Here is a 57,671-nt window from a genome sequence, read left to right on the forward strand (position 1 = left end):
TTTTAAACACCGAGCTTCGAACTGGCTCATTCCCGTTATCAAAACTATTTTTTAAAAATCAATAATCAAAATAAACTCCACTTTAATAGGGGAATACTGACTAACGTCAAATTTTGTTATTTTTATCTTGTGTCCCTTTGTTCATAGTGCCTTCAGCTTTATTTGTCTCTGCAAATTTTCAAAAAAGTGCTAAAATTTTATCGTTAGCAACAGGATTTAATAAGCTCTGGAGAAATAGATAATTTGCGTTTAAATCTATTTCGGAAGTGGTTATGTGGCGAATTATATCTAACGCTTTTTCCCTAAACATCTTATTTCTTCCCAATCCTCATTTAATGGAATTATGTTTATTTTAGAAGGCTTAACCCAAAAAATTACATCAATGCACCCAAAAAATAAAAGCACCTTTTACAAATCGATTTTATTGGAAACGAAACATTTTGTATTCATAATAATCATCGAGATGGTGGAAACTCCTTTAGCATTACTAAAGAAAATTTAAGTACAAATGAATTCATTGTACAGTTTGGACACTATTTTAGTAAATTACATTTAATCTGTGACTATGAATAACAACATAACAAATACAACTCATGGCGGGTTAGTTATCATTTCATGAATTTTCGGCTCACTGCCAGGTGTATCCTTCATTGCTTTGTGTTCGTTGAATAATAACAGTTTATGCAGTCGGCGGAACGATCGCACTACATGTTTATATGCAAAAATAAATTAACATTTTCAGCCTCCCGGCTTATGCCCATTTGTTCGTTTTTTAGGCCTGCCTGAATACCAAGGTTTATTAAATCAAATTCTGCCCGATGATGTAAGAACCATTCTCCAAAAATTTCCATATAATTTCGGGAAGGATTATGATTGGCATTAAAGTTACCGACTGCTATTTCACCACCTTCTGCAATCCAATTTTTGAATTTTTTTAGTACATATACAAAGATTTTATCGTCAAAGTAATCGAATGCTCCCGCCGACCAGATAAAATCATATTTTTCGTCTGTCTCGAATCTAAAAATATTCTTATTAATAAATTCAATATTTCCGATGAATGGCATTGTAATTTTTTTAGCATATTCAATAGCAAATTTGTCCGCATCAACACATGTAACGGTCAATTTTTTGTCGGAGGGCAAAACCTGAAAAAGTTCCAGTAGATCTATCGCCGGACCGCTTGCCACATTGAGAAGTTTTATTTCATTTTGATTTTCAAACTTCTCCAGTATTAATTTTTTAAAATACTCCTTCCTGTTTCGCACTGCCCTGGGGGCTGCTTGCTTGTGAAAATAGCGATCCCAGGATTTATAAAAAGGATGTTCAGGAGTCTGACCTTTGTAGATTGACTCGATCATCAGAAAATCACCGGCGTAGCCAAATCTTTTTAATAACGCCCTTCCCTGAAGCGTATTTTCAAGAAAATCATTGCCATAATAATAGCTGATTTCTTTAATGTCTTCATTACTTAATATTCCTTCTCTTTTATAGCGGACGATCTTTTCTATCAATTCGTCAATCATGGGATAATAAGATTCATCGAAATCTTGAATGACTCTGAGAGCATCCAGGGAATTCAGGATTTCTTCGATTACGTGTGTTGTTGTTTCTTTCATGGTTATGTATATTTTACAGGCACAAAAGTAGGAGTATTCTTATCTGCCAATGATTATAATTCCGGCAAATACAGGTAATTTCCCGACTTGAGTTTTAAAGTTTTCATCAAAAGAAGAGCATTGAATGGCGGTATTCTTTTATCGATGTCGGATTTGTAACAGGAGGTTGTTTATTAATCTGCTATCTTTGATTAATTGACGTCCGGGCTGAATGAGTTTTCTGTAATGGCCAAGTATCTGAGATTGTTTGTTTACCTTATTGTATAATATGCGTTAATTAACGTTTGGAATACGGATAATTTCTATCAGAAAATTATTGGCCAATTAAGCTACAAATAGCCAAAGCAACCTTTATTTTAGACAAAAAATAATGTATTTTCCACCGGTGGCTTATAAACGGTCTTTATAGAAAGAACAACTAAACCAAGAAAAATTAAAACCAATTAACAACTAAAAACTATGCAAAAAAAGAAAATAATCGTATTTCTGGCAAAGGCATTTGAAACCATGGAATTTAGCGTTTTTATTGATGTTCTTGGCTGGGCCAGGGTTGACTATGGACATGATTTATTGGTTCACACCTGTGGTTTTACCGATAAAGTGATAAGCACTTTTAATATTCCTGTAATTGTAGATAAGACCATTGGAGAAATAGACGTTGATGAATATGATGCCATCGCCATACCCGGTGGATTTGGCGAATTTGGCTTTTACGAAGAAGCCTATGACGAGCGGTTTTTACAACTACTTCGGGAATTTAACGCAAAGGGTAAAATCATTGCATCCATTTGTTCGGGGGCATTCCCTGTCGCTAAAAGTGGCGTTCTTAAGAATCGAAGAGGAACTACCTACCACTTAAAAGACGGAATTTATCAACAAAAATTGAAAGAATTTGGAGTGAATGTTGTCAATGAGCCCGTTGTAGTTGACAATAATATTATTACTTCCTATTGTCCGGAGACAGCTCCAAGAGTTGCCTTCGAATTGTTAAAAATGCTAACATCAGAAGAAGAAATGACCGTGATAAAAAAAGCGATGGGATTTTAAGAAAGATACAAATTCCACTTTTTACTGATTAACGATGCAAATAATTTTTCAGCCCAAATCAGGATTTTAAAACAAGTTTCGACAAGGCTTTTCGGTCGATTTTGAACGATTTATTTCGAGGAAATTCTGCGACAAAAAACACGGCTTTTGGAAGCAGCTTCCGATCAATATGTAGCGCTAATTTTTCCAAAATTTCTTCAGAAATTACTTTTTCAGAAGTTTCTACAACCAACACCATTTTTTGTCCCAGCAGCTCATCGGGAAATGCTAAAACAGTAGATGTTCTTTGAAGAATGTCTTCAAATTGTTTTTCCAAAGTTTCGGGTTGAATTTTTATTCCGCCGGAGTTAATCACATTGTCAAAGCGTCCCAACCATTTGAATTGATTGGGAGAAACCATTTCTACCCGATCGTTAGTAACAATTTTTTCAAGAAGGTAAGTCGTCTCAATCACCAAACAATCCCGCTCATCGGTTGAAAGCTGCACATCGGGTAAAGCAGTAAAGGTATTTTCTACGCCGCTCCCATTCAATTTCTTTAAAGCAATATGCGAAGAAGTTTCGGCCATTCCATAAGTTTCAAAAACTTTCGTTTCCAATTGTTGGAGCTGTTCATGCAGTTCTGAGCCCGTTTCTGCACCGCCTAAAATCAATGTTTTTATATTCGGCCACAAATTTTTCTCAAGCAAGTGCATGGCCTGCATGGGAACCATCGCACAAAAGTCAATGTGTTCAATCCCGGAAAAATCTGGTGTTCCTGTCGGTTGAATCAATTTTAAATTTAATCCGGCCAGCAAAGCACGAACCACCATCATTTTCCCGGCAATGTACTGAACCGGCAAACAAAGTACGGCCCAATCGCCCTGTTTTAAACAAAAGAAATCAATTGTATTTTTTGCAGAAGTTAGCATTGCTGTTTTGGGAAGATCAATCGTTTTCTTTGCTCCGGTTGTTCCCGATGTTTGTTGTTGAATTGTTGCTGAATCGCTCAAAAAATCCCAAATAAAACGATAAACATCCAACTTCCAGTCGGGTGCTGAACCAGTGGCTGTTTCACTTTCACAAAATCGGAGCAACTCTGCTTTTGTAAAATATTGGTCGTCTAATGTTAATCCTTTTATTTCTACGGCCATCACAACGATTTTAAATCCCAATTTTCATTTGGATTATACCAAATATAACCTTCCGAAACGTACAAAGGACTCTCGAAATTATTCGTAAACAAAGCTCCGGTTCCCAAGCCCTGAAAATTATTTGCTCCTAAAGTTGCCGTCCACTGAGCGATGGCATTTAATCCGATATTTGATTCCAGCGCAGAAGTTACCCACCAGCCAATTCCTCGTTCTTCAGCCAACGAAATCCATTCTTCTGAAGCCTTTATTCCACCGGTAAGAGTGGGTTTCAAAATAATATACTGAGGCTGAATTTCGTCCAGCAATTGCTCTTTTTCGTTAAGCGCGCCAATTCCAATCAACTCTTCATCAAGCGCAATGGGAAGCGGTGTCTCCTTACAAAGCTTTTTCATTTCATAAATTTGCCCCGCTTTTATGGGCTGCTCAATGGAATGAAGGTAAAATGTTGCCAATTCTTCCAAAATGAGAAGTGCTTTATCAGCTGGAAATGCACCGTTGGCATCCACCCGGATTTCCAGTTGTTCAACGGGAAAACGATTCCGAATGGAACGTAAAATATCCAACTCCGATTCAAAATCAATGGCTCCGATTTTTAATTTCAAACAGGTAAATCCGGCAGCCAGCTTTTCCTCTACCTGCTTTACCATAAAATCTTTGGTTCCCATCCAAATCAACCCGTTAATAGGAATTCCTTTTTCGCCCTGTGTAAATTCCGTGGGATAAAGCAAAACCGAAGACCCCGTTTCCAGACCTTTCAATGCTGTTTCATAACCAAAACGCACCGCCGGAAAATCTGCTAATTCAAAATCAGAAATTTTTTCTCCGCTATTTATCTTGTTGACGAGTTCAGCTAAAATTTCTTCGATATTCGGGAGGGCATCGGGACTTAGTTTGGGAAGCGGAGCTATTTCCCCAATCCCTTTTTTTGATGGATTTTCTTTTTCAAAAAGCGTAAGAAAATAAACTTCTTTTTCCGTTAACACACCGCGCGAAGTTCCTGCTGGTTGTTTAAAAAATAACGTTCGTTTTGAAACCGATGCGTTTATCATTTTATCAGAAAAACTCCCAATGAATAGGTTACAGAAAAGAAAAAAGTAGTGAGCGCCAAAACTTTCAGTTGATTGTTTAATTTGTCCGGCACATGATTTTTAAACACTTCATACAAATGAAAACCAAGCGGAACCACCGATAGTAAAAACATCAGCTGGTAAACCGACTGCCATGTTTTTATTACATAAATCAGCGAAAAGACCGGTGATAAAACAATCAGCGAGGCATGATAAATTTTTGCATTTTGCGAACCGATACGAACCACCAGCGTTCGTTTTCCACTGGCGGCGTCATTTTCAATATCGCGCATATTATTCAAATTTAAAACCCCTGCGCTTAAAAATCCTATGGAAGCCGCCGGTAACAATAGAAGCATCTCAAACTTATTTGTATGCAGAAAATAAGTTCCACAAACGCCCAATAGTCCAAAAAATACAAACACAAAAATATCCCCAAAACCGGAGTATCCGTAAGGATTTTTCCCAACGGTATATTTTATTGCGGCGATGATACTGGCAATTCCCAAGACAAAAAACAAAATCATCATTCCGGCGTTGGGTGTTTTTATACCCGAAAAAATCAACAAACCGCCAGAGATAAACGAAAAAAGTACGAACACTGCTATCATACGTTTCATCTCTTTTTTTGAAATCTTGCCGGATTGAACTGTTCGCATGGGTCCCAGACGATTGGTATTGTCTGTTCCATGTTGCGAATCGCCAAAATCGTTGGCCAGGTTCGAAAGAACTTGTAAAAATATAGTAGTCGAAATGGCTAATCCAAAAACCAGGGGATTAAACTGACCATTTGCATATGCCAGAAAACTTCCCAAAATGGCACTAGACAATGCCAGTGGTAAAGTCCGCAATCGAAAAGCCTCTATCCAAAACTTCAACTTCTCCATACCTGAAAATTAAGGAAATTTCGGGTATTTTGAAAAATCAGGCTTCCTTTTCTCCAAAAACGCATTCTTTCCTTCGTGTGCTTCTTCCGTCATATAGTAAAGCATTGTGGCATTTCCGGCAAATTCCTGAATTCCGGCCTGTCCGTCAAGTTCAGCATTCAATCCGGCTTTAATCATGCGAAGTGCCAGCGGACTGCGTTCCATCATTTTTTGCGCCCATTCAATTACTGTATCTTCCAACTTATCAAAAGGCACAACTTTGTTTACCAGACCCATATCAAGCGCTTCCCGGGCAGAATATTGTTCGCAAAGGAACCAAATTTCACGCGCTTTTTTCTGACCAACCACACGCGCCAAATATGACGAACCAAAACCAGCATCGAAACTTCCTACTTTCGGGCCGGTCTGACCAAAAATTGCATTTTCAGAAGCAATGCTCAAATCACAAACCACGTGTAAAACATGCCCCCCGCCAATGGCGTAACCGTTTACCATGGCAATTACCGGTTTCGGAATCGAGCGAATTTGTTTTTGCAAATCAAGAATATTCAAACGTGGAACACCATCGCTGCCAATGTAACCGGCGAAACTTTTTACGTTTTGGTCGCCACCACTACAAAAAGCTTTGTCGCCTTCACCGGTAAAAACAACTACCGAGATATTTGCATCTTCGCGACAACGCACCATCGCATCGCACATTTGCTGCGTTGTGTCAGGCGTAAAAGCGTTTCTGTATCGCGGACGGTTGATGGTAATTTTGGCAATCCCTTCAAAAAATTCAAATTTTATTTCGCTGTACTCTTTAAGCGTTATCCATTTTCTTTCCATAATTCGCATTTAAAAATTTGAAAAAATCTTTTGTTATCTGTGGCTCTCCGTTGTTCGGAGTTCTTATTTCCAATATCTCAGCTTCGTCGCTGTTTTTACAACTTTTTTGAATGGAAGATTTAAGTTCATTTTCGGACTCGCACAAGTTGTAATTCAAACCAAAAGCTTCACTTAGCTTTTTAAAATCAACCGGATGATGGGCATTAACGAGCGGCAAAAATGCTTCGTTTTGCGATGGTCCTTTTAGCAAATGAAAAATTCCACCTCCTTCATTATTCACCAAAATAATTTTCAGGTTTTTCGGGAGACCGCGATTCCACAGGGCATTGGAATCGTAGGTAAATGCCAAATCGCCAACAATCACAAAAACCGGTTTTTCTGTTTTTGATGCCAGTCCGGCTGCCGACGACAAACAACCATCAATTCCGGAAACTCCGCGATTGGAATAATACGTTCGCTGCTTTTGGCTGAAATACAAAAGATAACGAACAATGCTGCTGTTCCCTGCAAAAACAATGGCATCATAAGGTAAAGTTTCCGAAAGCTGACTGAAAACTTTCAAATCTGAATAAGCAATTTCTCTATTGTATTTTTCAGTTAAAAAGGTTGCATTCTGTTTTTCCTTCTTCCAGAATTTTTTGAACGCGCTGTCGGTTCCTGTTGATTGGGCATTCAAACTTCTCAAAACAGAAAGAGGCTCAGCCTGAATATGTCCACTTATATTTTGAAACGTGTCAATCAGTTGTTCTCCAGATGAAATAAACCAAAATTTTGTATTTTTCAGTTCACGAAGAAAAAGTTTAATTTTCTTTGAAACCACCTGCCCGCCAAAATAAATCGCCAATTCAGGAATGGCTTCTTTGGGATATTGAATTTTACTATTTAAAATAACTTCCGGATTCGTCAATCCAATTTCATTGCCCAAATTGGCAAGTGGTTCCGCAACGACAACAACACGTGAATCGGCAGCTAATTTATCAACTGTTTCTTTTAAATTCTTGTCCGGCAAAAGTTGCCCGCAAACCAACATAATTGCCCCTGCTTTTTGCCAATCTTTCCGCAGCAAACTATTTTCAGGCAACATACTTTCCAGTTTTTCTTTCTGTAGTACGGAAATATTTTCTGTGGGTTCCGGCAAACTTTCATACAAAGGTTCGCGCAAGGGAATATTTATATGCACCGGGCCAAAATTTCCTGAAGTCGTTTTAGAAAAAGCTTCGTTTATGGTTCGGTATGCCATCCAAAGATCATCGTCATTGGAAGATTCCACGGGAAGCGAGTAGCTTGCTTTTATGTAATTCCGATAAATTTTTTCCTGTTGCATCGCCTGGTTGTCCTGCTGGCCAATCCACTCTGCAGGGCGGTCGGCAGTGAGCACCAAAAGCGGAACCTGCTGATAAAAAGCTTCCGCAATTGCCGGCGCATAATTTAAAATGGCTGTTCCTGAAGTTGAAATCAAAACGGTAGGTTTTCGTGTAACCAATGACTGACCGAGCGCAAAATACGCAGCACTTCGCTCATCAACCAAACTTAGGCATTTCTCGCCAAAACGTTTGTAAAAAGCCCGAATTAAAGGTGCATTCCGCGAACCCGGCGAGATAACCACATCTTCAACACCGTGAGCAAAAAGAATTTCTGCCAGGTCAGTGATATGTTGAAGTTTTTGCGCCATTAACTATTTACTCTCATAAATAACCGAAAGTAGTGTTCCCGCTTTTATTTCGGTCTCATACCACTCGTCGACGGGGTGAGAATCGATTGTCAAACCGCCACCTGAATACAACACTATCTGAGAACCGACAATTTTCATACACCGCAGATTTACAAACAATGAAACGGGATTCTCCATTCCCACCGGGCCAAGAAATCCACTGTAATATTCCCGGTTATGTTTTTCAATCGACTGTATGATTTCCAGTGCTTTATCTTTAGGAAATCCGCAAATTGCAGGCGTTGGATGCAGGTTATAAATCAAGTAGCCAAGGTTACCGTTCATCGCCCCTGCCACAGAGGTAAAATCAGTTCTTAAATGTAACAGGTTTCCGGCCTTCTTTACATAAGGCCCATTGTGTTCTATATTCTCCCAGTGATTCTCGTTTAAAACACTGTCTATATAATCGGAAACATACTGCTGCTCCTGCTTCTCCTTACTTCCCCAATTCTCAAGCAACTGATATTTCTTTTTATCCTCTTTTGTTCCCGCCACCGACGACGTATGAAAAATGTTATTCTCAAAAAAGGCAAAAGGCTCGGGAGTTGCTCCCATCCATATTTGATCCCGGGCTTTAAATACGTATATGAATGCATTTGAAAACCTGTTGCATAGCTTGGAAAATATTTCCTGAATTTTTTTGCTCAAATCATAATTCACAATCTTTGCCCGGCTTAAAACTACTTTCTGAACTTCGTTATTTTTTATTAAACGTGTTATTTTTTCAATTTGTCCGAGATATTCTTCCATTGACACTTCGTAAGGAAGCATATTTTCTACCTCTTCAGTTCCACCATGTTTAATTTGAGATATTTCATCAAATTGCTTTTTGGGTGTCTCCCCATCTAAAAAATAATCAGGTGATATTATAAACATCCGGTTTTCTTCCGAGTGTAAAAACGGAGCAATTAAGAATCCCCTTAATTCATTGATATTCGAAAGTGCTTCAATCTCTTCTGTTTCAAGATTTTTTTGCACCATCAGTTTCGGTCTTGTCTGATTTGGCAGCCGGTAAGCTGCAAATGTCAGGTTATTTTGCAGACACAGCGAGATTGTTTCCCCGATAGTTTTAACTGATGTTTTTGTCCTGCTCATTAAACTTCTTCTTTCTTTTTACCAGCTATTATATTAGTAACCCTCACGGTAGAGATAAGTTTATGGTTTTCGTCGGTAATTTTCACATCCCAAATATGGGTTGTTTTTCCTTTATGAATAATTTGCGCATTAGCCTGTAATATTCCTTCCTTAACGGATGATATATGATTCCCCGAAACCTGAAGTCCGAAAACATTAAATTTTTCACGGTCAACCATCAGATAAGACCCTGCTCCGGCAAGAGATTCGGCAAGGGCCAGAGAAGCTCCCCCATGCAAAAAGCCGTTGGGCTGAGTCGTATTATTATTTACCGGCATGCTGGCCTCAATACTATCCGGAGAGAAACGGGTAAATTTGATACCAAGCAGTCCAATCATCGATTGTGCACAAAATTCGTTTAATGCTTTAATCTCATCCATATTACAGTCAGCTATTCCCTAACCTCATTTTGGTTCATGACACCATGTTAATAAACTCTGTAGCCTAAAAAAATGACTTTAACCGAACAAAAATAAAAAAACAATTGATAGCGATAAATTTAAGCGTTCATTTTCGTTTAAAAGACAATGGTAAACGATGTATTTTTGGTGTGTGATTCTAATTTTAGAGCGCCGCCATGGAGTTGCATTACCTGCCGTGAAAGACTTAGCCCAATTCCTGAGCCAGACTCTTTTGTAGTAAAAAAAGGAATAAAAATTTTATCCGCTAAATCATCCGGAATTCCCGGTCCGTTGTCGGTGACTGTAATTTGAGCGCGCCCGTTTTCATTGATTCCCACTTTGATTTTTATTTTCCCGTCGGCGGTATCCTTCAAAGCTTCAAGCGCATTTTTTATCAGATTTATCAATACCTGGGATATCTGCTTTTTATCCGCTGATATTTCCAGATCTTCAGGATCAACTTCTCTGGTAATTTTAATATTTTCTCCAACGGGCTCTACGTTAATAAGAGTGATTGTATTATCAATAAATTCGCCAACACGAATTGTCTTTTTCTCGGGGCGTGGAATCCTTGTCAGTTTTCGGTAAGTTTCCACAAATCCGATCAGCCCGTTTCCTCGCTCGTTAATTATTTCCAGGCCTTTCATTGTATTCTGAATAACTTTTTCGCTGGGAGGAGTATTATCAAGCTTTTTAAAATAGCCCAGTATTGTTTCCGAAAGGGAAGTAATTGGTGCCACAGTATTCATTATTTCATGTGTTAAAACACGAATCAGCTTTATCCATGATTCCAACTCTTTTATCTCCAGTTCATTTTTGATATCCTGAATAGCAACCAATTGAAAATTTTCGTGTGTCGTTTTAAAAAGTGTCGATTTTAAAGAAAGTTGAATCGCTCCGTTTTTACTGTTAAAATTTACCAGCTTCCGGTCGCCGGGCTGCAACTCTTTTAAGGCTGAAAATAATTTTTGATCGATTCTTAAAATCTGATTAATATGAGTCAAATGTTCGTGCCCCAGTAACTCTTTTGCCGCAGAATTGGCCAGAAAAATAGTTCCCTTTTCGTTATAGGTAATAATCCCGATAGAAACATGTTCTAGTATAGTTTTAAAATATTGTTCCTGTTCACGTAATTCAAACTTTATATTTTTTATCAATTCATTTACCTTGTTCAAGCTGGCATTTAAATCATCCAATGCTTTATTACCTGTGTTTACCGGAAAATTCAGTGTTGAATCATCGTTTCTTATGGCATCGAAGAAATACGCTATTTTGCGGTTGGTACGGTTCAAAAAATTAATTAGTTCGGCAACTTCAATAACAAAAACAAAAAAAATAAAAGTTACCAAAACATAAACATGTTCTGCAAAAATCAACCACCCAAGCATTACAGCTGTTGCCGCCAGCAAAAGAACCCGGAAAATAATCCTCCTATTTAAATTCTGGCTGACCATTTACAGGTTATATTTTTTCATTTTATTATACAGTGTCTGCCTGGTAATTCCAAGCTGATCCGCTGCGGCCGACAAATTCGAACTGCTTTTCTGCAATACTTTTGAAATCATTTTCTGTTCCATTTCCTCAATGGTTCCATCAAAAATATCACCGGTACTGTGCATCACCGGCTTAAAAAAGAAATCATCGGGTGTTAGTTCATTTTTATCAGATAATATAACAGCTTTTTCTATGGTATGCTGTAATTCGCGAACATTACCGGGCCACTGGTAACTGGCCAGTTTTGAAAGTCCGGCATCCGAAATTTTATAGCAGCCTTTACGGTATTTGTTGCAATATATTTTAAGAAAGTATTCCGCAATGGCAACCACATCTTCTTTTCGTTCGCGTAAGGGTGGAATTTCTATATGAATTGTATTTATCCGGTAGAGCAAATCTTCTCTGAATGTGCCATCGGCTACCATTTCTTCAAGGTTCTGATTGGTTGCACAAACCAATCGGATATCTACCGGAACAGGTTTGTTACTTCCTATTGGAGTTACTGTACGATTTTGTAAAGCAGCCAGTAATTTTGGCTGAAGGTGTACCGGCAAATTCCCTATTTCGTCTAAAAACAAGGTACCGCCAGTTGCATTTTCTATTTTTCCGGTCCGATCTTCGCGGGCATCTGTAAATGATCCCTTTTTATGACCAAAAAGTTCGCTTTCAAAAAGGGTTTCACTAATGGCGCCCATATCTACATTCACGATAATTTCTTCCGCACGTTTTGAATGGCGATGTAATTCACGGGCAATCAACTCTTTTCCGGTTCCGTTATCTCCGGTAATTAAAACATTGGCATCGGTTCGTGCTACCCGGCGGACAAGATTTAAAATCTTCAGCATTTGCGGCGACCGGGCAATTATAAAATGCTTCTCCTTACTCATTTCGCTTTTTAATGCACTTTCCCGCCTTTTCAGTTGTTTGATCTCTTTTTTCGATTGCTGAAGTTTATATACATTCCGAAGTGTTGTTCTTAATTTTTCATTGTCCCAGGGTTTAAGTACAAAATCGGAAGCCCCTTTTTTGAGCGCTTTCACGGCCAATTCCACATCGCCGTATGCAGTAAATAAAACCACTTCCATATCGGGTCTTAACTCCTGAATTCGTGACAACCAGTATAAACCTTCGTTACCTGTATTTACACCGGCTGAAAAATTCATGTCAAGCAGAACCAAATCGTAGGCACCATTTTCAATTAAGGACGGAAGTTGATTTGGACTGGCGATGGCTTTAACTTCTTCAAAGTCATCCTGCAACAATATTTCAAGTGCACTTAAAATACTTTTGTTGTCGTCAACTATCAGTAATTTTCCTTTTACCATTTTTACCTGATTTAAAAGCAAAGTCGCTGTAATTCACAATCCAATTTTTCAACCAGGCTTATTTTGCCTCTTGCAGCTTTGCAGGAAATATACATTTGAATATTTTTTATTTCAAAGTTAAACCGAGCCAATTTTATTTCAAACCATGTGTATAATTATTTGACACTTTTTGTAAATTTTTTTTACACCACGTGATAAAACCAGCTACAAAACACACCACAACCAACTATCAAAGAGAAAGTTATAATTCGTGGCATTTTTTTGGCATTCATCCAGAGCATTGAAACATTTTTATGATATGACGAAAACTTTGTATTTAATATTGATTCTATCGCTCTTTCAGGGTAAATTTATACATGCACAGGAAAAATGGACATTGGAACGATGTATTGAATATGCAGTTGCCAACAACCTTGACGTAAGAGACAGGGAACTCCAATCTGAAATGAACGAAGAATATTTTAAACAATCAAAAAGAAACCTTCTACCCTATGTGTCATTAAGTGGAGGCGGCTCTAATTCATTTGGGAAATCACTCGATTACGATACGTATGAATATACAAATACAAGTCGGATATACAGTTCGTTTAACCTTTCTACTGGAGTAGATATTTTTAGAGGATTCATCCGGCAAAACACAATTTCTCTTCGGAAAATGAATCACCTGGCAGGCATTGAAGATGAAAAAATGCAGAAATACAACATTGCTTTTTCTGTAATGGAAGCCTACTACAATACAGTTTATTTCAAAGGACTAATGGAAATAGTAGCAGAACAAATAGAGTTGTCGAGACTAAACGTTGAACAGGCAAAAAGACATATAGCACTTGGGTTAAAGGCAAAATCGGATTTGCTGGAAATGGAATCGGCCCTCGCAAAAGAAGAAGTAGTTTATATTCAAACCGAAAATTCGTATAAAGGGGCTTTACTCGATCTAAAACAAACCATGAACATTACACCGGATGAAGATTTTGACATCGAATATACATCAACAGGGGATGAGCTTTCAGGAGTTGACTCAACTACACCATCCGCTATTTTTAACAAAGCGCTTGATTTTTACCCGACTGTAAAAGCCGGCGAGTTGAGAAAAGAGGCAGCTCAGAAAGAGCTTGCAATTGCCAAAGGATATCTGTGGCCAAGCCTGTCTCTATCAGGTGGCTATTCTTCTTATTTCTCAAAAATAAAGGGAAATACCAATACTGAAACCTTTTCCAATCAAATAAAGAATAATGCCAGCCAATCAATCAGTTTATCATTGAGCGTCCCTATTTTCGAAAAGTTGGCATATCGTTCAGATATTAAACGGGCACAACTGAATTATTTGCAGGCAGAGACTCAGGCAGAAAAAACATCGCAACAACTATTCAATGAAATTACACAAAATTACCAGGATCTGGAATCATACAATGCAGAGTATACACAACTTGAGAAACAGGTAGATTTTGCGCAGATTGCATACGAAGTTTCAGAGAAAAAAATGGAACAGGGCCTGATTAGCGTTATCGAGTTGTATTCTTCAAAAAATACACTGGCACAGGCAAAAAGCGATTTATTACGAACAAAACTTCAGTATACAATTAAAAAGAAGACAATTGACTTTTATTTAGGAGAACCGCTACCCGGAATTTCATTAATAAATTTGAATTAGAGTATTTATCTTGACAATAAAAAGGACTTAATTATGGCAATGGACAGAAAAATTGAGAAGAAAAAGGGCATCAGGCCAAAACACATTATTTATGCAGTGGCCACCATTTTATTTGTTTTTCTTCTTGTAAAAATTATAAAAGACTCAAATGTAACTTCACTTAAAGTTGATGAGGACAAAATCACCATTGAAGAAGTTCAACAAGGAAATTTCGACGATTACATTCGTACAAATGGTACTGTTGAACCAATTGCAACTATTTATCTCGATGCTGAGGAGGGGGGAAGAGTTGAGAAAATATTGATAGAAGAGGGAGCGCAGGTTAAAGAAGGGGATGTTATTTTAGTACTTGAAAACAGGACGGTTTATATGGATATTATGAACAGTGAATCGAACCTGGCGCAAAAACAAAATTATTTACGGCAAACCCGTATAAATTTTGAGAATGCATTGATTGATTCAAGAAGATTATTGTTGAACTCAGAGTTTGATCTCATTAAAAAGAAAAGGAATTACGAACAACAAAAAGCATTGTTTGAAGATGAACTGGTTTCAAAAGAAGATTACCTTCAGGCAAAAGAAGACTATGAATACAACGTTCAGCTTCAAGAAATTAACAAGCAGAAAATGCAGAATGATTCGATGATAAGAATTACTGAGATGAACCAACTAGAGAAAGAACTGGAAAAAATGACAGAAACTCTTGAACTCGTGCGTGAACGTTTGGAAAACCTGAATGTAAAAGCACCGGTTGACGGACAACTGGGGATGCTTGAAGCAGAAATAGGACAGAGTATTGGTAAGGGGGAAGGAATCGGTCAGATTAATGTACTGACCGATTATAAAATTGAAGCTCTTATTGATGAGCACTATATTGACCGGGTAAGGCAGGGATTGAATGCAACATTTGAGCGTCAAAACAGTCTGTTTAATTTACGGGTGAAAAAGGTGTATCCTGAAGTAAGAAATTCACAGTTCCAGATTGATCTTGTCTTTACTGATGAACGTCCTGAAAATATTCGTGCCGGACAGACATATTATATTAATCTGCAACTGGGGCAGCCCGAGCAATCGCTTCTGGTAAGTTTGGGAGGATTCTTTAACAGCACCGGTGGACAATGGATTTACGTAGTCGATCCTTCGGGTGATTTTGCCACAAAACGAAACATCAGGATTGGAAGAAAAAATCCAAAATATTATGAGGTGCTGGAAGGACTGGAACCTGGCGAGAGGGTAATAACATCGGGATATGATTTATTTGGGGATAACGATAAACTGATTTTGAGATAAAGGCTGCTCCCTAAGCCTCGGCAAAGGCGAGGGAACAAAAAAGCAAAAAATGAACATAAAATATATAAATAATCAACTTTTTAAATCTTCCCCATTTGGGGGAATTAAAGGGGGCTTAATATGCTAAAAACTGAAAAACTCACAAAAATCTTCCGGACAGAGGAAGTTGAAACTTTTGCTCTGAACGAAGTATCGATCAATGTAAAAGCAGGCGAATTTGTGGCCATTATGGGACCATCGGGTTGCGGAAAATCAACTTTGTTGAATATTATCGGCTTACTTGATAATCCAAGCACCGGGAAATATTTTTTTGATGGAACCGAAGTGGGAACATACAAGGAGCGCCAGCGCACACAAATGCGTAAAGGAAACATTGGCTTTGTATTCCAAAGTTTTAACCTTATCGACGAACTTACAGTATATGAAAATGTAGAATTGCCACTCATTTACCTGAAAAAGAAAGTAAGCGAACGCAAAGAAATGGTAAATGCTGTTTTGGAACGAATGAAAATAGGACACCGTGCCAAACACTTTCCCCAGCAACTTTCCGGTGGTCAGCAGCAACGTGTAGCAATCGGACGTGCAGTGGTTGCCAATCCAAAACTAATCCTTGCGGATGAGCCGACCGGTAACCTCGATTCAAAAAACGGCCTCGAAGTCATGAACCTGTTAACAGAATTAAACAAAGAAGGAACAACCATTATTATGGTTACGCACTCGATGCATGATGCTGGTTTTGCTCACCGCGTAATTAACCTGTTCGACGGTGAAGTTCTGACCGAAAATGTAAACGAGAAAATGGCGGAAATACTTTAGTCATTTGTCCTGAAAAATCTTTGCCGGATTTTACTGCCTCAAAGCTGAAAACAATAAACATTAAAAAAATAGAAAATGATTTTTTTATTTTTAAAATCTGCTTTTCGGAATATCCTGAAAAACAGGCTAAATGCGTTTATTAATATTCTTGCTCTACAATTGGCATTGCTGCCTGCCTTTTTTATTTTCCTGTTTATAAATTATGAAACCGGTTTCGATGATTTCCAGCCGAATAAAGAAAGAATATTCCGGGTTATGGGAGCTTTCAATTCGGCTGACAGGTAGAAAGCGATCTACCTGATTTACTTTGTGCAATGAGGTAAACCAGTATGAGTAAAAACGGGGGGAATGACAATTTCTGCATGTTTACAGAACGTTGAAGATGTACATCTGGCGGGCGTATATTTTCACCGGCAGGAATACTGCACCGGGAATTGCACTGCTGACGATTAGTTGCCGGAGTTGGAAAGCGGCTATCCGGAATCTGCAGAAGCGTTGAGCTATGAGTAAAGATCCTCCAACTGACTAAAAAGAGGAGGAAACTACAGGACCAGCAAAACAGAGTATTGATAAATAGATGTAACAAATATACACCGGCTCACTTGTGTAAACAGGCTGAGGGAATAAGAACAGAAAACACATGAAAAACTTTTTAAAACTGGCATTTCGCAGACTACTTCGAAAAGGAGAACATACAACAACACGAATCATCTCACTTATAGCCGGACTGGCATTTGGTATTTTGTTGTTGTCAGAGGTATTGTATTATTACAGCTTCGACAGTTTTTATCCTGATGCCGGGCGCATTTATATTGTTCAGGAAAACTTTAAACGAGATAAATCCTCAGATAAGTTGGATAGCTGGGGACGTGTAAGCGGTGCAGTTGCTCCCGGTATGAAAGCAGAGGTTCCGGGTATTGAAGCAGCAACTCGGTTAAACAGCATTGGTTCATCCGTTTTTTATACTGAAGATAAAAAAAGCTACTCAGCGCAATTTTCTCTGGCCGACGAACATTTGTTTGATGTGCTGCCCCGCCCGATGGTTAACGGAAACCCAAAGGATATACTCAGCAGTCCGATGACCTGTATGATCTCAAGTAAGATTGCAAAGGAAATGGGGGGAGATGTAACAGGCAAAATCATTGAATTAAAAGAATATCCGGGAAGAAAACTGACCATTGCCGGAGTATTTGAAGAACTTCCTGAAAACACCAACTACGAATATGACGTACTGATATCAATGATTTCCACAGGGCAATTTTTCTCCTGGGATGGTTCTACCAACTGGTTAGGAAACGACCGTTATTATGCCGCAGTAAAACTCGCTCCCGGAGTAGATCCTGAGAGTATGGCGCCGGCCATTCGAAAAATGCAGATAAAATACCAGGATATTGAAAGCCTGGAACAACAGCAAGGGGGAATGGTGTTGAAATACACACTAAAACCAATCAAAAAATTATATTCGAGTGGCGTGAAAGATATGATTCTGATACTTGCTACAATTGCTTTTGCCGTATTATTTGTCTCTCTCATGAATTACACGTTACTTACGCTTAGCGCCTTAATAAAACGAGCAAAAAGTTCGGCCATACATAAAACATGCGGTGCCGAAGCAAAAAACCTTCAGCAGCTGATTTTCTCGGAAACCTTTGTTTTATTTCTGATTTCGTTTGTAGGTGCATTCCTTCTCATCTTGATTTTAAAACCGCTGGCGGAAGCGCAGGTAGGACACAAACTTATTTCGGTGTTAAATCCTGTTGTTATCTGGCCTTTACTTTTTCTGATTATAACACTGCTAATTTTAACCAGCTACCTTCCAGGGCGTTTTTTTTTCCGTGTTCCGGTGGCAACAGCCTTTCGCAATTTTCAACAAAAAAAGAACAGATGGAAACTGGTATTACTTTCCTTCCAGTTTGTGGGTGCATCATTTATCTTGACAATGTTGGTAATCGTAAGCATGCAATATAGCAGTATTATTAATGCCAACCACGGATACCGGACAAAGGGAGTCTATTATGGTTCAACCAGTGGAATGGAAGCCGAAAAAATTTCTACGCTGTTAAATGAATTGCGTGCAGTACCGGGAGTAGAAACAGTAGGGATGGGCTGTGGAGTACCAATTGAAGGAGCTTCAGGCAATAACATCAATTCACCTGATAAAGAAAAAGAGCTGTTTAATGTAGCTGATTTTTATTGGGTAGACGAAAATTACTTTTCGATATTAAACATTCCGGTTCCTGAAGGAGAAGGTTTTACACAACAAAATTCGGTGACCAATGACGTGCTGATTAGTGAAAAAGGCGCAGAAAAGCTAAAAGTATTTAATGGATGGAAAAATGTGGTTGGCGAACAGGTCGACATTAGTGAACACGGACAAACAACGATCAGGGGCGTTTTCCCCGATTTTATTATCAACACAATTACTGCTCCCGACCTTCGGCCATCGGTATTTTTCTATTTCCCCCAGAAAAAATTTGAACAGGAAAGAGCTGAACGTTCTTCTTTTTCATTTTACATCCTCCTGGAAGTAAACAAAACTGCTGAAGTGGGAATGTCAAAAAGGATAACAGATATTTTCAATCAGTTTCTGCCTCATCAGGATGCGGTTATACATAGCCTTGAACAGGAGCAAAAATACAGCTACCAGGCTGAGAAAGGTTTCCGTAACGCCATGATGGCCGGGAACATTGTTATCCTGTTGATCACAATTATCGGTTTGCTTGGATACACTTCAAACGAAGCCGCGCGTCGCCGAAAGGAATTGGCGATTCGCAGAATTAGTGGCGCAAATCTTACCGATATTCTCCGGGCTTTTATTGTTGATCTGGAATACATAGCTATACCAGCGGTATTACTCGGATTAACAGGAGCATGGATTACCGCCCACAAATGGATGCAGAATTTTGCCTCAAAGATTGATCTTCATTGGGGAATATTTGTTGCCTGCAGCCTTTTTGTATTGTTAATGGTAGCAGTAATAGCCGCTGCAAATTATACCCGTACAGCCAACCGGAATCCGGTTGAAGCTTTACGCTATGAATAAGTCCGGGGAATCGGAGCCGACTGCTCATAAATAAAAGCTGAGATATAAATAAAAAGCAACAAAAAGAATGTTAAAACACTATCTAAAATACGCTATCCGAAATTTTAAATCAAACCGGCTGGTTTTTGCCGGAAGTATTTCCACCGTGTTTTTAGGAGCATTATGTATCTCGCTCCTTTTCACATACATCCGCAACGAACTTTCAATGGATAATTTCCATAAACGGGAAAAAGATATTTACCTGATCACTTTAAAAGACTCACCGGAAAGTAAACCCGAAGCCTGGGAAGCTGATTTATTTTTTAAATTTAATTACAAAGATTATCCCGAGATTGAAAGCTTTACCGATATAAAAAAATATAGAGAAGGTGAAATCAAATTTACTTATAATGAACATTCTTTTTCACCTGAAGGAATAGTTGCCGACAGCAGCTTTTTTGAGGTTTTTGATTTTCAGTTAAAAGTTGGAGATAAAGCTGCAATATTACACGATCCGGATGCAATCATTTTCAGCCAAAACATGGCGAAAAAAATATTTGGAGATGAAAATCCAATTGGGAAATACGTTACCATTACCACACGCGAACAAAAGATTTATACCGTAAAAGGTATTCTGAAACCTTTGCCTTCCAACAGCTCAATTACATTTGACTTTATCATTCCCAACCACTCGATGCAATACAGCCGGATGGGCGGAAATTTCATTTTGGCAAACAGCAGTTTTAATGAGGTTGAATTTTCTGAAAAAATAAAGGATTTGGGACATTACAGAGAACGTTTTAAAGAAAGTACTACTGGCATCTACCCTTTAAGTAAAATGTATTTCGAGGGAAACAACATTAATACTCAGGGAATCATCTCCAAACACGGCGACAAAAAAAACATCAATGTCTTGTATGCAATTATTGCTGTAATTTTTATTATTTCACTACTCAACTTCACCAATCTGCAAATTATCAATATCAATTTTTCAATTAAAAACATCGGGATTAATAAAATTACGGGAGCTGGTTCAAAACACATTTTATTACAAAAATTTACCGAAATCCTCCTGCTTATTTTTATTTCTTCCTTTATTATCACGCTGGCGTTTCACATCGTTTTGCCTCATTTTAATCAAATTGCCAGAGTAAACTTAACGCCCGATATTTGGCAAGTTTTTCTTTTAAACAGCCTGATTCTTTTTGTATTAATTACCGGGGCGATGATTTACCCGTCTTTTGTTTATTTTTATCTGCCTATTACCAAAAGTTTAAAAAATCAGAGTTTTGCACCAACTAAATTAGCCGGGAGAAAAGTACTTACAACCCTGCAATTTACGCTTTCATTTGTCCTGCTTACTGCGTCGATAGTAGTTGTTAAACAACTGAATTTAATGCTTGATAAAGACCTGGGATTCGATTCAAAGAATATTGTTAGCACACAACTTTTTCATGAACCCAATTATAGCGGAACCCGTGAAGAGCAAATGAAGCAACATCAGGATTATCAAAATAATTTTCAATATGCGAAAAATGAGTTGACGGTTCAAAGTTCGATTAAAAGTTTTTCACTTGGCAATTCCCCAATTCAGCCCTTTGAGATGTCGTGGAAATTAAACAACGAAGAAAAAGATTACACCACGGAAAAATCTCTGGCTATAACACCTGAATATGCCAATCTTCTGGGATTAGAAATTATTGAAGGCCGATTTTTTAACCGGGAAGAGGACAAAAACCGCGATGAAAAGGTAGTAATTAACGAAGCTGCAAAAAAATATTGGAAAATAACCGACATTTCCACGGAACAAATCAGGAGTAGCTCATGGGGAGCATATGACATTATCGGAGTTGTTAAAGATTTTAATTTCGAACATCTTTCGGTAAAACCACAACCTCTTGTTATACTTTATTTTGAAGATATGGAAGATAACTTTCTGATTCAGTTTGAAGAGGGTGCAAACCAGACAGGTCTCCAGTTTGTCCGGCAACTTTTCGAAAAAAACAATCCGGGAGAAACCTTTAACTACACCTTCCTTTCTGATGATATTCAATCGATGTACAATAAGGAAAAAAGGCTAAGCGAAATTTATATCCTTTTCACCATCATCGCTTATATCATTTCAGCGATTGGGCTGTTTGCCATTACGCTTTACGAAACCCGGAAAAGAATAAAAGAAATTGGCATTAGAAAAGTAAACGGCGCTAAAATTACAGAGGTGATAACCATGCTAAATAAAGACTTTGTAAAATGGGTGGTGTTTGCCTTTGTTGTTGCCACTCCAATTTCATATTACATTATGTATAAATGGCTGGAAAACTTTGCCTACAAAACAACTTTAAGCTGGTGGATTTTTGCGTTGGCAGGACTACTGGCACTGGGAATTACTTTGCTAACTGTGAGTTGGCAAAGCTGGAAGGCCGCAACGAGAAATCCTGTTGAAGCTCTCAGATATGAATAGTGAGAAGTATGTAACAAATCTTCAAGGTTTAATAAAGTCAAAAAACATTGTGAATATTTAAACTAGAAATACAACTATGTTCCGGATACAATTTAAATTAATGTTTCGTAATTTACGGGAAAACAAACTTCATTCGACAATAAATATTTTTGGATTGGCAATTGCCATAACCCTTGTTTTGCTGCTATCTTCTTATGTTTCCAACGAAATATCAGTCGATTCATTTCACCTAAATAAAGACAGAATATACCGTGTACATGGCGACAATATTGAAACTTTTGCGCCTCCGTTCGGCCAGTATATTTTGGAAAATGTTGCTGAGGCTGAAAGCTATGCGCGTACTTTTACGATGGATGGTACTTTAACATACGACAACAAAAAGTTCGAAAGTGGGAATTGTTTGTTAACCGATTCAACATTCTTCACCATTTTTTCATTTCCAATACTTGTTGGAGATACCAGAGAGCTTTTATCGGCGAACGAGGATGCTGTACTATCGGAGAGTTTTGCAAAGAAAATTTTTGGCAAAAAAAATCCGGTAGGGGAAAGCATTAAATTTAACGGGAAAGATTTCGTGGTTTCCGGCATTTTTCGTGATTTTAAAGACAACACCCATTTTGTTAAGCCAAACATGATTATCAACTTTTCGATGCTACCCAGAATATGGGGAATGAGCGAAGAGAATGCGTTGAAGTATTTTATGAAAGATTATGGAAACAGCTCCTTTGGACTTTATTTACTGGCGCATAAAAACAGCAACATTAAAGTGCATGAAAAGGAGTTGCTGGAAAAGGCCAAGGAGTTTTACTGGGTTTTTCAAAACGACAGGAGCAACAAAATCTCTTTTATGCCGCTCGAAGAAGTATATTTTAACCTCTCGGCACGCGATTACATAGGAACGCGGCAGGGTAATAAAAAATTTCTTAATATTCTTACCATTATTGCATTTTCGATTGTAATAATTGCAGCAATAAATTACATTAATTTAAGCATCACGCAGTCAGTAAAAAGAGCCAAAGAAGTAGGAATAAAAAAAATTATCGGTTCATTGCGTTGGGGCATTGTCAGGCAATTCTTAATGGAATCGACCATTGTAAGTTTTATTTCAACAACCATTGCTGTTTTACTGACAATTCTTGTTTTGCCGGAGTTTAACCGATTGGTAAACACAGCTTTTAAATTTTCCGACATATTTAACAATGGATTTCTGTTCCGCAGCTTACTGGTTGTTTTCGTAACCGGCCTCATTGCAGGTTTTGTTCCGTCACTTATTCTTTCTGGTTTCAAATCTCTTGAAATTATCAAGGGAGTTCCGTCGCGACTGAGAAATAGTTTTAGCCAGAAAGCGATGGTTGTTTTTCAATACACGGTTTCCATTGCATTGATTGTAGTTGTTGCTTTTATTATGAAGCAAAATAACTATATGAGAAACTATGATTTGGGATTTGATAAAGACCATACATTTTATATACGAATGACCGATGATACGAATAAACAAAAAAATGCATTCGGAAACGAGTTAATGAAAATACCTGGTGTTAAAGCTGTTTCTTTCTGCCAGGATTTTCCGGGAGGTCCCATTAATAACCAGTCTTTTGTTTATAACGACAAGGCGCAGAGTTTTGATCAATTCAGGGTTGATACCGCTTTCTTTTCGGCACTTGGAATCCCTTTAAAAAACAGAATTTCAATTACCGATAATGTTATGGGGGAAGATAAGTTCGCTTTGATCATAAACAAAACTGCAGTGAATGATCTGGAACTAGAACCTCCCTACAACGAATTTAGGCTCCACGACAATGTGGTAAAAGTTAGCGAAGTGGTAGAAGATATGAATTTCAGGTCGTTATATCAAAGACCACATCCAACCATGTTTCAGTTAAGGGATATGAACTGGGCTCCTTATGTATTGGTAAGAGGATCGGGCAATAATTTAATCGCTGTTGTAACGCAGGCCAAAGCCGTTTTTAAGGACATATCTCCGTCAGACCCTTTAGAGCTAAATTTTATTGATGATGCTTTAAATATTGCCTACCAAAAAGAAGAACGCACAGCCAAAATAGTTGGCTATTTTGCCATTTTTGCCATCCTTATTTCGTCGCTCGGAATATTTGCGCTGGCTGCCTACACCGCTCAAAACCGAAGAAAAGAGATAGGAGTACGTAAAGTGAATGGAGCTCAGATTACACAAATTGTGAATCTGCTAAATATAAATTTCGTGAAATGGGTAATTATAGCATTTTTTATAGCTACACCTGTAGCTTGGGTTGCAACAAAAAAGTGGCTGGAAAACTTTGCCTATAAAACAAACATTACCTGGACAATTTTTGCCCTTGCCGGTATTCTGGCTCTAGGAATTGCATTATTTACGGTGAGCTGGCAAAGCTGGAAAGCTGCAACTAAAAATCCTGTAGACAGTTTGAGATATGAATGATATAAGAATTAAAATATGAAACGTTTTTTTAATTCCATATTCAGAAATATGAAACGAAACCCGTTTTATTCGGCAATTAATATTTTTGGGCTCGTTTTAGGTTTCTTAAGTGTATTCCTGATATCTGCCTGGATTAAATATGAACTTAGTTACGATTCCTTTCATTCAAAAAGTAAAGAAATATACAGGGTACACCGGTATTTTTATGACCCGGATGGCAACGAAAACCTTCATTTAACAAATGTAGCACCTCCAATTGCACCCCTGTTAAAAAATGAAATACCTGAAATTCAACAAATTGCAAGAGTTAGTAATACAGGAATTGTTTTTAGGGTTGGCGACAAAAAAATATTTGAAGACAATACCTGTTTTGCTGAACCTGAAATACTCCATATTTTTGATTTTAAAGGCTTACCCAATGATGATAACTTACTAAAAGAACCACTCACTTTAATTGTTTCGGAAGAAGCCGCACAACGATTTTTTCAAACGACTGATGCTGTCGGAAAATCGCTGGATGTAAAAGATGAAACAGGAAATAAATACAGTTTTATCGTGCAGGGAGTGTTTAAAAACTGGGGGCAAAACACCCATTTTAATCCTGATGTTTATATTTCATTTAGTACATACGAATCCATCGTTGGGCAGGAGGAGATGAAAAACTGGAGTAGCAATAACTATACAACATTTGCCCTTATTCCGCACCTGCCGGAGAATATCGATTCCAAACTGGATGGTTTTATCAACAAACAATTCGAAAATGGAACGGAGTGGACAAAAATAAGAATGGAAGCGCTTACCGATATCCACTTTGATTGGTACAGCAATCGTTCATATATTTATATTCTTGCATCAGTTGCATTACTGATTCTTATTCTTGGCAGCATTAACTACATGAATTTAAACGTAGCAATGTACACCAAGCGCTTAAAAGAAATCAAAGTAAAAAAAGTAGTGGGAGCTTCCAAAAAAATCCTCATCCTTCAGCTAACAGCGGAATCGGTTTTCTTTTGTTTTATTTCAGGATTACTGGCCTTGGGAATTATCCTGTTTATTTCCTCCGGAGTAGATCAGATTATAGGAAACAATTTTCATTTGAAAATAGCTGAAAATACAGATTTAATAGCAGGTATTGTTATTTTATCTGTTGTTACAGGAGTTCTTTCGGTTCTTTATCCGGTTCTGATTGTTTCATCTTTTAAACCGGTAATTTCAAGCGGAAAAGAAAAAATAAATACCGGGAATAATACATTCCGCGGTGGATTGGTAACCTTTCAGTTTGCGGTTTCCATTGCTTTGGTAATTTCATTTTTCTTTGTTTTCAGACAGATAAACTATTTACACGATAAAAACTTAGGCCTCGACAAAGAAAATGTGATTGTTATACCCTCCACTCCCCAGCTCAACGAAAAGCTGGATGTATTTAAACAACAGTTGGCGCAGAACCCGAACATTCTTTCAGCATCGGCGTCAAAAAGAACACCATCACAGGGTCTTTTGGATTCCGGTTCAGCAGAAGTCGTTTCCGACGGGAATTCCAATCCTATTGATTTCAGGCTGGCCAACATCAGGGTAGACGAAGATTTCCTTACGACCTACAAAATTGAACTTGCAGCAGGTGTAAATTTTGATAAGTTTAGTGAATCCAACACTGGGTATCTTCTCAATGAAACTGCCGCAAAAAAAATAGGCTGGGATTCGCCGGAAGATGCAATCGGTAATCAAATCAACTATAGCGGACAAGTGGAAAGAATAATAGGCGTAACCAAAGATTTTCACTATGAGTCGTTGCACATCCCACTTGCTCCGGTGATTATGATGTACCGTCCCGAAAGTTTTACCACAGTATCCATTCGGATTACTCCTTTCGAAAAAACCAAAACTCTGGCTTTTATCGAGAACATCTGGCAACAATATAATTTACAGGAAAATATTTTCTCGTATGAATTTATAGATGATCGCTTTAACCAGCTATATACGGCCGAGGAAAACATAAAACAGCTCCTGAACTATTTTATGATAATTGCTCTTTCAATTGCCATTCTCGGGTTAACAGGATTATCGATGTTTATTATCCAACGAAGGGTGAAAGAAATTGGAATAAGAAAGGTAAACGGAGCCAAAGTCTCGGAAGTAATGGCTCTGCTGAACAAAGACTTTGTAAGATGGGTAGTTATTGCTTTTGCAATTGCGACACCTGTTTCGTGGTTTGCCATGATTAAATGGCTCGAAAGTTTTGCATATAAAACTACTTTAAGTTGGTGGGTATTTGCGCTGGGCGGAGCACTGGCTCTGGGGATTGCCTTGCTCACTGTAAGCTGGCAAAGTTGGCGCGCAGCAACGAGGAATCCCGTTGAAGCCCTGCGATATGAGTAAAAATTGGATATTGAGCCATCGGATAAAAATAAAAAATTATGAAATCGCACTTTTTAAAATTTATACAAAGAGGCGTTGCAAAAAAGCCATTTATCTACTCGATTAATTTTGTCGGATTGACTTTAAGCATGACTGTGGTATTTGTTCTTGCTACCTATTATTTGGGCGAAACGGGCGCAAACAAATTCAATAAAAACATCGACAATACCTATGTTATTTGTTCCGAAGGATTTCAAGGCGAATTACATACTTACACACCGGCAATTCTCAAAGAACACATTGAGAACGAAATTCCGGAGGTTGAAAAAGTCGTACGTATAAGAAGTCCTTTTGGAGAAACGACCTTCCAGGTTGGTGAAAATCCCCCGATAACCAGTAAGCTGATTTTGGCCGACTCTACTTTTACCGATGTTTTTTCATATCAATGTATTGCCGGAGATTTTAAAACGGCACTCAGAACACCAATGTCAATTGTTCTTACAAACAAAGAAGCTTTAAAATTATTCGGGCAACTTTCACCCATAGGTGAAACAGTTAAAATGGATAACAAGCACAATTTAACCGTGCGCGCAGTAATCAATGAAGCTCAGGAAAAGTCATCATTGTCTTTTAATGCAATTATTCCGATGATTAGCCTTCCGCAAGTCAGTCCCAACGGAGATGAATTTACCAGCTGGGGGATGTCTAATTTTACCAGTTTTGTTTTAATAAATAAAACTGCCAGCCCCGATCAAATTGGGGAAAAGATAGCACAGCTTTATCCTGAAAACAATTATAAAACCACAATCTCACTGAAAGCTTTTAGCTCATTTTATTTCTCTGATGTTGATGTCGGAAGACAAAATTATCTGAAAACCGGAAACAAGACCTCAACCACGATTTTGGCAGTTGTTGCGACAATCATTTTGCTCATGGGCATAATAAATTATCTTAATCTTTCATTTTCACTTGCTGTTGAACGATTAAAAAACGTCGGAATACTAAAAATTTCGGGAGCCGAAAAAAAACATATTCTCAAAAATATTATTGGCGAGTCAGCATTATTTTTTCTTTTTTCGGTTGTGTTTGCCTACATGATATCTTTGATAACAATACCGGTTCTCTCCAATAAAATAGGAGTTGCAATTAATTCGGATATTATTTTGAATCCTGAATTTATGCTTATATCAATCTCTGCAGCATTGATTATTTCCACCTTCTCTGTTATTGTACCAGCGATAAAACTATCGTCTATAAATCCAATTGACTCCGTAAAAAGAAATATCACAGGAAAAGGGAAGACTAACCGCACTCGAACAATACTTGTTATCACTCAGTTTTCGGTTGCCATAATACTGATTGCATTTACATGGGCTGTGCAGAAGCAGGTGAAATACGGCTCAAAACAGTTGGGTTTTAACAAAGAAAATATCTACACTATACAACTCACTCCTCAACTAAAAAAAGATATTCTAAAAGAGAAGATAGTGCAAATTCCCGGTGTAAAAGAAGTAAGTTATACCAATTTTTTACCCGGCAGGGAATCCATTGAGCAGTGGTATGGGATGACGATAACTTATAAAGGTGAAAAGAAGGAAAATATAAGCAGTCATATTATAAGATGCGATAATAATTTTCCGGGACTCTTAGGTTTAAATCCCATAAAAGGCCGGTTATTTTCTTCAGATATGTTAACCGATAAAAACAAAATTATTGTGAATAAAGCATTTGTCGATGAATATGGATTTGACGAACCATTGGGAGTAAAAATTCCGGCTTTCAATTCAGAGGAAATGGAAATTATTGGTGTTGTCGATAACTTCCACTTTCAATCGGTACACAAAGCCATTTCTCCTGTGATAATAAGAGTTAACGATTATGCCAAATTTTGTTACGTTAAAATAGCATCTTCAGATTTTAACAGTTTACATGGAGCCGTTACACAGATTAACAAAGCTGCAACCAGTATTTCTACCGGCTATCCTGTAGATTTTGAATTTCTGGATGAATCGGTAGCGCAAATGTACAGCTCCGAAGTTCAGTTTAGAAAAATTTTCTTCTTCTTTTCGGTCATTGCCATTTTTATCTGTTGTTTGGGAATCTTAGGATTGTCAATTTTTGCCAGTCAGCAAAAAGTAAAAGAAATCGGCATTCGGAAAGTAAACGGCGCTAAAGTATCTGAAATACTGGCAATGCTAAACAAAGACTTTGTAAAATGGGTTCTGATAGCCTTTGTAATCGCAACGCCCGTTGCCTGGTACGCCATACACAAATGGCTTGAAAATTTTGCCTACAAAACCAACTTAAACTGGTGGATTTTTGCGCTGGCAGGAGTGCTGGCGCTGGGAATCGCTTTGTTAACCGTAAGCTGGCAAAGCTGGCGCGCAGCAACGAGGAATCCGGTCGAAGCACTGAGGTATGAGTAAAGATATCATATCAAAAAAACGGGACCAGATAAAATTATAAAAATGATACAACAGTTCTTAAGATTAATAATCAGAATATTTAGAAGAAATATATCTTCCTCGCTAACCAATGTTATAAGTATTGCGATTGGTATGTCAGCTTTTATTCTGGTAATGCTTTGGGTTAATAACGAATTGAGCTTTGATAAATTTAACGAAAAAAGGGAACAGATATACCGGATAACAAGTGAAGGCAAACTCTTGGAAAACGATATAAATGACGCTACAACAGGATCAATCCTGTCAAAGGCATTACCTGATTTATTCCCGGAGGTAAAGGAAGCTGTCGGGATGCTTGATTTTGGTACGGCCATGATGAGCAAACCCGATGGTCAGGGTTTCAGAATGAAAGTTTCGGGGGCAACGGCATCACTTTTTGATGTTTTTTCTTTTCCTGTTATACAGGGTGACAATAAATCGCTGGAAGAACCCAACACTGCTTTTATCACCCAAAGTGCCGCTAAACGAATTTACGGCGATCAAAATCCGGTTGGAAAAATCCTCTCGACTGGCATGGACCATGAAAATAAACAATTTACCATTACCGGTGTAATAGCTGATGTTCCTTCAAATTCTCACTTTACATTCGATTTTTTGTTTTCCCTGCCATCAATTTCATTTTACAGAAATGCTACAGGCGATTGGATGAATTCAAATATTTATACCTATATCCTCCTCGATAAGAATACAGATTATTTGACATTTGAAAGTAAGTTGAATGAATATCTTCAAACAGAGATTGCCCCTATCCTTGCAAACTGGAGGAACCTGACAGTTGAAGATTGGAAAGCTAAAGGTGAAAGCTGGAGACTAAAGTTACAACCACTTTCAAAAATCCATTTATATTCGACATTAAAAAATGAAGCCGGCCAAAACGGGAACATTACCTACATTTATATGGCTCTGGTGATCGGACTTTTTATCCTCATTATATCTCTTATAAATTTTACAAATCTTTCAACTGTACAGTCGTCAGCGCGGGTAAAAGAAATTACGGTTAAAAAGGTTACAGGAGCATCGCGCAAATCAATCATGTGGCAGTTTATTGCAGAAAGTTGTACCTATAGTTTCCTCGCGCTGATAATTTCACTGGCTTTTGTTCGTTTATTTATCCCAGTTTTTGAAAAAAATACGGAAATCCAAATCCTGTCTGATTCAGGTTTAACACCAATCATGTATCTATGCTTGGTTTTGTTTGCCATCTTTACTGGTATAGTTGCCGGATTATACCCGGCATTTGTTGTTTCGGGGATGTCACCCATAAAAGTGCTCACAACAAAATTTTCTAAAAAGAACAGCGGAAAACTGAGTTTTAAAGATGCTTTGTTGGTTCTGCAGTTTACAATAAGCATATTGGTTATCATAAGTACATTTGCTGTAACGCGCCAGCTTGATTTTCTTCAGAATAAAAAATTGGGATTTAAGAAGGAGAATATTGTTGTTATCCGGCAAATGGCAGATTTGTCGTATGACAAACAAAAAGTTTTCAAAGAAGAATTACAGAAAAACAGTAATATTTTAACTGCTTCTTTTTCGCATAGGATTCCCGGAATGAGCCTGCCTGCAAGAAATTTTGCCATCCCTGACGGTGATGAAATAGAAATGCTGGCGCTTGAGACAAATCCGGTTGAAGCTTCATTTTTCGAAACCTATAAAATTGAGCTTGCCAAGGGAGATTTTTTTACCGATGATGTTACTTCAGGTAAAAAAATGGTTTTAAATGAAAAAGCTTTAAAAACATACAATATTCAGGACCCGATTGGAAAGCATATTTATTACACCGAAAATGATTATTATGAGGTGGTTGGAGTAATAAAAGATTTTCATTATAATTCAAAAAGGACTGAAGTTAGGGCTGCTGCTTTTGTTCAGGAACCTGATGTAGAAATGTGGTGGTCGCCCGAATATTTATCTGTAGGTATTGCGGGGGCTGACAAGCAGAAAATTATCAACTATATAAAAACAGAACATCAGAAAGTACTTCCGGGAAAAGAATTTGTGTTTTCATTTTTTGATGAAGACTATGATGCTTTGTATAAAAATGAATACCAGACCAAACAACTGTTTACCCTGTTTGCGTTAATTGCCATTTGTTTGTCGTGCCTCGGACTCTTTGGGCTTGTAAAATACATTGTTATGACAAAAGTGAAAGAAATTGGGATACGAAAAGTTAGCGGAGCAGGTATAAATGATATTTTAATAATGCTTTCCGGTAGCTATATAAAATGGGTAAGTATTGCCTTTATTATTGCAACTCCTGTTTCTTACTATGCCATGCACAAATGGCTCGAAAACTTTGCATATAAAACCAACTTAAGTTGGTGGATCTTTGCTTTTGCCGGATTATTGGCGATGGGAATTGCACTTCTTACGGTAAGTTGGCAGAGTTGGCGGGCTGCTACAAGAAATCCTGTTGAGGCACTCAGATATGAATGACTAAATTCCAATAGAATCGTCGGGGTTAAGGCATTGAGATATGAATAATGAAACAAATAATAAAATATGAAAGCCATAAGAAATTTAAAATTCGCTTTTCGCATGTTAAAACGCAATCCATTGCTGGTTTATATTAGTATCCCCGGACTGGCAATTGGACTGAGCGCTTTATTGCTTCTGTCGGTTTACCTGAAATACGAATTCAGTTTCGACAAACATTTTCCAACGAACGACCGCGTGTTGCGCCTTTGTAACATGTTGCACGGAGAAAACCAAACAGAGGTATTGTCCGCTGCACTTCGTACGGCATACACACAGTTGCCAGAACAAGTTCCCGAAGTGGAAAAGGCAGTTCAGTTAAACCCCGGATGGGACGTGAGAATAAAAGCGGAGAAGGGTACTTTCAATGATTTACAGGTGATGTTTGCCGATGAGGAATTCTTTGATGTTTTCGGACTAAAGTTGACGGAAGGAAATACTTCTGAAGCGCTTGCCGGTAAAAAGAATATTGTTTTGACAAAATCGTCGGCAGAGAAACTTTTTGGAAGTGTGGATTGTGTGGGAAAAACATTGGCTTTGGATGGTTCTGACCTTTTTGTATCAGGAGTCATGGCTGATTTGCCCAAAACGACGCATTTTAAATTCGATTTGTTACAGCCCATGAAAGCCAACGATTTTATGATTAGTCAGGGCAGTCTGGAATTTCAAACTTATTACCTGTTAAAAAAGGGTATGGACTTGCAAACTGCCGGAAAAAATATTGCAGCGGCAAATGATGAACTGATGAAAGTTTGGAAAACCCGGGGAAAGCTGAACGACACAAAGACTGAAACCAGCGCCGAACTTTTGCGTGATATTCACCTGCATACAAAGGTTGAGGACGATATGGTGCCAAAAACCAACCGAATGCAACTTTTTATTGTGAGCGGTATTGCCCTTTTCATTTTCCTGATAGCCCTTATCAATTTTATTAATATGTATTTACTACATGGCGAAAAGCGGATTGCCGAAATAGCCTCCCGAAAAGTTGCAGGTGCTACCCGCAGTAATCTTGCCGGTCAGTTTTTTCGGGAAAACGGTATTATTGCCTTTTTTGCATTACTTATGGGCTTATGGTTTGCTGTTCTGGTACAACCATTTTTCTCCCGAATGATAAATCTTCCCTTAACTGCAAATGATATGTTCACTCCACTGGGTGTCGCGATGATTATGATAGTGTTAATCGTGCTTGTTTTAATAGCCGGTGCTTATCCCAGCCTTCATCTGTCAAAAATAAACCTTGTTTCAGGATTAAAAGGAAAGCGCCAGAACGTTTCACACAGTGGGCTTTCCAAATCAGTAGTGTTAGTGCAATTCTTTATTACAGCATTACTTATTTCTTCGCTCATCATTATAAAAGCCCAGATAAAACACATGAAAGATGTGCCTCTCGGATTTAATGCGAAAGATGTGGTAGCCATTCAGGATTTTTCGGGACAGGCTGCCCGGAATACAGTTTCTATTAAAAATGAACTCGAAAAACTACCTTTTATCAAAAATGTTGGTATTTCGCAACATCGTATGGGCGGTGGTTGTAGCGGACAATCAATTGCTTTACTTAACAGCCCTAATGAAAAATCTGTAAACGAGTACAGGGTAATGCCCGGATTTTGCGAAACGATGCAACTGCGACTAAAAGAAGGCCGCTTTTTTACAGACAGCCAAAGTGACAAAAAAAGTATTGTATTAAATGAAGCAGCAGCAAAAATGTTGGGTCTGCAGCTTAGTCCTGATATGCAGGTTTCGTACAAAGGGCAGCCTGTAAAGGTAGCCGGTGTTGTTAAAGACTTTTATTTTAACGGATATGCCGGGAAGTCTGTTGAGCCGCTTGTTTTGTCCCGGGTTGATAACTACGGCAGCTTTATTTACCTGCGTACCCTCGGAAACTTTACGCGGGAAAATCAAAAGCAAGTGGCCGGTGTTATTAAAGAATTTGATCCGAATTACAGGATGTCTTTTAGGTCGCTTGACGATGTATATGCTGCCAAATTCGAAAAAGACGAACGCGTATTTAATATGGTTTCATCGGGTGCTTTTCTGGCTATTGTTTTGAGTTTTGTCGGAATGATGGCTCTTTCCATATTAAATGTTACACGCCGCATCAAAGAAATCGGTATCCGTAAAGTAGTTGGTGGCAGCGAAGCGGGTATTATGGGTAATTTATTGGGCGAAACTTTTCTTTTGGTTAGCGTTGCCTCGGTATTTGCATTTGTTATATCGTATCTGTTAATGGTAAATTGGTTAAGCAACTTTGCAACAAAAGTTAATATACATATAAGCTATTTTTTGATTAGTGGATTTTTTGCCTTAATCATTGCCTTTTTTGCTGTGGGCTGGCAAAGCTGGAGGGCTGCTACAAGAAATCCTGTTGAAGCTCTTCGATATGAATAAAGCCCACCTGACCTTCCCCGGAGGGAAAGAATTGGCATTTGTGAGATTGAGATACAAATAAACAAATTGAAAACATTTAGAAACAGTATTTATGAAACGTAATTCATTAAGATCCTTTTTAAAATTTCTAAGCAAGAATAAACTATACAGTTTTGTCACCATATCAGGCTTTGCTGTATCGCTAATGTTTGTGTTATTGTTAACGGTTTATATAAAACAGGAACTTTCTGTTGATCAGTTTCATAAAAACAAAGATCGGCTCTACAGGCTCTACCGGGAAGAGGGTTCCACTTTTGGTGCTCCCACCGGTGAATATATCAAAAATCAGTTGCCCGAAGTAGAGGCCTACACGCGTATAAAAAATATGTCGGGGAATGCAGTTTTCCCGGGAGATGAGCAAACACGCATGAACTATCTGTTAGCGGACTCCGCCTTTTTTACTATGTTTTCATTTGATTTAATCTCAGGCAATCCTCGTGAAGTTTTAAAGACCAAAGACAAAGCCGTTCTTTCGGAAACCTTTGCCCATAAAATCTTTGGTAGCGAGAATCCGGTAGGGCAATCGTTCCGGTTGAATGACAAATCGTTTATCGTCTCCGGAGTTATTAAGGATATGCCACAAAATACTCAATTTGAAAAGTTTGATGCAATAATTACTTTTAATATGCTGGCTGAGTTCTGGAATTATCCGGAACTTCTTACCACTAATAACAATAGTTCATTTGGAGTCTACTTTCTCGCGAAAGCAGGAACCGATTTACCTTCAAAAGCACCTGTAATTCTTGAGCAATTTAAAAAGGACTACTGGATGTACAAACAAGGCTTTTCGAAAGAACTCGAGTTTGAGCCCCTTACTGACGTTTATTTTAGTAATTCCAGGGGGACGGCAATCCGGCAAAATAACAAAAGTTCGGTACTGTTGTTTGGAGGAATTGCTATACTAATCCTGGTGATTGCCATTATCAATTATATAAATCTTACGGTAGCACAGGCCGGGAATCGCAGCAAAGAAATTGCCATTAAAAAGTTGATTGGAAGTTCAAAAGGTGCCTTGGTTTATCAACAAATATCAGAATCTGTTGCATTAAGTTTCTTTGCTGCCTTAATAGCTATAGCTCTGGCATTAATTGCAGAACCCTTTTTTAACAATCAAATGGACACGGATCTCAATCTTACCAATCAATTTAACGTTGCTTTTGTCCTTTCTTCGCTTTTAATCATTAGTGCAACGGGCCTGATATCAGGAATTATCCCGGCACTGGTGACAAATAAATTTAATCCGGTTGAAGTAGTAAAAGGCAGCTTTACATTTAAAACCCGTAAAAGTTATTCTAAAATACTGATTGCCTTCCAATACACGGTTGCCATTGTTTTATTGGTAAGCACTTTAACCATTACAAAACAGTCGAATTTTATGCAGAATTACGACATGGGATTTAACAAAGACAATATTTTTTGGATGGATAACACCATTGAAGCCAATAAAAGAGAAGCATTTCGCAACGAACTAAAATCGATTCCCGGAGTTGAAGAAGCTTCCTTCTGTATGGGAATGCCCATTGATGGCGGAAATAACCAGTCGTTTAACTATAACGATAAACCGGTTAGTTTTCAGGAATTCAGGGGCGATAGTCTTTACCTCAAAATTTTTGGTTTGAAGGTAAATGAAACTGGAGTGGCCTACTCAAAAAATGGCGTATGGATTAATCAAACAGCTGTAAATTTACTGGCATTAGACGAAAACCCAAGCTCTTTCAAATATTATGACAAGGAAATTCCTGTTTTAGGAATTGTTGAAGATTTTAATTTCAGGTCGTTACACGAACAGATTGGCCCGGCTATTATCCGGCAAATGACTAACGAAGATTTCCCCTGGAGTATCGCAGTTAAAATAAGTGATGCCAACATTATTGAAACGGTAAAAAGAATCAGGGAAAAGCAAGCATCTCTTACAGGGGGGGAACCAATGGAATTTGGGTTTGTCGACTCCAGTGTTGACGAGTGGTATTCAACAGAAGTTAAACGCTCAAAACTAATTGGGGCTTTTACATTGCTTTCCATTATTATTTCTTCAATGGGAATTTTCGCCATGTCGCTGTATTATATTCAGCAGAAGGTAAAGGAAATTGGCGTACGAAAAGTAAATGGCGCAAAAGTTTCGGAAGTCGTCACCCTGCTTAACAAAGATTTTTTGATTTGGGTACTTATTGCCTTTGTTATTGCTACTCCGGTTGCCTGGTTCGCCATGCATAAATGGCTGAAAAATTTTGCATACAAAACCGATGTTAGCTGGTGGATATTTATGATGGCCGGATTAATGGCTCTGGGAATTGCACTGCTAACCGTAAGTTGGCAAAGCTGGCGGGCTGCAACACGAAATCCTGTTGAAGCACTTCGATATGAGTAAAGCCTCTCCTAAGCTCCTCAAAGGGAGAAACTGGAATTTGCGAGATTGGAAAAAACAATATTGATAAAGAGATACTAAAATATACACTGGCTCAAAGTCACCTTTACGGGGATATGGGGGCTGTAAACTGGCAAAACAGGTGCCCAGCAACGCGAACCAGTTGAAGTATATAGGTAAGAATAATTCAAATTATATTAGCCATGTTCAAATATTCAATAAAACTAATTCTTCGGCAGCTGCTGCAAGGTAAGCGGCAGTTGCTGCTCAATGTGCTGGGATTAAGTGTGGCCTTCGCCCTGACACTTTTTTTAAGCACATTTATTTTCACCGAACTAAATCGGGGGAAATCAATAGAAAACTACCAAAACTTATACAAGCTTAGTGCAGAGAAAGGTAACTACTGGTCATCACGCAGTATCAAAGAATTCACCGGTAAATTTTCGGAAATAAAGGGTATCACAAAAGCCCATGAAGAATGGTCGGACAGAAGTTACTACGAAGTGGATAAAAAACAGTATAACGCAGGGAAGATTCTTTATGCTGATAAATACTTTTTTGATGTATTTAATTATGAAATAATTGCCGGAGCTCTTGATGGTACTTTAGCAGTTGACGATAATATCATTTTAACAAAAACCGAAGCACTGAAAATATTTGGTAAGATTGATGTGGTGGGAAAAACGCTAAAATTCAGGACGAGTAGCTTTGGAGAAATGGATTTTAATGTGGCTGCAGTTATTAAAGATTTACCACTTGAAGCCTTAATGACATTTGACGCGATAATCCCTGTTATGGCGCTGAAGAGTAATGTTGCCTGGTACAAAACCGACCATTGGGGGCAAACAAGTTATGAAGTTTTTGTTTCTCTGGTCTCCGCCCATTCTAAAACAAATATCGAAAACCAGCTTAACACGGCCTTTCAATCTGCCGCTCCCGACTGGGCAAAACAGGACAAGGGAAAAATCTTTTTACAATCATATAAAAACTTATACTTTTCGGAACAACACAGTGATGTATTGTTGAGTGGCAGTATGAGAAGAGTAAAAATACTTGGTACAGTAATGATCATTGTATTTCTGCTGGCACTTATCAATTTTATTAATCTGAACACAGCGCAAAAAATAAAACAATCGCGAGATGCAGGGATTCATAAAGTTATGGGTGCAGGCACATGCCAATCGCTAGTCAGAATTATAACTGAAATTATTCCGGTACTTTTTATCACCCTTTTCTTTGCAGCTCTCTTGATTATGATTTCGCTTCCGCTGCTAAACCAATTATTTGATTCATCATTCCGTTTTTCAAGCTTTTTAAAAATCAATACACTGGTTACCGGACTTTGTATTGTTACACTTACTCTTTTCTTTTCAACTGTTTTTATTGCTTCCTATTTTCATCAAAAAAATTTATTTGAAATTTTAAAAAGTAACACTACGGGGAAAAAAGAAAATCTCAGGAACGCTTTGCTGGTGATTCAATTTACGCTTTCCATTGCTTTAATTATTGCTTCACTGATAATTAACAAACAAAACAGTTTTATGCAAAACCACTCCATGGGATTTCAAAAGGACAATATTGTTTACCTTCCGCTACATGAAAAAATGGCCGAACAGGCAAAAACCATAAAACAGGAGCTTTCTGGTATTTCTGAAGTTACCAGCATAACAATGGCTTCACAGGCACTGGGCAAGTCGGAAATGGGTTGGGGCATGTCGCTGAACAACAACGGTGAAGAAAAACGTATCGGGTATGAAGCCATGAGGGTAGATAAAAATTTCTTTGACTTTTTTGGGATAGAAATCGTTGACGGCGAAAATTTTCGTTCTTCCTCTATTCACGAAAAAGAACATATTTTTAATGAAACAGCAATCAAAACATACGGAATAGAAAACATAAAAAATGCACACATAAGTTCTTATGATGAGGCATCGGGTGAAATAATAGGTGTAGTTAAAGATTTTAATTTCGAATCTTTGCACCATGCCATCAGCCCCATTGGTTTTATTTGCTCTGAACCGGAAAACCTGGAAATTTTGTATTTAAACCTGCAGGCTAACAACGGCGAACAGTTGCAAAATACACTCGGCAAAATAGAGTTTGTTTGGAATGACTTTGCCAACGGCTGGCCTTTTGAGTACCATTTTCTCGACCAAACATTAAACAATCTTTACAAAGAAGACCGAAAATTTAGTAAGGTATTTCTTCTGGTAACAATGTTGTCTGTTTTTATCGGGTGTTTGGGTTTGTTTAGCACCTCCATTTTTATTGCTGAAATGAGAACCAAAGAAATCGGCATCCGCAAAGTAAACGGAGCTCAGGTTTCTGAAATTCTCGCAATACTCAATAAGGATTTTATAAAATGGGTGGCTGTATCGTTTGTCGTTGCGATACCTGTTTCATATTACGCCATGAACAAATGGCTCGAAAACTTTGCATACAAAACCAATTTAAGCTGGTGGATTTTTGCCCTGGCCGGATTGCTGGCACTGGGTATAGCTTTATTAACGGTTAGCTGGCACAGCTGGCGGGCAGCCACAAAAAATCCGGTCGAAGCATTACGATATGAGTGATCCGAATTATTCGTACCGGAAGCATGAAAATTAAATAAAAAAATTTTAAAATGACACTTTTAAATTTAAAACTGGCTATTCGGAGTTTACTAAAAAATAAATTCTATTCCATCCTCATCATCGGGGGTTTCTCGATAGGGTTTGCCTCCTGCATTTTAATTGGCTTGTACTATAATTCGGAGCATAGCGTAAACAAAGACTTCGCCAACTACAAACAAATCTACCGACTCTATGACAAAGGCGAAAAAGATTTCGACCTTGATTATGAATTGTTTCCGGTTCTCGCAGAAAATTATCCGGAAATAGAAATCGCGTGTCCGGTAAATTATCTTAGCGGATTTGAAATCTCGGTGGTTGACAAACAGACACATACTGACACACGGGTGGACAACATTATCAGCACAAACAACAATTTTTTTCAGATTTTCCAGCCGCAAATTATTTCAAGTTTATCGGCTGAGCTGTTTTCAGGACATAACTCAGTAGTTATTACTGAAACGGTTGCCAAACGAATGTATGGTGACAAAAATCCGGTTGGACAATCTCTCACCATTTTTAATTATTTGGAAGCTACTATTACGGGCGTGATAAAGGAATTGCCCGAGAACTCAACCTTTAAAGCCGAAATCCTTTTAAATAGCGAAAATGAAGATTTTCGACTTTCTAAAACCTGTAATAATGGAATTTGTGTTTTTCTCACACACCATTTTCTTCTGCTCAGAAAAGGTACTGAAGTAAACAAATTTTCAGCAAGGCTTCAGCAAACCATTAACAACTATGATTTTGAATTGAAAGATCCGGAATTGCAGAATTTATCCGCTATTTATCTTTCTTCTCTTTCCCAGTACGACACTCACTCTAAGGGAAATAGTAAAATGCTAACAATTTTTCTATTTATCGGAGTTCTTATTCTAGCGCTGTCGAGTATAAATTATCTGAATTATGTGGTTTCAATTCAGTATTCCAAATTAAAAGAAACAGGGATAAATAAAACTGTTGGGGCAGGTTGGAAACAGCTTGTTGCCTATTTGGTTACCGAAGTTGCGATAGGAATTTTGATTTCGGTGATTTTTTCTTTTTTGTTAGCAATTCTATTGCTACCCGCTACTGGAGTATTGTTTGGGAAACAGCTTCATATTCACAGCCTTGACTTTTTAAAAATATTACCTTTCTTTATGGGTATTGTGTTCATCATAATCCTGGTAAATAGCCTGGCGCCCGTTTATCTTGTTTCAAGGTTTAATATTACTGATTTCCTCTCCGGTTCAAGAAAACGAAGAGGAAAACAGATCAGCAAACAGGTGACCTTAATATTTCAGCTGACTGCTTCTATCGCTCTAATCGCAATCGTTATGGTTATTTTCAAACAGCTTAGTTACATCAAACATTTTGATCTGGGTTTTAATGAAGAGAGGCTGGTAAAAATCGATCTTCCGTTTAACAATCCGAATTTAACGGTTTTAAAACAGCAAACCGGAAAGCTTTCCTTTGCAAAAAGCAGCACATTAAGCTTTGGCTGTCCGGGAATGGTAAACAACACCATGGGGAGCAACACCGGCGAAAACAGTTTCGATATTAACTGCATTTTTATTGACGATGACTTTGTGCGTACCATGGGAATAGAACTTTTGGAAGGCAGGCAATTCCTAGACGGGGATAAAGGGAAAGCCTGTATAATAAACGAAGAAGCATACAAACAATACGGGTGGGAGAATCTTGAAGGAAAAAGATTCAATAACAGGATTAAAGGTGGATACGAAGTAGTCGGATTAGCAAAAAATTTCAATGTAAAATCGTTGCATCAAAACATTGAGCCGGCGGTTTTACTTTACGATACTCAGAAGGGACAGTACAATGTATTATCAGTAAGGTTGGCCGCGGGAAATACTGGACAACAAATCAAACAGATTCGAAATATCTGGGATAAACTCATTCCTGATGAAACCATGAATGTTACATTTTACGACGACCAGTTTCAGGCGATGTATGTGAAGGAAGAAAAGCTGGCAAAATCAATTACATTTTTCTCCTTTATTGCTATTGCATTAACCTGCATGGGGATTTTAGGGCAGATTCTTCTGAGCAGCTTAACAAGAACAAAAGAGATTGGCATCCGCAAAGTTAACGGTGCCAAAGTTTCTGAAATATTGGCCATGCTGAATAAAGACTTTGTCAGATGGGTTATCGTAGCATTTGTAATTGCCTCACCCATTGTATACTTCGCAATGAATAAATGGCTGGAGAATTTTGCTTACAAAACCAGCCTTAGTTGGTGGATATTTGCTCTGGCCGGGTTGCTGGCACTGGGAATTGCTTTGTTAACGGTTAGTTGGCAAAGCTGGAGAGCGGCTACAAGAAATCCGGTTGAAGCATTACGGTATGAGTAAGCCCGAACATTCGGGGCCATCGTCTGAAGAAGAGACACTTTTATTAAGATAAGGAAAACAAAAAAATCAAATAATGATACGATTTAAAATCAAACTTGCAATACGGAATTTATTGAAAAAAAGGCTTTACTCTGCCTTAATTATCGGAGGTTTTTCAATCGGATTTACAGCGTGTATTCTAATCGGACTATTTTTTAACGCCGAACACAATGTAAATACACATTTCAAAGATTATAACGATATATACCAGCTTTACGATGCCAAACAAAACATGTGTAACCTCGATTATGAATTATACCCTATTCTCAACAAACAGTATCCCGAAATTGAAAATGCCTGTCCGATGGAATATTCATCGAATTTTCTTTTGATTATAAAAGATGAAGAAACCAGGGCTTACACCTCAATCAATCATATTATTGGTACTTCAAACAGCTTTTTTGATATTTTTTCCACATCGGTTATTGCAAGTTTATCTGAGAAACCTTTCAGCGATTTAAACTCGGCAGTAATAACCGAATCGGTAGCAAAACGGTTATACGGAGACAAAAATCCCCTTGGGCAAACTTTGGTTAATGACTTTTTCTCTGCCACGATTTCAGCCGTAATAAAAGATATTCCGGACAATTCAAGTTTCAAGGCCGAATTACTGCTTAATGCTGAAAACAAGAAATTCCGCATGTCGATGTCATGCGACGATGGCAAATGTATCAATCCCACCAATCATATTCTTTTATTAAAGAATCAAACCAACCCGGTTTACTTTGCAGAGAAACTAAACCAAACCATCGGTCAGTTCAATCCAAACACCGATAGCCTGGCGTTACAAAACCTGTCCGATATTTACCTCTCGCCTTTGACTTTTAAAAGTGCTCATGCCAAAGGAAATCCCAAAATACTGATTGTGTTTCTTTCCATCGCCATTTTAATTATCCTCCTCTCAAGCATCAATTACCTGAATTATACCATTTCAATGCAATATGCAAAAATGAAAGAAATTGGAATAAACAAAACCAACGGAGCCGATCGCTCACAGTTGCTGATGGATTCGTTTATTGAAGTTACTTTGGGAGTTCTTATCTCACTCATAATCTCGGCTCTGCTAACAACCGTTTTACTACCCTATTCTCAAACATTATTTGGGAGAGAGATCCACCTGTCTGACATCAGCTTTACCCAACTTGCCCCTGTATTCTCAGGAACTTTAATTGCCATCATCCTTTTAAACAGCCTGGCTCCCATTTATATTTTATCCCGGTTCAGGATTACAGAGTTTTTATCAGGAGGACGCAATCAAAAAGGGAAACAAATCGGGAAACAAGCGATGCTCACTTTTCAATTAATGGTTTCGATTGCCTTGATTGCTGTTGTAATGCTCATATTCAAACAACTTCAATATGTAAAACATTACGATTTAGGATTTAACGAAGAACAACTTGTAAGACTTGAACTGCCTGATGCGCTCCGGAATCCGGTGATATTAAAAGAGGAATCGAAAAAACTGCCATTCGTGATTGATGGTACTTTAAGCGCAGGATACCCGGGCTGGATTCAACTCAGTATGGGCAGTGGCATAGAGGATAATAATTTTAAGGTGAACTGTATCAGCATTGCTGGAGATTATCTGGAAACGATGGGAATACAATTGCTGGACGGAAGAAATTTTTTACCAGGAGATAAAAATAAAGCCTGTTTGGTAAACGAGAAAGCGTTTAAACAGTTTGGCTGGAAAAGCATCGAAAACAAAAAATACAACAACGGTGCCGGCTACAATGTAGTTGGTGTTGTTAAGGACTTTAATGTAAAATCCTTGCATAATGAAACCGAGCCTCTGGCTTTGCTGTACGAACCCGATCATGATTTTAATACCCTTTCGCTGCGATTGGCTCCCGGAAATACGGGACAGCAAATACAGCAGATAACAGAAATCTGGAAAAAGTTACTGCCAGATGAACCGATGGAATTTGCCTTTTACGACGACCAGTTCCAGGCAATGTATGTGAAAGAAGAAAAACTGGCCCAGTCAATCACTTTTTTTTCCATTGTAGCAATAGTTCTTACCTGTATGGGAATTTTGGGGCAAATCTTTCTTATTAGCTTAAACCGCACCAAGGAAATTGGTGTACGAAAAGTAAATGGTGCCAAAGTGTCGGAAATACTCATCCTGCTCAATAAAGATTTTATAATATGGGTTCTGATAGCATTTATTCTGGCAAGTCCGGTAGCATGGTTTGCAATGAATAAGTGGCTTGAAAATTTTGCGTATAAAACAAATTTAAGCTGGTGGATATTTGTCCTCGCCGGAGTGATGACTATGGGAATTGCATTGCTAACCGTTAGTTGGCAAAGTTGGAGAGCGGCTACAAGGAATCCGGTAGAAGCGTTGAGATATGAGTAGTAAGAGTTTCACTTTGAGCAAAACCTGTCTAAGCAAATTTAAAAAATCACTTTCGCCGGAGAAAATGACAAATCTTTTGACATTGAGTGTTAATTTTTTAGACAGTAGCAATAAACACAGCCACCAAAAAAAAACTGATACACAACGCTTTAAATGCTTGGCACAGTTTCTGGGATTTAAAAAATGAAAACAATTACATATGTAAAAAATTCCTTCCTGTTTTATAGAAGTTATAGTCGGAGAGACTAAAGATGTAAGTAAATAACGCAGATATTTTAATCCATCATTCAGGAAGGAATTGTAATTAATCACAATAACACCCTTATTATGAATTTATTACAATTCAAAAACAGCTTCCGCTTTTTACTTAAAAGGAAGGATTACCTGTTAATAAATGTGTTGGGGTTGGGCGTTGGCATTGCCTCGTTTCTTATTCTCTTTCTGTACGTTTATAACGATATTACCTACAATCACTTCAATAAAAATCTGGAAAATATATACCGGGTTCGCGAAGGAAAGGGGATTCAAACCAAAGGCCTGATGTTGTCAACAATGATGGAACAGGTTCCAGAGGTGGTAAATGGAACACGGATTTTTGACTGGGATGGATACAGGTTGAGCTATGGTGAGAATGCTTTTCTGGAAAATGTTCAGTATGTAGATACCGGTTTTTTTTCGGTATTTACTTTTCCTTTTGTGGAAAAAGGAACAGGAGATGATATTCAACAAAAATACAATGCTGTTATAAGCCGGGAATTTGCTGAGAAATATTTTGGAGATAATTCTGCAATTGGAAAAAAGCTTCAGGTACAGTTCGGTAATACCTATCTGAATGTTAACGGGGTGGTTGACATTCCTGAAAATTCCTCCATAAAATTCGATATTGTTACTTCCTATGAAACCGGTGAAGAAATTTCACCATGGATAAAACAGGTGCATGACTGGTATAATACATTCTCAATGACTTATGTTTTACTTAAGGATGGTACAAAACCGGAAACCATTCACAGTAAGATGCAGAAAATCGCTGAAGATAATTTTCTGACCGGAGGCAACAGCAAACCTGAAATGAATCTGCTGGCTTTTAGAGATTATCATGCAGAACAGGAGTCGAACCAAACATTGATTATTATTTTAGGCATAATTGCACTGGGTATTTTGAGTATTGCCATGGTGAATTTCATCAATCTCACTATTACCAATTCTTTGGGACGTACAAAGGAAATTGGTGTTAAAAAAGTGGTTGGGGCTGGGAAAGGTTTTTTGATTCGTCAGATCATTACAGAATCCCTGATGGTAAGTTTTGTAGCTCTAGTTATTGGTTTTTTCCTGGCTGCGCTTTTCCTTCCTGAATTTAACCAGCTATACAATACCCGGCTTTACTTAAGTTTCTCGCAAAATAAGTTGCTGTTCCCTGTATTATTTTTTATATGGTTGCTTGTAGGATTACTTTCAGGATTTGCCCCGGCCATGTTCTGGTCAAGGATGAACTCAATGGAAAGTTTAAAGGGACAGACTGTTAAAGGTGGGAAAATTGGAATGGTCCGTTATTCGCTGGTTGTAGTACAGTTTGTTATTGCCATTGTTCTTATTTCCGGTACATTTTTGGTTCGAAAGCAAATTCAATATATGGTAAACCACGATCCAAAATTTGATGGAGAAAACGTGGTTGTAGCAGAATTGAGCAGTTGGGAATACAAAGATTTGGACGCTGCCTCTTTGAAATTTAAGCGAATTGCCGATGAGCTAAAATCGAGTCCGTTTGTGGAATCGGTTTGTTTTTCGCAGTGTACTCCGGCGAATTATAACCAAAACTATAATACATTTTATCCTGAAGGCGAAAGTAATGTGGAAAGTATTCATCTCAGGAAAGCGTACGTAGGAAGGGATTATTTTAAAACTTTTGGCATAAAGTTAGTCGATGGCGAAGGATTCACAGATGAAACACGTGATTACAGCCGCACCTTTGTACTTAACCAGAAAGCGATGGAGGTTTTGGGTTACAATAGTGTTGAAGATCAAATTCTGCATGAAAGTGTTAAGTCGGGTACGCCAAATAAAATAATCGGGGAGGTTGAAAATTTTGCTTATCAGGGGGCACAGTATGAAATGCAGCCGGTAGCGCATATCTTTTCGGAACAGGAAAATTATTCCAACTGGGGTTATCTTTCCGTAAAAACACGTTCCGGTGCTGGGTTACAGATTATGAATCTTTTGAAAGACAAATGGGAAAATACACAGCCTGAATCAACAATCTCCTGTTTTTTTGCCAACGACAAACTAAACGAACAGTATAAAGAATATGTAAAAATAAACCAAATTATTGCCTGGTTCTCAATCGTTGCTATTGTGCTTTCCTGTATCGGTCTATTCGCACTCTCATCCTATGTTATTTCACGCAGGATAAAAGAAATTGGAGTGCGAAGAGTAAACGGAGCCAAGGTAACAGAAGTTGTTAGCTTATTAAACCGTGATTTTTTAAGGTGGGTCGTCATTTCGTTTATCATCGCCGTACCACTTGCATGGTTTGCTTTGCATCGCTGGCTGGAAGGCTTTGCCATTAAAACCGAAATTAATTGGTGGATTTTTGCAATTGCAGGCATGTTAGCCGTGGGTATTGCGCTGCTAACGGTTAGCTGGCAAAGCTGGAAAGCAGCGAGGAGGAACCCTGTGGAGGCACTGAGGTATGAGTAGTTAAACAAATTGAATCAACAATGAACAATCATTTAAAACTGGTTATCCGGGCCTTAATAAGGCAAAAAAAATTTCTGATTTTTTCTGTGGTTAGCCTTTCTTTGTGTATTTCATTGGTCATATTAACATCTGGCTACTATTCTTTCGAAATAAGTTCCGATAAACATCAAAGCAAATACGACAGGATCTACCGTCTTGTAAACACTCCAAAAGATCAGGTTCGGCTTGATGAAAAATATTACAACACGTTGTCGACCGATGTAAGTGGCATTGATAAAGTTTGTCGTGTTAACATATTTGGCTCAATGATAACATCAAATGATATCGTGTTGAGAATCAATAATCTTGTAATAGCCGACTCATCATATTTCGACATATTCGATCACACTGTTGTTATGGGCTCCAAACCACATCTTCTTGATGCTCCAAACAAAATTGTTTTATCAAAATCGCTGGCCGGGACATTGTTTGGCAATGAAAATCCCCTTGGAAAACCGGTTAAAATAAATATGATTACAACCGCGTACGTTTCAGGCGTTATTGAAGATCGAAAGGAGAAATCACATTTTAATTCCGATGCAATTGTTTCGTTATCTACAGAGAATCTGCCCTGGACCGGAGGAAACTTTGGTAACCAAAACGGCACTTGGAAAGTCAAACTTTTCAGCTATTATTTATTATTGAATGAAAAAGCAGATGTTGCAAGTGTTACTGCTCAGATAAAAGAAACCTACAACTTCCCCTGGTATAGCTTCACACCCAATATTGAAATGCAACCCCTGAGTGATATTTTCACCAATAATGATTTCAGAGACGAACACATCAATCATCTTAACAAGCCGCTTACCTGGCTTTTATTTTTGATTACGTTAATCGTAATAATTATTGCCGGAATTAATTATATCAACCTCAGCTTATCGAATTTGAATAAGGAATCAAAAATGGTGAGCATTCTTAAAGTTAACGGCGCCCACAGGAATAACATGTTTTGGTATTATACTATGTCTGGAGGACTAGTAATTTTGCTATCCTTTTGTATTTCCATTGCCTTATCCATTATTTTACTTCCCTATTTTAACCGGCTTACAGGAGCAGAAATCCAGCTGAATATTTTAACCAATTTCGCTTACTTAATACCGTTTTCCGGCATTATCGTTGTTCTGTTCATCATCATAATACTGTATCCTGCATGGTTGTTCTCAGGAACCAACCCGGTTAACTTGTTTCAAAAAAAATTAGCAGGGCAAATACGGCTAAGCTCATTTTCAAGAATATTACTAATCTTTCAGTTTACGGCGGCCATTGCCTTAATAGCTTCTGTTTTGATGATTTTTAAACAGATCAATTACGTAAAGAACAAAAATCCCGGGTTTGAAACAAGTTATCTTATTAAGCAAAACATACATTTTTCTGTAAAAAACACACAAACAATAAAAACCTATGCCGATGAACTATTAAAGAATGCCGGCATTTTAAAACTGGCTTTGTCAGAAGGAGTGCCACTGGGCATTCATTCTTTCAGTAATCAGGAAATAAATGGCCGCGACGTAAAATACAATCATATTGATTGCGATACAGCATTTTTTAATGTTTTGGACATGAAACTAGTTGCCGGAAGAACTTTTTTTGATTCAGACAAAAATGTGTGTATCGTAACAGAAAAGCTGGCCAAACAAAGTGGTTTCCGCGAGCCGCTTAATGAAAAAATGGGCGACAGCCAAATTATAGGAATAATAAAAGATTTTAATAGCATGTCGATGCATCAGGAGATAGACGGTGTTATGTTCAGGCCGTTGAGCAACTATATATCGAATGTTACCATCCGGATAAACGGAACCAATATACCACAAACCATATCCGATATTCAGCAATCATGGAAAAAGTTTTTCCCCGAATATCCTTTCAACTACCAGTTCTACGATGACTTAATCGCGCAGCAGTACACTAAGGAACAAAAGCTTGCAGATTCAATAAGTATAATTGCAGGATTAGCTATGTTTTTATGCTGCCTGGGGTTGCTTGGATTGGTTTTAAACATGGTTGAAAACCGGATAAAAGAAATTGGCATTCGCAAAGTCAATGGCGCCAAAATATCGGAAATACTCGCAATGCTTAATAAAGACTTTGTAAAATGGGTAGGAATTGCCTTTGTTTTAGCTACGCCAATTTCCTGGGTTGCTATGAATAAATGGTTGGAAAACTTTGCCTACAAAACCAATTTAAGTTGGTGGATTTTCGCAATGGCTGGTGTGCTGGCATTGGGAATCGCGCTGCTAACCGTGAGTTGGCAGAGTTGGAAAGCAGCCACCCGGAATCCGGTGGAAGCGTTGCGGTATGAATAAAAAAACATAAAGTTATGAGGAATATAGTATATACATTTCGGAACATTCTGAAGAATAAAACAAACTCAATAATTACAATTACGGGATTGTCTGTTGCGTTTGCCTGCCTTTTGCTGATTTTTCTTTACGTGACGCAGGAATTTAACTATAATAATTTCCATGCAAACAAAAACAATATTTTCAGGATTAACTACACTATAAAATGGGTTGATGGTGGCACGACCAACTCAACACTTTTAAATCCGGAATTTTCACAAATACTAAAAGAAAAAGTTCCACAAGTAAAATACAGCACTGCATACCGAAGCGCACAAAAACAAACCATGAGTTTTGAACACCAAACCCTGGAGGAAACGTTAAGTATCACCGAACCTGACTTTTTTGATATGTTCAGCTTCAGGGTGCTTTACGGTAATCCAAATCAAATGCTAAAAAATCCGGATGAAGTGGTAATCACCAAAAGCCTCGCAGAAAAACTTTGTACAATTGGCAATCACGATATTGAAGCGCTGTTGGGGAAAACGGTTACATTTATGAATACCGGAAACCAACCTTTTGTAATCAGCGGAATAATGGAAGATATTCCTAAAAATTCGACACTTCAGTTTAACGCATTAATTCCCTATAAATATGAAGAACATTTTTCCACATCGCGCAATATGGTTGGAAACTCCACCATTTTTTACCAAACAAGCAAAATTGGCAACCTGGCAAATATTGAGGCACAAGTCAGTGCAGCTGTTCTGGATTACAATCAGGAATTGATTGAACGTTTTAAAGGTTACAAGGCTTTTGCCGATACAGATAAGCCTTTTCAACCTTTTACTATAAACCTTCAGGATACTCACCTTTCTGCCCTTCAATCTGATTATGAAATCAACAATAACAAAACAAGTTTATATGTTCTTTCTTCTATCGGATTATTAATCCTGGTTATTGCATCCGGCAATTTCATTATGCTAACTCTTGGCCAGGTTTTCCGGAAAGTAGGTGAAGTTAGAATTCGCAGTACGCTGGGCGCAGGGAAAATAAATATTTTTGGCATTTTCTTTTCAGAGAGTCTTATATTGTCTTTTACTGCATTTACACTTGGCACTGTTCTCTGTTACCTGCTCTTACCAACCTTTAAAACATTGGCGCCCAATAAAATTTTCATCAATTTAATTCATCTTCCCAAAGTTATTCTTTTTGTTGTTGGGTGTTTACTCCTTATTTCTTTCTCAACCAGTATTACACCTGTATTTAAGCTAAACAATATTAAACCCAATTTATTACCATCTAAAAAGCTCCATCATGGAAAAGGGAACAATGTTACCCGGATTCTCGTCACGCTGCAATATGGATTATCTATTTTACTTATTATCCTCGCAGTATCGGTTATCCGTCAAACCAACTACATGAAACATGTGAGCCTCGGTTTTCCGTCAGAAAACATTATTAACCTTCGTACCTACCATTTAAGCGCCAGTGAAAAAACAGCCTTGCGTGATCAATTGGCACGTTTTCCCGGAATTTCAGATTTCACATTTACAGACCGGGATTATACGGGAGGAAGATCATCTGACGGAGTTAGAAAAAGCAATGGGGACAACATTGAAACAAGGATATTAAACGTTGACAACAACTATATCGAAACACTTGGTTTAAAGCTTGTTGCAGGAAACAACTTTAATGAATTGAGTAGCAATGGCAACTCTGTTATCGTGAATGAAAAACTTCTTGCTGCCCTGGAAAGGAATGAAGATGCAATCGGGAGCACCATTATGATGAGTGGAGAAAATTACAGGATTATTGGTGTAGTCAAAGATTTCCATTACGATTCTATGAAAGAAGAAATAATGCCACTAATGTTACGCCAACAGACAAATAATTTAAACAGGGGCAATTTTATTTTTATTAAATACCAACCTCAACAATTGGCATCATTGCTACCATTTATTAGGAATACCTGGAAAAAAATCACCCCGGATAAAGAACTCGACCTTAATTTCTGGGATGAGCAGTTGAGCAATCGCTACCAGAACGAAGAGCGATGGAGCCAAATTATAGGATATGCAGCCATTATCGCCATCATAATATCTTCGATAGGCCTTTTCGGATTAACTTTAATGACGGTCAACACACGCAAAAAAGAAATCGGTATTCGTAAAATAAACGGTGCCAGGGTTGGAGAAGTGATAACAATGTTAAACAAAGATTTCGTGAAATGGGTAGGTTTTGCATTCGTGATTGCCACTCCTCTGGCATATTATGCCATGTACAAATGGCTCGAAAATTTTGCGTACAAAACCAGTTTAAGCTGGTGGATTTTTGCTTTGGCCGGAGTGCTGGCATTGTGTATTGCGTTGCTTACGGTTAGCTGGCAAAGCTGGAGGGCTGCAACGAGAAATCCGGTGGAAGCATTGCGTTATGAATAAAAGCACTCTTTAACTTCCCCCGAGGGGGCAAAGTTTGAGAACAAATGATAAACTTAAAAATTTAAAGATGTTAAAATCACTTATTATATCATACCTGAGAAATTTAATGAAGAATTATAAAAGTACACTTATCAATATTTTGGGGCTCGTTGTCAGCCTTACCTGTGGGTTGGTCATTTTTACCAAAATATATTATGAACTTAGTTTCGACAAATATCACACAAATGCGGAAACTACCTATCGGATTATCAGGCAAACAAAAGGGCTGGGACTGGGGCTGGAAGCAGGGGAATTTGAATACCGGAATGCGGTTTATGGTGCTTTTCCCGGTACAATAAAAGATGAAATTCCTGAACTTAAAAACGTGGTTCCTGTTTATCCGCAGGGTGGACTATTAGTTGGAGTTCCCGATGAATCGAACGCAAACGATACGGAACTTTTCAAACTGGAAAACCAACGCGCAGTTTTTACTACCCCTTCCTATTTTGATGTATTCGATTTCAAAAACAAAGACTTTGAATGGATTTACGGCGCTCCGTCCTCCTCACTTTCTGAACCATTTTCAGTTGTTTTAAGCGAGCAACTTGCCACCCGGCTTTTTGGAGACGAAAATCCTGTGGGCAAAACGCTGAAAATATTCGACCACCCTTTTTCCATTTCCGGTTTGGTAACTGATATTCCAACCAACTCCGATTTCCCGTTCCAGATGTACATTTCCAACAGTTCGCTGGAAAGAATGTTTCCGGGCATGTCGAATGACTGGGGTGGCCTGGGAGGACAGGAATGTTTTGTGGTACTCAAAAATCCATCACAAAAAGATTTGATTGAGCAGAAAATTAGTGAAATACATGCTCAGCACGTTTCCAAAGAAATTGCTGAAAACCGGGTATTTAAACTTCAGCCCTTGGGCGATATACATTACGACACCAGGTTTACCAACTACAATAACAGGATTGTAAGCAAAGATACGATTGTTACTCTCGGATTCATCGGGCTCTTTTTGCTGATAATGGCCTGTGCGAACTACGCAAATCTCTCGCTGGCCCGGTCGAAATACCGTGCACGCGAAGTGGGAGTAAGAAAAATAATGGGAGGTAAACGCTGGCATCTGGTATTCCAGTTTTTTGGCGAGTCAGTGGTTCTTACAACTTTTTCAATACTTTTCGCATTGCTGCTGAGCAAATTGGCTATTCTGTTTTTATATAACCTATTCGGAATTCCGCAAAATTTTGCTCCGCCGTTTAATTTTATCACGGTTTTGGTGCTGCTGGCATTTGTTATTTTGGTCGCCTTGTTAAGCAGCGGTTATCCCTCATTGCTGTTGTCCGCATCACGGCCGGTGGATTTAGTAAAAAGCGGATTTGAAATTTCTCAAAAAGGCGTGGCAACTTTTACAAAAAGTATGGTAATTGTGCAATTTACGATTTCGTTGTTAATGATAATCGGAACAATTTCTCTGTACCGGCAGTACCGGTTTCTTTTAAATTCTGATATGGGATTTGATAAAGTGGCTGTGTTTAATGTACCCATACCCACAGACGACGAGACTTTGATGAAACGATTTAGATCTGCTTTAATGGAAAACCCGTCGATTGAAGATGTTAGCTTTACCAATTCTCATCCGGCCCAGGATGCAGGAAATTTTAATGACATTTCCACATTTTCAAACGGAAACAGTATTACACTTACAGCGCATCGGGCAGTTGCCGACACATCCTATCTGGAAACCTACGGATTACAGCTGGTTGCCGGAGAGAATTTCAAACTGAGAGATTCCTCTAGGAGTATAATCATAAACGAGGAACTCGCCAAACAATTCAATTTCACATCGCCGGTTGATGCCCTGGGCAAAGAAGTTAGAACCTATTTTGATGGGGGAAACAGAAGATACACAGTATGCGGAGTAGTAAAAGATTATCACTACGAATCGTTTCATAACAAAATACGCCCAGCCTTTTTAATACAGAAATTGAATCGTTCGCGAGTTGCCGGAATCCGAATGGTTACAGATAATAACACCGGCAACAGTAACTTTAACCAAATTCGTAATGTGCTGGCATATACTGAAAACACCTGGAGATCCATCTTTCAGAACGAATATTATGAATATGAGTTTGTTGAAGACAGAATCGCAGCGAACTATGCCAGCGAGGAAAATGCATCGAATTTAATAAATCTGTTTGCAATAATTACTATCATTATCAGCTGCCTAGGCATTTTTGGACTGGCCTTGTATTCCAGCGAAAAACGCTCAAAAGAGATTGGTATTCGTAAAATAAACGGAGCCAAAATTTCGGAAGTTATGATAATGCTAAATAAAGACCTTGTAAAATGGGTCATTATTGCTTTCCTCATTTCGAGCCCCATAGCATTTTATGTAATGCACAAATGGCTCGAGAACTTTGCATACAAAACCAGTTTAAGTTGGTGGGTATTTGCTGCTTCAGGAATTTTGGTTCTAGCAATTGCATTGCTGACAGTAAGCTGGCAAAGCTGGCGGGCTGCAACAAAAAATCCGGTTGAAGCACTTCGATATGAGTGACACTAATTAGTGCTCAGATATGAAAAAAAACGAAACAACAGCAACTAACAAGTTATGGTTATACAACACTTAAGACAAACTATTCGATTCTTTTTAAAAGATAAAAACTATTTCATTATAAATACAATCGGATTTTCGATTGTGTTAACGATTGTACTTCTGGTATCATTCTGGGTCATTCATGAAAAATCATTTGATAATTTTCATCAAAAACGAAAGAATATCTACAGGATAGTCGAAAAAACTTATTTCCCGGGAGAGGAAATCTCCTACAGCTCGTCTATTCCGGAATGGATGGTTAACGTCTTCGAAAAGGAAATTCCGGAAATCGAAGCATCAACCTCTTTATCGTGGGCTTCCAACTTTGTTGCTTCTGCAGAAGAAAGGAATATTGAGATTAACAATGTACTGTATGCTGATAATAAAATATTCAGGATTCTAACTTTCACCCAAGTAGCAGGAAGTCTTGAAAATGCACTTAGTCAACCCTACACTGCAGTAATAACAGAAAATACTGCACAAAAATTTTTCCCGAATGAAAATCCGGTGGGTAAAACAATTAAAAACCAAAATGACCAAAGTTATTTAGTAACAGCAGTAGTAAAAACTTTCCCTCAAAACTCACACATTCAGTTCAACATGCTGCTATCAATGAAAGAAAGAGAAGCTGGTTGGAACATTGAAAACGACTACAATCATATTGCTTCTACATACGTTCTATTAAAATCTGATATTCCACCTTCATCTCTTAATAAAAAGCTAAAGGCTTTTGTTGAAAGGCACATGCCAAAGATGGGAAATGAGGTCACTTTTGAATTACAGGCAATTTCAGATGTACACCTTAAGTCTGTTCACATTAGTCATGAAAGTATAAACTGGTTTAAATACGATAACCGATACCTGACCATCTATCTATTAACTGCCTTTTTGATCCTCATCATTGTCTCCGCAAATTTTGTCAATCTTTCAATAGCAAATTTGTCAAAAAGACACCGGGAATTAAGTGTTAAAAAAATTATAGGTTCAGGGAAAACTGCATTAATCTTTCAATTTATTATTGAGACTGTTATGCTATTGGTCGTCTCCTCAATTTTTGCAGCTGTTTTTCTTCACTTTACAACCCCTATCTTTGAAAATTTCTTCGTTAGGGGACAACATATACTTATAAATAAATGGTACTATGCAGCCTTGTTCATGCTGGCAATATGCATTTTTATTGTATTGTTGGCATGTTTCTATCCTGTACTTATATTGTCGTCGCTCACTCCAATAGAAACCCTTCGGAACAAATTCACCCCCGGTAACAAGGGTGAAAAAACACGCATGTCGCTTACCATTGGTCAGTTTGGAATTGCCATTGCACTTATTGTTTCACTCGTTATGATTAACAAACAGGTACGTTATATTGCCTCAACAAATCTTGGTTATAACCCCGACCTTACGGTGATATTGCCTTCAAACGATTACATATCGGCGCACCTTCATGTTGTAAAGGAAGATTTGCTCCGAAATCCATTAATAAAAGGGGTTACCTATTCCAATACTGATTTTGCTCAGGATGAATGGGGAAATGGTTATGCGTATGAAGGACAACCGGAAAATAAACGACAAAAATCAAACTATATAATAGTTGACAATGATTTTATTGACGTGTACGGTATCCAAATGGCCAGAGGTAATAACTTTTCATCAGATATAATCAAAAATAAAAATATTCAGGCTTTTATTATCAATGAGACACTAGCCAAACAATTAAATTGTGAAGACCCCATTGGGAAAAAATTTAGGATGTACAATACAGATTGGGGTGAAATTGTTGGAATTACTGAGGATTTCAACTTTCAATCGTTACACCAGTCAATAGGACCTCTGGTTTTGGCAAGGGGGGTGATTGGTTACGGTAAAATTTCGGTAAAAATAAATAGTAAAAATATTCAGAAAACATTGAAGTTTCTTGAATCGAAATGGTCTGAATATGAACCTGAGCATTCATTTACCTATTCCTTTTTGGATCAGGAACTGACTCAGTTTTATAAAAAGGAAAGCAACTCTGTAAAAGTTTTTGCTGTACTTACCTTGCTTTCTGTGCTCCTGTCGGTAATGGGGCTTTTTGGAATAGTCTCATATATGGTAGAAAAGCGTGTAAAAGAAATCGGTATTCGAAAAGTCAACGGCGCCAAAATCTCAGAGATATTATCTATGCTCAACAAAGACTTTGTAAAATGGGTATTCATTGCTTTTGTTATGGCAACACCGATTGCCTGGTATGCAATGAATAAATGGCTCGAGAACTTTGCATACAAAACCAGTTTAAGTTGGTGGGTATTTGCTTTAGCCGGTGTGCTGGCTTTGGGAATTGCGTTGTTAACGGTTAGTTGGCAAAGCTGGAGAGCTGCAACGCGAAACCCGGTTGAGGCACTTCGATATGAATAATTAAACAAATAAAGCCATGTTTATCAATAAAATTAAACGACTAATTCGGAATAGCTTAAAACTTAAACAATCCTTGCTGATCAACCTTATTGGGTTATCAGTAGGATTTGCCGTGATTATTACCATTGCATTTTTTGTACAGGAAGAAAAAGCTTATGACCAGTTTCATGAGCAGATTGAAAACCTGTATTGCGTCTTTACCATTGAGCCAACCACCAACAATTCGATAGGCTGGCATGAATCGGTCCCTGCCATTCCGGAAGCACTTCGAAATGAATACCCGGAGATTGCAAATGCCGCCCTGGTACGCAATGGTACCGAAAATATGCTGGTAGAATACGGCAATAACAAAAACTATGAAGACGTACAACTGGCGGAACCCAATTTGTTTCATATGTTTTCATTCCCTCTGGTTCTGGGAGAAATACCTGAAAAAACAAATGAAACACACATTATTGCCTTGAGTCAAAAAATGGCTACCAAATATTTTGGCAATGAAGATCCTATCGGGAAACCAATAATCATTGATAACAAGGATAAATTTACGGTTGTAGCCGTTTACAAAGACATACCCAAAAATTCCAGTATTAATTTTGATTTTTGGATTCCGATTGAACTTGTTGAAGAAACTGAACCGGGTTATCTGGATACCTGGTATAATTTAAGTTTCAAGGCTTATGCTTTGTTGAAGCCCGGAATTTCATATAACGAGGTTAATAAAAAGCTTTATGATCGCATTCAGCAATCAAACCCTGAATCGAAAGATAAAGTACAGTTATATCCGTTTGCAAAACTTCATCTGGAAGCATGGGGACACCAAAAGAATGTTCGCACCATGTCGTTAATTGGCATCATTGTTACGCTGTTGGTTTGTTTGAATTTTATTAATCTGCAAACAGCCGAAGTTTTTAAACGAATCAAGCAGTTTGGAATTAAAAAAATAAATGGCGCCAGTAATCAACACATAAGCCTTCAGCTATTTGCCGAAACTTTTTTGCAAACTTTTTTTGCACTTTTTATCGGCATAATGATGTCTTATGCGGGAAAACCTTATTTGCTTCATCTAATTAATAAATCAAATACAGGAGCTCCATTGCTTACCGGCTTTACTATTTCGGTAGTACTGATTTGTGTGTTTCTGCTTTCCACGCTCTCAGGATTTGTCCCGGCATTAACGATCAGGTCGATTACACCAACCAACTCGTTAAAAGAAAAAATAAGCGAAAAAATTAGTGTAAAAAAGCTCCGGCTTGTTATTATGGCGACTCAGTTCAGCCTGGCTATCATTTTTATCGCCAGTTTAATGATTACTGCCAAACAGGTAAGGTATCTGCAAAACAAAAATCTTGGATTTAATAAAGAACAACTTTTATACATCCGGCTGGATGGTGAATTGTACGATAAACGCGATGTACTTCAGCAGACCCTGAATCAAAACTCCAATATTGTAAGTACTTCCTTTGCCACTAATTCTCC

At 38.0% G+C, this 57,671-nt stretch carries 32 protein-coding genes (1 of these 32 running past the window's edge); 22 read left to right on the plus strand and 10 right to left on the minus strand.

All coding sequences use genetic code 11. The features are described 5' to 3' along the window. Positions 1-704 precede the first annotated feature (704 nt). Entirely contained in the window at positions 705-1,619 is a 915-nt protein-coding gene (locus K5G00_RS20215; RefSeq protein WP_238768053.1) for a class I SAM-dependent methyltransferase, read from the minus strand. A 459-nt stretch (positions 1,620-2,078) separates the two neighbouring features. On the opposite strand from K5G00_RS20215, the gene K5G00_RS20220 reads away from it, so the two are divergent. After that, positions 2,079-2,666 (plus strand): DJ-1/PfpI family protein, encoded by a 588-nt coding sequence (locus K5G00_RS20220; RefSeq protein ID WP_238768054.1) that lies wholly within the window; start codon positions 2,079-2,081, stop codon positions 2,664-2,666. 58 nt (positions 2,667-2,724) lie between these two features. On the opposite strand, the gene K5G00_RS20225 is transcribed toward K5G00_RS20220, so the two are convergent. From K5G00_RS20225 to K5G00_RS20265, 9 genes are all read right to left on the minus strand, one after another. Further along, positions 2,725-3,798: an AMP-binding protein gene (locus tag K5G00_RS20225; RefSeq protein ID WP_238768055.1), complete on the minus strand. Its 1,074-nt coding sequence runs from the start codon at positions 3,796-3,798 to the stop codon at positions 2,725-2,727. Then, positions 3,798-4,847 carry an o-succinylbenzoate synthase gene (menC, locus tag K5G00_RS20230; protein WP_238768056.1) on the minus strand — a complete coding sequence of 350 codons (1,050 nt, stop codon included), beginning with the start codon at positions 4,845-4,847 and terminating at the stop codon, positions 3,798-3,800. The genes K5G00_RS20225 and menC overlap by 1 nt, the downstream gene beginning before the upstream one ends. Beyond that, positions 4,844-5,752, minus strand: coding sequence for a 1,4-dihydroxy-2-naphthoate polyprenyltransferase (locus tag K5G00_RS20235; protein WP_238768057.1), 909 nt, complete (start codon positions 5,750-5,752; stop codon positions 4,844-4,846). The genes menC and K5G00_RS20235 overlap by 4 nt, the downstream gene beginning before the upstream one ends. A gap of 9 nt (positions 5,753-5,761) precedes the next feature. After that, complete coding sequence (gene menB / locus K5G00_RS20240; RefSeq protein ID WP_238768058.1) at positions 5,762-6,580, minus strand: 1,4-dihydroxy-2-naphthoyl-CoA synthase; 819 nt, start codon at positions 6,578-6,580, stop codon at positions 5,762-5,764. Continuing rightward, positions 6,555-8,252: a 2-succinyl-5-enolpyruvyl-6-hydroxy-3-cyclohexene-1-carboxylic-acid synthase gene (gene menD / locus K5G00_RS20245; protein ID WP_238768059.1), complete on the minus strand. Its 1,698-nt coding sequence runs from the start codon at positions 8,250-8,252 to the stop codon at positions 6,555-6,557. Before menD ends, menB begins: the two co-directional genes overlap by 26 nt. 3 nt (positions 8,253-8,255) lie before the next feature. Further along, the gene (locus K5G00_RS20250; protein ID WP_238768060.1) at positions 8,256-9,386 is read right to left on the minus strand and encodes a chorismate-binding protein; all 1,131 of its coding nucleotides are present in this window, start codon (positions 9,384-9,386) and stop codon (positions 8,256-8,258) included. Then, positions 9,386-9,805: a PaaI family thioesterase gene (locus K5G00_RS20255; RefSeq protein ID WP_238768061.1), complete on the minus strand. Its 420-nt coding sequence runs from the start codon at positions 9,803-9,805 to the stop codon at positions 9,386-9,388. Before K5G00_RS20255 ends, K5G00_RS20250 begins: the two co-directional genes overlap by 1 nt. 137 nt (positions 9,806-9,942) lie before the next feature. Then, positions 9,943-11,280, minus strand: coding sequence for a sensor histidine kinase (locus K5G00_RS20260; protein ID WP_238768062.1), 1,338 nt, complete (start codon positions 11,278-11,280; stop codon positions 9,943-9,945). Next, positions 11,281-12,645, minus strand: a complete 1,365-nt coding sequence (locus K5G00_RS20265) for a sigma-54-dependent transcriptional regulator (protein WP_238768063.1) — start codon at positions 12,643-12,645, stop codon at positions 11,281-11,283. 298 nt (positions 12,646-12,943) lie between these two features. On the opposite strand from K5G00_RS20265, the gene K5G00_RS20270 reads away from it, so the two are divergent. From K5G00_RS20270 to K5G00_RS20370, 21 genes are all read left to right on the plus strand, one after another. Further along, positions 12,944-14,296 (plus strand): TolC family protein, encoded by a 1,353-nt coding sequence (locus K5G00_RS20270; protein WP_238768064.1) that lies wholly within the window; start codon positions 12,944-12,946, stop codon positions 14,294-14,296. A gap of 33 nt (positions 14,297-14,329) precedes the next feature. Beyond that, positions 14,330-15,586, plus strand: a complete 1,257-nt coding sequence (locus K5G00_RS20275; RefSeq protein ID WP_238768065.1) for an efflux RND transporter periplasmic adaptor subunit — start codon at positions 14,330-14,332, stop codon at positions 15,584-15,586. Between the two features lie 120 nt (positions 15,587-15,706). Beyond that, positions 15,707-16,402, plus strand: a complete 696-nt coding sequence (locus tag K5G00_RS20280) for an ABC transporter ATP-binding protein (protein ID WP_158867232.1) — start codon at positions 15,707-15,709, stop codon at positions 16,400-16,402. Between the two features lie 75 nt (positions 16,403-16,477). After that, entirely contained in the window at positions 16,478-16,687 is a 210-nt protein-coding gene (locus K5G00_RS20285; RefSeq protein ID WP_238768066.1) for a hypothetical protein, read from the plus strand. A gap of 355 nt (positions 16,688-17,042) precedes the next feature. After that, on the plus strand, positions 17,043-19,445 hold the full coding sequence (locus K5G00_RS20290) for an ABC transporter permease (protein WP_238768067.1): 2,403 nt from the start codon (positions 17,043-17,045) through the stop codon (positions 19,443-19,445). 67 nt (positions 19,446-19,512) lie between these two features. After that, positions 19,513-21,885: an ABC transporter permease gene (locus tag K5G00_RS20295; protein WP_238768068.1), complete on the plus strand. Its 2,373-nt coding sequence runs from the start codon at positions 19,513-19,515 to the stop codon at positions 21,883-21,885. A gap of 100 nt (positions 21,886-21,985) precedes the next feature. Then, positions 21,986-24,319: an ABC transporter permease gene (locus K5G00_RS20300; protein WP_238768069.1), complete on the plus strand. Its 2,334-nt coding sequence runs from the start codon at positions 21,986-21,988 to the stop codon at positions 24,317-24,319. 15 nt (positions 24,320-24,334) lie between these two features. Further along, complete coding sequence (locus tag K5G00_RS20305; RefSeq protein WP_238768070.1) at positions 24,335-26,695, plus strand: ABC transporter permease; 2,361 nt, start codon at positions 24,335-24,337, stop codon at positions 26,693-26,695. Between the two features lie 38 nt (positions 26,696-26,733). Next, positions 26,734-29,100 carry an ABC transporter permease gene (locus K5G00_RS20310; RefSeq protein ID WP_238768071.1) on the plus strand — a complete coding sequence of 789 codons (2,367 nt, stop codon included), beginning with the start codon at positions 26,734-26,736 and terminating at the stop codon, positions 29,098-29,100. A gap of 42 nt (positions 29,101-29,142) precedes the next feature. Beyond that, positions 29,143-31,575 (plus strand): ABC transporter permease, encoded by a 2,433-nt coding sequence (locus K5G00_RS20315; protein ID WP_238768072.1) that lies wholly within the window; start codon positions 29,143-29,145, stop codon positions 31,573-31,575. 66 nt (positions 31,576-31,641) lie between these two features. Continuing rightward, on the plus strand, positions 31,642-34,005 hold the full coding sequence (locus K5G00_RS20320; RefSeq protein WP_238768073.1) for an ABC transporter permease: 2,364 nt from the start codon (positions 31,642-31,644) through the stop codon (positions 34,003-34,005). Between the two features lie 91 nt (positions 34,006-34,096). Next, positions 34,097-36,412 (plus strand): ABC transporter permease, encoded by a 2,316-nt coding sequence (locus K5G00_RS20325; protein WP_238768074.1) that lies wholly within the window; start codon positions 34,097-34,099, stop codon positions 36,410-36,412. Positions 36,413-36,612: 200 nt separating this feature from the next. Next, positions 36,613-38,982, plus strand: coding sequence for an ABC transporter permease (locus K5G00_RS20330; protein ID WP_238768075.1), 2,370 nt, complete (start codon positions 36,613-36,615; stop codon positions 38,980-38,982). A gap of 50 nt (positions 38,983-39,032) precedes the next feature. Then, positions 39,033-41,369 (plus strand): ABC transporter permease, encoded by a 2,337-nt coding sequence (locus K5G00_RS20335; RefSeq protein WP_238768076.1) that lies wholly within the window; start codon positions 39,033-39,035, stop codon positions 41,367-41,369. Between the two features lie 73 nt (positions 41,370-41,442). Next, complete coding sequence (locus tag K5G00_RS20340) at positions 41,443-43,767, plus strand: ABC transporter permease (RefSeq protein ID WP_238768077.1); 2,325 nt, start codon at positions 41,443-41,445, stop codon at positions 43,765-43,767. A gap of 327 nt (positions 43,768-44,094) precedes the next feature. Next, positions 44,095-46,461, plus strand: coding sequence for an ABC transporter permease (locus K5G00_RS20345; RefSeq protein ID WP_238768078.1), 2,367 nt, complete (start codon positions 44,095-44,097; stop codon positions 46,459-46,461). A 20-nt stretch (positions 46,462-46,481) separates the two neighbouring features. Beyond that, on the plus strand, positions 46,482-48,803 hold the full coding sequence (locus K5G00_RS20350; protein ID WP_238768079.1) for an ABC transporter permease: 2,322 nt from the start codon (positions 46,482-46,484) through the stop codon (positions 48,801-48,803). A 14-nt stretch (positions 48,804-48,817) separates the two neighbouring features. Beyond that, entirely contained in the window at positions 48,818-51,220 is a 2,403-nt protein-coding gene (locus K5G00_RS20355) for an ABC transporter permease (RefSeq protein ID WP_238768080.1), read from the plus strand. A gap of 67 nt (positions 51,221-51,287) precedes the next feature. Next, positions 51,288-53,762: an ABC transporter permease gene (locus K5G00_RS20360; RefSeq protein WP_238768081.1), complete on the plus strand. Its 2,475-nt coding sequence runs from the start codon at positions 51,288-51,290 to the stop codon at positions 53,760-53,762. 54 nt (positions 53,763-53,816) lie between these two features. Further along, complete coding sequence (locus K5G00_RS20365; RefSeq protein ID WP_238768082.1) at positions 53,817-56,195, plus strand: ABC transporter permease; 2,379 nt, start codon at positions 53,817-53,819, stop codon at positions 56,193-56,195. Positions 56,196-56,211: 16 nt separating this feature from the next. Further along, positions 56,212-57,671 carry the 5' portion of an ABC transporter permease gene (locus K5G00_RS20370; protein WP_238768083.1) on the plus strand. Its footprint extends 880 nt past the window's final position, so 1,460 of the gene's 2,340 nt are visible here — the first part of the coding sequence; it begins with the start codon at positions 56,212-56,214; its stop codon lies off the right edge, out of view.

It is taken from the genome of Maribellus maritimus, assembly GCF_022267315.1.
GTDB lineage: Bacteria > Bacteroidota > Bacteroidia > Bacteroidales > Prolixibacteraceae > Draconibacterium > Draconibacterium maritimum.

Bases quoted from the DNA above. Each gene is read 5' to 3' on its own strand.
- K5G00_RS20215 (WP_238768053.1), bottom strand. From the start codon at position 1,619: ATGAAAGAAACAACAACACACGTAATCGAAGAAATCCTGAATTCCCTG.
- K5G00_RS20220 (WP_238768054.1), top strand. From the start codon at position 2,079: ATGCAAAAAAAGAAAATAATCGTATTTCTGGCAAAGGCATTTGAAACC.
- K5G00_RS20225 (WP_238768055.1), bottom strand. From the start codon at position 3,798: ATGGCCGTAGAAATAAAAGGATTAACATTAGACGACCAATATTTTACA.
- menC (WP_238768056.1), bottom strand. From the start codon at position 4,847: ATGATAAACGCATCGGTTTCAAAACGAACGTTATTTTTTAAACAACCA.
- K5G00_RS20235 (WP_238768057.1), bottom strand. From the start codon at position 5,752: ATGGAGAAGTTGAAGTTTTGGATAGAGGCTTTTCGATTGCGGACTTTA.
- menB (WP_238768058.1), bottom strand. From the start codon at position 6,580: ATGGAAAGAAAATGGATAACGCTTAAAGAGTACAGCGAAATAAAATTT.
- menD (WP_238768059.1), bottom strand. From the start codon at position 8,252: ATGGCGCAAAAACTTCAACATATCACTGACCTGGCAGAAATTCTTTTT.
- K5G00_RS20250 (WP_238768060.1), bottom strand. From the start codon at position 9,386: ATGAGCAGGACAAAAACATCAGTTAAAACTATCGGGGAAACAATCTCG.
- K5G00_RS20255 (WP_238768061.1), bottom strand. From the start codon at position 9,805: ATGGATGAGATTAAAGCATTAAACGAATTTTGTGCACAATCGATGATT.
- K5G00_RS20260 (WP_238768062.1), bottom strand. From the start codon at position 11,280: ATGGTCAGCCAGAATTTAAATAGGAGGATTATTTTCCGGGTTCTTTTG.
- K5G00_RS20265 (WP_238768063.1), bottom strand. From the start codon at position 12,645: ATGGTAAAAGGAAAATTACTGATAGTTGACGACAACAAAAGTATTTTA.
- K5G00_RS20270 (WP_238768064.1), top strand. From the start codon at position 12,944: ATGACGAAAACTTTGTATTTAATATTGATTCTATCGCTCTTTCAGGGT.
- K5G00_RS20275 (WP_238768065.1), top strand. From the start codon at position 14,330: ATGGCAATGGACAGAAAAATTGAGAAGAAAAAGGGCATCAGGCCAAAA.
- K5G00_RS20280 (WP_158867232.1), top strand. From the start codon at position 15,707: ATGCTAAAAACTGAAAAACTCACAAAAATCTTCCGGACAGAGGAAGTT.
- K5G00_RS20285 (WP_238768066.1), top strand. From the start codon at position 16,478: ATGATTTTTTTATTTTTAAAATCTGCTTTTCGGAATATCCTGAAAAAC.
- K5G00_RS20290 (WP_238768067.1), top strand. From the start codon at position 17,043: ATGAAAAACTTTTTAAAACTGGCATTTCGCAGACTACTTCGAAAAGGA.
- K5G00_RS20295 (WP_238768068.1), top strand. From the start codon at position 19,513: ATGTTAAAACACTATCTAAAATACGCTATCCGAAATTTTAAATCAAAC.
- K5G00_RS20300 (WP_238768069.1), top strand. From the start codon at position 21,986: ATGTTTCGTAATTTACGGGAAAACAAACTTCATTCGACAATAAATATT.
- K5G00_RS20305 (WP_238768070.1), top strand. From the start codon at position 24,335: ATGAAACGTTTTTTTAATTCCATATTCAGAAATATGAAACGAAACCCG.
- K5G00_RS20310 (WP_238768071.1), top strand. From the start codon at position 26,734: ATGAAATCGCACTTTTTAAAATTTATACAAAGAGGCGTTGCAAAAAAG.
- K5G00_RS20315 (WP_238768072.1), top strand. From the start codon at position 29,143: ATGATACAACAGTTCTTAAGATTAATAATCAGAATATTTAGAAGAAAT.
- K5G00_RS20320 (WP_238768073.1), top strand. From the start codon at position 31,642: ATGAAAGCCATAAGAAATTTAAAATTCGCTTTTCGCATGTTAAAACGC.
- K5G00_RS20325 (WP_238768074.1), top strand. From the start codon at position 34,097: ATGAAACGTAATTCATTAAGATCCTTTTTAAAATTTCTAAGCAAGAAT.
- K5G00_RS20330 (WP_238768075.1), top strand. From the start codon at position 36,613: ATGTTCAAATATTCAATAAAACTAATTCTTCGGCAGCTGCTGCAAGGT.
- K5G00_RS20335 (WP_238768076.1), top strand. From the start codon at position 39,033: ATGACACTTTTAAATTTAAAACTGGCTATTCGGAGTTTACTAAAAAAT.
- K5G00_RS20340 (WP_238768077.1), top strand. From the start codon at position 41,443: ATGATACGATTTAAAATCAAACTTGCAATACGGAATTTATTGAAAAAA.
- K5G00_RS20345 (WP_238768078.1), top strand. From the start codon at position 44,095: ATGAATTTATTACAATTCAAAAACAGCTTCCGCTTTTTACTTAAAAGG.
- K5G00_RS20350 (WP_238768079.1), top strand. From the start codon at position 46,482: ATGAACAATCATTTAAAACTGGTTATCCGGGCCTTAATAAGGCAAAAA.
- K5G00_RS20355 (WP_238768080.1), top strand. From the start codon at position 48,818: ATGAGGAATATAGTATATACATTTCGGAACATTCTGAAGAATAAAACA.
- K5G00_RS20360 (WP_238768081.1), top strand. From the start codon at position 51,288: ATGTTAAAATCACTTATTATATCATACCTGAGAAATTTAATGAAGAAT.
- K5G00_RS20365 (WP_238768082.1), top strand. From the start codon at position 53,817: ATGGTTATACAACACTTAAGACAAACTATTCGATTCTTTTTAAAAGAT.